The 53,373-nt window shown below is 41.6% G+C and carries 39 protein-coding genes, 2 tRNA genes and 1 pseudogene; 23 read left to right on the top strand and 19 right to left on the bottom strand.

Annotated elements, in window-relative coordinates; genetic code table 11:
• Positions 1-264 precede the first annotated feature (264 nt).
• Together V7K30_RS16355 and V7K30_RS16350 are read right to left on the bottom strand one after the other, a co-directional pair.
• Positions 265-1,323, bottom strand: a complete 1,059-nt coding sequence (locus tag V7K30_RS16355; protein ID WP_335000921.1) for a serine/threonine protein kinase — start codon at positions 1,321-1,323, stop codon at positions 265-267.
• 257 nt (positions 1,324-1,580) lie between these two features.
• A complete protein-coding gene (locus tag V7K30_RS16350) occupies positions 1,581-2,474 on the bottom strand; it encodes an alpha/beta fold hydrolase (RefSeq protein ID WP_335000919.1) in 894 nt (297 codons plus the stop codon).
• A gap of 224 nt (positions 2,475-2,698) precedes the next feature.
• Here V7K30_RS16350 and V7K30_RS16345 point away from each other — a divergent pair, with 224 nt between their 5' ends.
• The gene (locus tag V7K30_RS16345; protein ID WP_335000917.1) at positions 2,699-4,261 is read left to right on the top strand and encodes an S-layer homology domain-containing protein; all 1,563 of its coding nucleotides are present in this window, start codon (positions 2,699-2,701) and stop codon (positions 4,259-4,261) included.
• A 310-nt stretch (positions 4,262-4,571) separates the two neighbouring features.
• On the opposite strand, the gene V7K30_RS16340 is transcribed toward V7K30_RS16345, so the two are convergent.
• Complete coding sequence (locus V7K30_RS16340) at positions 4,572-5,009, bottom strand: VOC family protein (RefSeq protein ID WP_335000915.1); 438 nt, start codon at positions 5,007-5,009, stop codon at positions 4,572-4,574.
• 458 nt (positions 5,010-5,467) lie between these two features.
• On the opposite strand from V7K30_RS16340, the gene V7K30_RS16335 reads away from it, so the two are divergent.
• The 4 genes from V7K30_RS16335 to V7K30_RS16320 all read left to right on the top strand — a co-directional run bounded on the left by V7K30_RS16335 (position 5,468) and on the right by V7K30_RS16320 (position 9,999).
• Positions 5,468-6,247 carry an MBL fold metallo-hydrolase gene (locus V7K30_RS16335; protein WP_335000913.1) on the top strand — a complete coding sequence of 260 codons (780 nt, stop codon included), beginning with the start codon at positions 5,468-5,470 and terminating at the stop codon, positions 6,245-6,247.
• 751 nt (positions 6,248-6,998) lie between these two features.
• On the top strand, positions 6,999-8,054 hold the full coding sequence (locus V7K30_RS16330) for a metal ABC transporter substrate-binding protein (protein ID WP_335000911.1): 1,056 nt from the start codon (positions 6,999-7,001) through the stop codon (positions 8,052-8,054).
• A gap of 18 nt (positions 8,055-8,072) precedes the next feature.
• Positions 8,073-8,891: a metal ABC transporter ATP-binding protein gene (locus V7K30_RS16325; protein ID WP_335000909.1), complete on the top strand. Its 819-nt coding sequence runs from the start codon at positions 8,073-8,075 to the stop codon at positions 8,889-8,891.
• A gap of 253 nt (positions 8,892-9,144) precedes the next feature.
• Positions 9,145-9,999, top strand: coding sequence for a metal ABC transporter permease (locus V7K30_RS16320; protein WP_335000907.1), 855 nt, complete (start codon positions 9,145-9,147; stop codon positions 9,997-9,999).
• Between the two features lie 6 nt (positions 10,000-10,005).
• Here V7K30_RS16320 and V7K30_RS16315 read toward each other — a convergent pair whose 3' ends face one another.
• On the bottom strand, positions 10,006-11,043 hold the full coding sequence (locus tag V7K30_RS16315) for a mechanosensitive ion channel family protein (RefSeq protein WP_335000906.1): 1,038 nt from the start codon (positions 11,041-11,043) through the stop codon (positions 10,006-10,008).
• A 111-nt stretch (positions 11,044-11,154) separates the two neighbouring features.
• Between V7K30_RS16315 and V7K30_RS16310 the strand changes: the two genes are divergently transcribed.
• The 9 genes from V7K30_RS16310 (at position 11,155) to V7K30_RS16270 (ending at position 27,908) form a co-directional block, all read left to right on the top strand.
• Complete coding sequence (locus V7K30_RS16310; RefSeq protein WP_335000905.1) at positions 11,155-12,072, top strand: histone deacetylase family protein; 918 nt, start codon at positions 11,155-11,157, stop codon at positions 12,070-12,072.
• 194 nt (positions 12,073-12,266) lie between these two features.
• Entirely contained in the window at positions 12,267-16,751 is a 4,485-nt protein-coding gene (locus tag V7K30_RS16305) for a translation initiation factor IF-2 N-terminal domain-containing protein (RefSeq protein WP_335000904.1), read from the top strand.
• Positions 16,752-16,889: 138 nt separating this feature from the next.
• A complete protein-coding gene (locus tag V7K30_RS16300; RefSeq protein WP_335000903.1) occupies positions 16,890-17,486 on the top strand; it encodes a Uma2 family endonuclease in 597 nt (198 codons plus the stop codon).
• 302 nt (positions 17,487-17,788) lie between these two features.
• A complete protein-coding gene (locus tag V7K30_RS16295; RefSeq protein ID WP_335000901.1) occupies positions 17,789-20,437 on the top strand; it encodes a DEAD/DEAH box helicase in 2,649 nt (882 codons plus the stop codon).
• A complete protein-coding gene (locus tag V7K30_RS16290; RefSeq protein ID WP_335000900.1) occupies positions 20,415-22,268 on the top strand; it encodes a hypothetical protein in 1,854 nt (617 codons plus the stop codon). The genes V7K30_RS16295 and V7K30_RS16290 overlap by 23 nt, the downstream gene beginning before the upstream one ends.
• A 400-nt stretch (positions 22,269-22,668) precedes the next feature.
• Entirely contained in the window at positions 22,669-23,808 is a 1,140-nt protein-coding gene (gene gshA / locus V7K30_RS16285; RefSeq protein ID WP_335000898.1) for a glutamate--cysteine ligase, read from the top strand.
• 302 nt (positions 23,809-24,110) lie between these two features.
• Positions 24,111-24,572 (top strand): tRNA (cytidine(34)-2'-O)-methyltransferase, encoded by a 462-nt coding sequence (locus V7K30_RS16280; RefSeq protein WP_335000896.1) that lies wholly within the window; start codon positions 24,111-24,113, stop codon positions 24,570-24,572.
• A 792-nt stretch (positions 24,573-25,364) separates the two neighbouring features.
• On the top strand, positions 25,365-27,668 hold the full coding sequence (locus tag V7K30_RS16275) for a peptidoglycan DD-metalloendopeptidase family protein (RefSeq protein ID WP_335000894.1): 2,304 nt from the start codon (positions 25,365-25,367) through the stop codon (positions 27,666-27,668).
• 166 nt (positions 27,669-27,834) lie between these two features.
• Positions 27,835-27,908 (top strand) — tRNA-Met (locus V7K30_RS16270).
• A gap of 89 nt (positions 27,909-27,997) precedes the next feature.
• On the opposite strand, the pseudogene V7K30_RS16265 reads toward V7K30_RS16270, so the two are convergent.
• Positions 27,998-28,279 (bottom strand): annotated as a pseudogene (locus V7K30_RS16265) (DUF4351 domain-containing protein); the annotation flags it as partial.
• A gap of 196 nt (positions 28,280-28,475) precedes the next feature.
• Positions 28,476-30,737: an amylo-alpha-1,6-glucosidase gene (locus V7K30_RS16260; RefSeq protein ID WP_335000892.1), complete on the bottom strand. Its 2,262-nt coding sequence runs from the start codon at positions 30,735-30,737 to the stop codon at positions 28,476-28,478.
• 131 nt (positions 30,738-30,868) lie between these two features.
• On the opposite strand from V7K30_RS16260, the gene V7K30_RS16255 reads away from it, so the two are divergent.
• Together V7K30_RS16255 and V7K30_RS16250 are read left to right on the top strand one after the other, a co-directional pair.
• Entirely contained in the window at positions 30,869-31,480 is a 612-nt protein-coding gene (locus tag V7K30_RS16255; protein WP_292771814.1) for a peroxiredoxin, read from the top strand.
• A gap of 158 nt (positions 31,481-31,638) precedes the next feature.
• The gene (locus tag V7K30_RS16250) at positions 31,639-32,193 is read left to right on the top strand and encodes a peroxiredoxin family protein (protein ID WP_335000890.1); all 555 of its coding nucleotides are present in this window, start codon (positions 31,639-31,641) and stop codon (positions 32,191-32,193) included.
• 61 nt (positions 32,194-32,254) lie between these two features.
• Here the strand turns inward: V7K30_RS16250 and V7K30_RS16245 are convergent, their stop codons facing one another.
• Positions 32,255-32,716 carry a hypothetical protein gene (locus V7K30_RS16245; RefSeq protein WP_335000888.1) on the bottom strand — a complete coding sequence of 154 codons (462 nt, stop codon included), beginning with the start codon at positions 32,714-32,716 and terminating at the stop codon, positions 32,255-32,257.
• Positions 32,717-32,739: 23 nt separating this feature from the next.
• Between V7K30_RS16245 and V7K30_RS16240 the strand changes: the two genes are divergently transcribed.
• Complete coding sequence (locus V7K30_RS16240; RefSeq protein WP_335000886.1) at positions 32,740-33,405, top strand: glutathione S-transferase family protein; 666 nt, start codon at positions 32,740-32,742, stop codon at positions 33,403-33,405.
• 356 nt (positions 33,406-33,761) lie between these two features.
• On the opposite strand, the gene V7K30_RS16235 is transcribed toward V7K30_RS16240, so the two are convergent.
• From V7K30_RS16235 to V7K30_RS16215, 5 genes are all read right to left on the bottom strand, one after another.
• A complete protein-coding gene (locus tag V7K30_RS16235) occupies positions 33,762-34,784 on the bottom strand; it encodes a DnaJ C-terminal domain-containing protein (RefSeq protein WP_335000884.1) in 1,023 nt (340 codons plus the stop codon).
• Between the two features lie 119 nt (positions 34,785-34,903).
• On the bottom strand, positions 34,904-35,473 hold the full coding sequence (locus V7K30_RS16230; RefSeq protein WP_335000882.1) for an AAA family ATPase: 570 nt from the start codon (positions 35,471-35,473) through the stop codon (positions 34,904-34,906).
• 101 nt (positions 35,474-35,574) lie between these two features.
• Complete coding sequence (locus V7K30_RS16225; protein WP_335000880.1) at positions 35,575-36,864, bottom strand: glucose-1-phosphate adenylyltransferase; 1,290 nt, start codon at positions 36,862-36,864, stop codon at positions 35,575-35,577.
• Between the two features lie 289 nt (positions 36,865-37,153).
• On the bottom strand, positions 37,154-37,564 hold the full coding sequence (locus V7K30_RS16220) for a hypothetical protein (protein WP_335000878.1): 411 nt from the start codon (positions 37,562-37,564) through the stop codon (positions 37,154-37,156).
• Between the two features lie 90 nt (positions 37,565-37,654).
• A complete protein-coding gene (locus V7K30_RS16215) occupies positions 37,655-41,098 on the bottom strand; it encodes an nSTAND1 domain-containing NTPase (protein WP_335000876.1) in 3,444 nt (1,147 codons plus the stop codon).
• Between the two features lie 145 nt (positions 41,099-41,243).
• Between V7K30_RS16215 and V7K30_RS16210 the strand changes: the two genes are divergently transcribed.
• Positions 41,244-41,615, top strand: a complete 372-nt coding sequence (locus tag V7K30_RS16210; protein WP_335000874.1) for a CU044_2847 family protein — start codon at positions 41,244-41,246, stop codon at positions 41,613-41,615.
• Positions 41,616-41,658: 43 nt separating this feature from the next.
• On the opposite strand, the gene V7K30_RS16205 is transcribed toward V7K30_RS16210, so the two are convergent.
• Positions 41,659-41,958, bottom strand: a complete 300-nt coding sequence (locus V7K30_RS16205) for a hypothetical protein (protein ID WP_335000872.1) — start codon at positions 41,956-41,958, stop codon at positions 41,659-41,661.
• A gap of 114 nt (positions 41,959-42,072) precedes the next feature.
• Complete coding sequence (locus V7K30_RS16200) at positions 42,073-43,800, bottom strand: S8 family serine peptidase (protein ID WP_335000870.1); 1,728 nt, start codon at positions 43,798-43,800, stop codon at positions 42,073-42,075.
• A gap of 686 nt (positions 43,801-44,486) precedes the next feature.
• On the opposite strand from V7K30_RS16200, the gene V7K30_RS16195 reads away from it, so the two are divergent.
• Positions 44,487-45,953 (top strand): glycoside hydrolase family 13 protein, encoded by a 1,467-nt coding sequence (locus V7K30_RS16195; RefSeq protein ID WP_335000868.1) that lies wholly within the window; start codon positions 44,487-44,489, stop codon positions 45,951-45,953.
• A gap of 95 nt (positions 45,954-46,048) precedes the next feature.
• Here V7K30_RS16195 and V7K30_RS16190 read toward each other — a convergent pair whose 3' ends face one another.
• Positions 46,049-46,468, bottom strand: coding sequence for a fasciclin domain-containing protein (locus tag V7K30_RS16190; RefSeq protein WP_335000866.1), 420 nt, complete (start codon positions 46,466-46,468; stop codon positions 46,049-46,051).
• 164 nt (positions 46,469-46,632) lie between these two features.
• Between V7K30_RS16190 and V7K30_RS16185 the strand changes: the two genes are divergently transcribed.
• The 4 genes from V7K30_RS16185 (at position 46,633) to V7K30_RS16170 (ending at position 48,073) form a co-directional block, all read left to right on the top strand.
• Complete coding sequence (locus tag V7K30_RS16185) at positions 46,633-46,869, top strand: DNA-directed RNA polymerase subunit omega (RefSeq protein ID WP_335000864.1); 237 nt, start codon at positions 46,633-46,635, stop codon at positions 46,867-46,869.
• 23 nt (positions 46,870-46,892) lie between these two features.
• Positions 46,893-47,504, top strand: coding sequence for a hypothetical protein (locus tag V7K30_RS16180; RefSeq protein WP_335000862.1), 612 nt, complete (start codon positions 46,893-46,895; stop codon positions 47,502-47,504).
• Positions 47,505-47,583: 79 nt separating this feature from the next.
• Entirely contained in the window at positions 47,584-47,949 is a 366-nt protein-coding gene (locus V7K30_RS16175; protein WP_335000860.1) for a DUF1818 family protein, read from the top strand.
• A gap of 50 nt (positions 47,950-47,999) precedes the next feature.
• Positions 48,000-48,073 (top strand) — tRNA-Pro (locus V7K30_RS16170).
• Between the two features lie 91 nt (positions 48,074-48,164).
• On the opposite strand, the gene V7K30_RS16165 is transcribed toward V7K30_RS16170, so the two are convergent.
• The 4 genes from V7K30_RS16165 to V7K30_RS16150 all read right to left on the bottom strand — a co-directional run bounded on the left by V7K30_RS16165 (position 48,165) and on the right by V7K30_RS16150 (position 52,987).
• On the bottom strand, positions 48,165-51,536 hold the full coding sequence (locus V7K30_RS16165) for a helicase-related protein (protein WP_335000858.1): 3,372 nt from the start codon (positions 51,534-51,536) through the stop codon (positions 48,165-48,167).
• Between the two features lie 203 nt (positions 51,537-51,739).
• A complete protein-coding gene (locus V7K30_RS16160) occupies positions 51,740-52,183 on the bottom strand; it encodes a type II toxin-antitoxin system VapC family toxin (protein ID WP_335000856.1) in 444 nt (147 codons plus the stop codon).
• Positions 52,171-52,410 (bottom strand): hypothetical protein, encoded by a 240-nt coding sequence (locus V7K30_RS16155; protein ID WP_335000854.1) that lies wholly within the window; start codon positions 52,408-52,410, stop codon positions 52,171-52,173. Before V7K30_RS16155 ends, V7K30_RS16160 begins: the two co-directional genes overlap by 13 nt.
• A gap of 13 nt (positions 52,411-52,423) precedes the next feature.
• Positions 52,424-52,987, bottom strand: coding sequence for a Uma2 family endonuclease (locus V7K30_RS16150; protein WP_335000852.1), 564 nt, complete (start codon positions 52,985-52,987; stop codon positions 52,424-52,426).
• Positions 52,988-53,373: the final 386 nt, after the last annotated feature.

Genomic DNA, 53,373 nt, shown 5'->3' with positions numbered 1-53,373 from the left:
ACTCCATTAATGAGTCTTTGAACTCCATTAATGAGTCTTTGAACTCCATTAATGAGTCTTTGAACTCCATTAATGAGTCTTTGAACTCCATTAATGAGTCTTTGAACTCCATTAATAAGTCTTTGACACTCATGAAAATTACAGCAATTTTCACAAGTGTGGAATACACATAATTGTAGGGGCACAATATATTGTGCCCCTACGCGTGTAGTCTATTCAATTGAAAACTGTTGTAATCCTTAGCCGGATGCGACCTAATTAATCTTAATGTCCGGTTTGTTCCTGGCAAATTGAGCTTAAATTAAAGCCTTGACATTCCCTAGCTTCCAGTAATTGCCTAACTGCATCACCAGGCTGACAACTCATCAAAGTTCCCCCCACCGCAGCTAGTGTAACAACAGTAGCTAGTCCCAGCACTGTAGCTCGTTTTCTAGGTTTAATTGTACTGACTAAAGTATCTATAGCGGTGGCAGTACCAACAACCTGAATTGGCTGAAGTGCTTTTAAAGCAACGGCCGCATTAGCATAACGACGTTTCCGGTTGCGTTCCACCATTCTCATCAACCACGACCGAAAACGCGGATTGATGTAAGGAACTAATTTCTGGAAATTAAAGCGATAGTTATCATCAATTAATTTGCCAATCTCAGCAGAACGGGTATTAGTAAGTAAGCAAATCAGTGTTGCTCCTAAACTATATAAGTCTGATGCCTCAGTTAGGGAATGACCAAACTGTTCTTCTGGTGGCATAAAACCTGGGGTTCCTGCTACAAAGCTGCTAAGAGCTATTTTTGCACCTGGTATCCTAGCTAATCCAAAATCAACCAGATAAGCATTTAGTTGTTCATCAACCAAAATATTCTCTGGCTTGATATCCCGATGGATAATTGACGGAACTTGCTTTTGTAAATAAACCAAAATTTCTAAGATTGACAGAGCAATTTGCTTAATTTCTTCAGGATGAAAGCTGCGTTTTAAACCCAAGGATGGGGCATTTTTATATTCCTGCACCATATAAAATATCCCTGGTATTTCAAAGCAATCTACATAGTGAGGGATGCGGGAATGATTCAGTTGTTGCAGTATTTTAATTTCGCGCTCATAGGCTTTCACTCCTGACAAATCAGCACTCGCACGAGCAAAACAAAACTCTTTAATTACCACTTGTTGATTGGAGTTGAGGACATTAGCTAGATAAGTAATGCGTCCCCCTTCTCTATTGCGTCCTAGTTCGGTGATAACTTGATAGCCAAGTTCTGAAAAATCTGGATGGTGATTTAAGGGAATTACCCCTTTATATCCATTGTGCATATCAAGCTCCATTACACACCACATGAGTTTGATTCTGTCAAGGTGCAATTAGAAAAATTAAGATCCACTCACTGAATTTTAGATTTTAAATTTTGGATTTTGGATTGAAAGATTCAAAATTAAAAATTCTTGATTGAGTAGCCCTGCATTCATGAGTCACTGCGGTCTTCTCTCAAAGAGAGAGGCTTTGCCAACGCGGAGCGTCTCGTAGAGAAGGAGTCTGCGTTAATCTAAAATCTAAAATCCAAAATCCAAAATCCAAAATTGAGTCACCTTTGCGCTAGCCAATCGACAATCTGGGCATTAACAATATCTGGAACCTCATCGTGGGGACAATGACCGGCATTGGGAATGGGGACAATTTTGATTTCTTTGCCATTCTCACGGGCCTTTTCGTAAATCTTGGCCCCGGTAATTGGTGTCCAGGGATCATCAGCACCCCAAATCACTAATAAAGGACGTTCGACTTTGGGCAATAGTTCCTCTGGACTTGGGCCAGGAGGGGCTGTGAGAATAGAGGCGAAGACTTGTTGCGCTCCTTCTTCGCAAGAGGGAGTATAAAGTAAATCGACTAATTCATCGGTGACGGCTTGGCGATCGCGGTAAACTTGGTAGAGAGTACGGCGAATTTGGGCTTTTTGGCGGATGCGGTTATAGACAAATTTACCTGTAATTGGCGATCGCACAAACCGATTAAAAGCTGCCATCACAATCCGTAGCGGCGGGTTCAATTCGTGAGGACGATGACTCAACCCACCCGCAGAGTTAATTAAAATACCACCAGCAGCAATTTCTGGATGTTCTACCAGTACAATCAAGCTCAAAAGTGCGCCGATGGAGTTGCCAATAAATACAGCAGGTTCGTGTATATGTGCTGTGCAGAAATCTTTCAGCAGTTCCACCCAAACTTCTACACTGTAATCAATGGGCGCTTTATCAGAACCACCAAAACCTAAAAGGTCTATAGCAAACACCTGGTAGCCAGCATGAGCTAAAACTGGGATATTTTTGCGCCAGTGTCCAATAGAAGCACCGAAGCCGTGAACCAGCACCAAAGGGTGTCCTGTGCCCATGACAGTGTACTGAATTTTGTAGCCCTGCCAATTCCAAAAGAATTTTTCAAAAGCGTCTTGGGTTGCAAGCTGCTGTGTAGTTACAGTCATTAATAAGATTAATAAAGTGTTTCTTTAATATAGTAATGTTTTCCTAACTCCTAACTCCTCACTCCTAACTCCTAACTCCTAACTCCTAACTCCTCTAAACGCCCCGCCACCGCTAACAGCACTGATTAGATTGTTAGTTCCATCCATCCCAAGGGATTAATAAGTCGAGGGATACCAAATACCCCTGTAACTTTTTAGACGAATGGTAGTGTGAGATGAAATACATGAATCAAAGTAACTTTGCTCATTTGAGCAAATTTGTTCTGGCTGCAACCTCTGTGGCAATATTTTCGCCAATAGCTTCTGCCTATGCAGCTTTAGGATTCTCTACCATCGTCGCCCAAATATCTGATAATTCCACAGGTCAACAACTTTTAGCTGATAAAAAAGTAGAAACAAGGAGTCATACTACTACTATTGCGCGGCAAACTATCACCACAGAAAGCCGCACCCAGGTAAATACTAGTAGTGTTTCGGGACAAGGGAAAAAAACAGGTTTTAGCCTTGCGATTTGGCAACCAGCGGGTAACTTTTCAGAGGTGATTGCTCGCATTTCTGTCAAGAGTAAAGGTGGCAAGAGCTATTTAAAAGAGCGGTTTTTGGGTGATTACAAGTACAAGATTAACCAAAAAGCAAAATTTGTTCAGGGGTTAAAAGCTAGCGATCGCATCGTCGTGCGATTGTATGATATTCAAAACCGCTTTATTGGCTACAGCGAATTTGAATGTTTGTCGGCAAATACCACAGTTAACCTGATTTTGTCAGCCAAACCTACAGAATACCAAGTTGTTCGTACTGTTTATGGTGTTGATGCTGACCAAAACGGCACTATTGACACAAATACCACCACCTACGACTACTTTACCCAAGTCAGCGACCAAGGTGTTATTTTCCTGAGCAGTTCCCAAACCTTCCAAGGTAGTCAGTTCCAAGTACAAGGTTTGTCAACAATTGCAGCAACTAGTGTTTATCCCGTTTCTTTTACTCAGGGTGAGTATGCTTTAGTCCGTCAGTCGTTCGTTAACGCCTTTAGTTCCGACTTGGCAAAGGTTTTGCAAGCTACTCCTGGCAGCTTGGTGCAGGTGATTGAAGTCAGGGATAACTCTAGCTACGACATCAGCCAAATGCTAATGAATTATCGCCAAGTCGGCATGTCTGGCTCTCTTCAAGTTGGGTTTTCTGATGTTTCCCCAAACTACTGGGCTAAAGATTTTATTGCCAAATTGGCAGCAATGGAAATTCTCGAAGGTTTTCCTGATGGGACTTTTCGCCCTGATGCACCGGTAACTCGTGCCCAATTTGCGGCAATGCTGCGGAAAGCGTTTGTCAAGGGGAAAATTCGCCAAGCGATATCTAACGACAAGCCGCTACGCATCCACGCTTTTAAGGATGTCTCAACTCAAAATTGGGCTTACAATGCCATCAGCGAAGTTTATCAAATGGGCTTTTTAAACGCTGTTATTGGCAAGGATTTCAACCCCAGCCAAAGCATTTCTCGTCTTGATGTTTTGGTAGCATTAGCGCGGGTATTAAATTATCAAAACAGTGGTTCCACGGACACAATCTTATCTGTTTACAGTGATGCAAATTCTATTCGTCGTGAACATCGCAGTCTGATTGCTGCTTTGACACAACGCGGTATAGTCGTCAACTATCCCAATGTGAAGTTGCTAAATGCTGAACGGGTAGCAACCAGGTCTGAAGTGTCTGCTTTGTTATACCAAGCGCTGTCTAGCACTGGAAAGGTAGCAAACATCTCCTCGCAGTACGTCGCTGGACAACAATAAGTTGCAGACTGAAACTTCGAGGGAGGGGTCAAAGCGCGTCGCCATTGCAACCAAGGAATTGGTAATGGTGCTGAGGGCTGTGACCCAGGTAATATCATGTCCGCTTGATTGCTTATTAAACCCGAAGAACCCCAAAGAGCCAAAGCTATGCTTTGTCTCCCCTCCCGAAGAGCGGGGAGGGGATTAAGGGGTGGGGTGCAATAACTATGGGAATCACAACGAATTACCCGGACATGATATAATTCCCATCCTCACGGTGGGAGTAGCAATAAAGGTGAACGCACCCCTGGTAATAAGTAATACCTTTATTTTAAGAAACGCGATTAATTGCGTCTCTTGCTTGCTCGACTGTAAAACTAATTTCCTGACCAGAGGAAATTTCTAGTGTATGACCATTTGGGTCTTGAATAAAAGCCCAGTAACCAACCGGAGGGCCCCAGTCATTTGGCCCATCCAGCAGTATTCCCTCTGTGCGTGCCTCATTGCATAGGCGATCAATTTCCCCGCGATTCTGATAAGCTACCCCAAGATGGGATTGTGGTAACAGTGCGCCTTCTACTTTAGCTGCTTTAATTAGCACAATCACAAAAGGTCTAGTCATGTCACTAATCCAAGCAACATCTGACTGAGTGGCTTGATTAATGCGATGATGCACGACTGTCATCTGAGCATACTTTGCATAAAATGAGATACTTGCATCAACATCACTGACTGCAAGTGCAATGTGAGTAAAACCAAGATCAGACATTAAGAAAACTCCGTGTGTAGACTTGGAGCTACTTGTCGGGAGACTTAGCTCAATATATGTAACCTTATCACCAAGCAAGACCAGTAAGACTTTACCAATTTATCAAGACAAGACTTACGCAAAAATCGCCAAAAAGCTTAATTTATCAAATCGCCTTCTCTGCCGGAGGCTGACGCCAACGCGTAGCGTCTCGTAGAGAAGGATTCGTAGAATGTGCGTAATATGATGTTCGGGCAATTAAGCATAATACCCCCAACCCCACCCCGCCAAAGCTACGCTTTAGCTCCCCTCCGCAAGCGGGGTGGGGTTCTTTCTTATGGGTAATTTGGCGGACATACATAATATAAGTCCTGCAAGACTACGACTCCAGCATCAAATAAATGTAGGTACTAACCTCGACTCCTGCAAGAAAGCTAACACAGTTGATAATGAAGGTAGGCGTTATTTTCACAAATATTATGTTCTTAACTTGGTTAGACAGCAACTCTTGGCTGCTAGAAATCGGCGGGAAACGAATACTAATTGACCCTTGGCTGGTTGGTTCGTTAATTTTTAGCAATTTGGATTGGCTGTTTAAAGGTTCGCGATCGCAAAATCGCCCAATACCAGATAATATTGATTTGATCGTGCTGTCTCAGGGTTTAGAAGACCATGCTCACCCACCAACGCTGAAGCTGCTCGACCACAGCATCAAGGTTGTAGCTTCTCCCAATGCAGCCAAGGTAGTACAGCAATTAGGTTACACCCAGGTAACAGTATTGGCTCATGGTCAAACTTTCACTTTAAATAATCAAGTTGAAATCAAGGCTTTTCCCGGCTCTCCCATTGGCCCCACTTTAGTGGAAAATAGTTATCTCCTCAAAGAATTGGAGAGTGGTTTAACTGTATACTATGAGCCTCATGGGTATCATTCACCGCAACTTAAGCAAGCTGCACCTATCGATGTAGTGATTACACCGTTTATTGACATGACGCTAGCTTTGCTTGGGCCAATTATTAAAGGGAAAAATAGTGCTTTAGAAGTAGTAAAGTCGTTACAGCCTCAAGTAATATTATCTACGGCGGCTGGCGGGGATGTGGCGTTTGAGGGATTGCTGATGAAACTCATTCAGACTAAAGGAAGTGCTGAAGAATTTCGTTTGCTAGTAGAGAAAAACAATCTTTCGACGCGGGTACTTGAGCCGAAACCAGGCGATCGCTTTGAACTACGCTTAGAAAAGCGAGCATTAGCAATCTAATGAGAGCAGATGCTGGATGCCGACATACAACCAATGTTTAGGGAGAGCTAATCAAATAAATGCCCAGCCGTCGCCCATCCCTTCCAAAGGTTGGTGTTCCCATGATTACTCGTGAAGTTTACGATAACTGTATATCGGCTAGGGATTTATTTCTTTGCAAAATATCTAACCCTAGATTTCTCCAATTCAGCTTAATGCTCTTTTATTACTCTGAAAAAATAAAATATTTGTAGGTTGGGTTGAACATTCGTGAAACCCCAACAAAATCAAGAATTTTTGACTTGGGTTTCGTTCTCAACCCAACCTACCCGTAGATTTATAGAAACTAGTGACAACAAAGGTTTCTGATTTTTATCTGGTGAGAGTCATAAGCTAAACCACATCCAATACGGTTCGGTTAAGAATATTCGTAGGTTGGGTTGAGCTTTGCGAAACCCAACAAACCCGGCAAAATGTTGGGTTTAGTTCCTCAACCCAACCTACATATTTTTATTTTTTAGGCTTAACCGAACCGTATTGAAACCACATCTAGTTTGCATAATCTGAAATTGTACATTTCTTGTGGGGTGGACGTCTCGCCCGCCCAATATATGCAAGTTAAATGTGGAACAACTTAGAAGAGGGTTAAGTAGGATGTTAGGTAAAAAAAATCTAAAAATCAACCGAAAATACCCTGAGGGGGCATTGCATATTGATATCATGAAAAGGTCTAATTAAACCTTGATCCTTTAATTTAGAAGGCTTGAGTGTAATGAAGACCCTCCCCGGCTTGGTATTAGTACTTAGCTTCATGGTAGTAGCTTGCAGTCCGTCCCAAGATAAAACGGTGTCTTCCAACCCTGAAGTCACAATCACTCCGGCTCAAGTAGGAGAGCAAAAGACACAAAATAAGCCTTTAGTTGTAACGACAGTCGCTCCTTTAACCAATATTGTGAGTAACATTGCAGGCGATCGCTTAGAAGTTAAAGGGATTATTCCAGAAGGAACCGACTCCCATACCTTTGAACCTCGTCCCAGCGATGCCGATTTGCTAGCCAAAGCTAATCTGATCATCGCCAATGGGTTGCATTTGGAATCCCCGACAGAAAAGCTGGCAAATGCCTCGAAGCCCAAAGAAACTAAAATCTTTGAACTAGGTAGTAATACCATTACCCAAGAGCAATGGCTTTTCGACTTCAGCTTTCCTAAAGAAAAGGGCGATCCCAATCCTCATCTGTGGGTAAACCCCAAGTATGCTGAAAATTACGCCAAACTAGCCGCCCAACAGTTAACCACCTTAGATCCTGCTGGCAAAGACTACTACGCTACTAATCTCAAAAATTATTTACAACGTCTGGATGCCCTAGACAAGGCAACACGGGAAATCGTTGCCAGTATTCCTGCTAAAAACCGTAAACTTTTGACCTACCATGATTCTTGGGCGTATTGGGCCAGAGAGTATGGTTTTCAAGTAATTGGTGCGATTCAACCTTCAGATTTCAAGGAACCATCCGCTCAAGATGTCGCAAAGCTAATTGACCAAATTCGGAAAACAGACGTCCCAGCAATTTTTGGTTCTGAGGTCTACCCCAGCAAGGTAGAAGAACAAATTGCCCGCGAAGCGAAGGTAAAAACAGCTAACACTGCCGATGATGACTTACCAGGAACCGGTTCAGCCAATGCAATTGAAAACACTAATCCTGAGCATACTTATATTGGCATGATGGCTAACAACATGCGGATTATCGCCTCTAATTTAGGAGGAAATCCTAATTTGGTGAAGAACTTGAAGACTGGAAATGTAGTTGGGCCAACAGCAACCAAGTAGGATCAATAAAATAAGTACATGCAACCAATACTCGAAGTCAGAAGTTTAACCTGTGGTTATCAAACCCAGCCAGTGTTTAGGGATGTTAATTTGACGCTTTACCCAGGCCAACTTACTGGGTTGGTAGGCCCTTCTGGCAGTGGTAAAAGCACTTTAATCAGAGCGATTTTAGGGCTAGTTCAGCCTTGGGCTGGAGAGATTTGGTTTCGAGGAAAGCGCTTAAAGCCAGGAGTACCACCGCCTTTGGTGGGCTATGTGCCGCAGGTAGAAACGGTGGATTGGACTTTTCCAGTTACGGCTCTGGAAGTAGTGATGATGGGGCGTTATCAAAAGCAGAAGATGTTGCCTTGGTCTTCGCGGCGCGATCGCCAAGTTGCCAGCGAACTCCTGGAGCGCGTTGGAGTTGCCCATGTTGCCCATCAACCGATCGGTAATCTATCTGGTGGGCAACAGCAAAGGGTTTTCATTGCCCGTGCTTTAGTAGGAGAACCAAAAATAGTTCTTCTGGATGAACCCACCAGTAGTTCAGACTTGCACGTTCAACACGAACTATTGCACCTATTAGCTGATTTGAATCAGCAAGGCTTGACAATTATCCTCTCTACCCATGACCTCAACTCGGTAGCAACTCATTTACCTTGGGTATTGTGTTTCAACCACGGTTTAATTTGCCAAGGTCAACCTATCGATGTCTTCACTCCCGCAAATCTTGAGCAGACTTTTGGTGGAGAAATGGTAGTTTTCCACCAACAAGACCGAATCTTGATCGCTAGCGGCGGTACTTCCCTACGTCATCAAATGCAAGACAACTTGCCGGAAGTATTGCGGGCAAAATAATTGTCTCTGATCCACATCAGCTTGCTTTTATTACATGTGTTAGACGTTGTATTTTAACTGATCATCGAATTGATTTTGATTATAAGAAAAAGCCCCCCTTAAAAAGGGGGGTTGGGGGATCTTCCAGAAATAAATACGTTAATCAAACCGTATTGCTCTCTCCGACTCGGAGAGAAACTTGAACTTGAGTTCAAGACAGAGAGAGGTTTGTCGAACTCACGTTAATCAATACTGTGCTACTTTCAATAAAAATATGGATTTTTTACTAGCTCCCTTTCGCTACGAATTTTTTAGCCGTGCCATTTTAGTAGGCATGATGGCGGGGCTATTATGCGGCATTATGGGAGTTTATATTACAACTCGGAGAATGAGTTACATTGCCCACGGTTTATCTCATGCGATTTTGGGGGGAGCCGTGCTGAGTTATGTACTGGGCTTGAATTTCTACATTGGCTCTGGGATTTGGGGTTTTGCAGCAGCCCTGCTGATTCAATATTTGACAGGACGCAAAATCTACTCGGATGCAGCGATTGGAATTGTGACAACTGCTAGCTTTGCTTTAGGAGTAGCTGTGATCAGTAGCTATCGCAAGTTTAGCCAAAACTTTGAAGCTGCTTTGTTTGGCAATGTGTTGGGCGTTTCCCCTAATGATTTGTGGGTGGTGACGGGTGTGACGATTGTCTTACTCAGTCTCGTTTTCTTGTTTTATCGCCCGTTGCTATTTTGGTGTTTTGACCGAGAAGTTGCTCAAGTTCATGGCGTACCCGTTTTTGCAATGGATACTCTATTTGCTTTGATGTTGGCGACTTTACTGGTAGCGACACTGAACGTCTTAGGGGTAACTCTGATTATTTCAGCCGTGGTGATTCCGGCATCAATTGCCCGATTAATGAGCGATCGCTTTGGTTATCTGATGATTATTTCCGGGATTTTAGGAGCTGCGATTTCGTTTGTAGGTATCTACCTCAGCTACTACCTCGACATTGCCTCTGGAGCTAGTGTAGTGCTGCTGTCAACCGCCATATTTGCCTGCGTGTTGCTCACCAAAAGCCTGCAAGGACGATATAATAAACGTCGTCTGCCTCCCCTGCCAAAACTCATCCCTTAGCAAGAGTTAGTCTGGATTTAATGCCGAATTTTCATTTATATTACTTTGCATATACACTTCTCTAATCGGAAAAGGAATTTGAATTCCTGCTTGCTGATAGCGTTTGTGTAATTTTTTGACAAATAGATGTTTGCCAATCCGCTGATCAAAGTATTCACTGACGCGCATATAAAGCGTAAAATCTATACTAAAATCATTAAAAGTATGAAATCTGATATATGGTTCACTGTCTTTTAATTCCGGTGCAATTTCTTGCATAACTTCTTTGGCGACTTCTATAGTCACTTTTTCAACTTCTTCCAAATCGCTATCATAACTTACACCCACATCCATTGTTAAAGTAATTTCCTTTGCGGGTAAATGATAGTTGGTGAAAATCGCCGAAGACAATTTAGAATTGGGAACAATGACTACATTATTTGAAATTTCTTTAATTGTGGTATTGCGCCAAGAAATATCTATGACGTATCCCTCATGTCCAGCATCTAATTTTACATAGTCTCCGGTTCTCACTTGCTTAGAAATAATTAAGTAAAAACCCGAAAATAAGTTTGCAAGTGTGTCTTGAAGTGCCAAACCAACTGCTAGACCACCAATCCCTAAAGTTGTGATGATCGGCGTAATTTCAACACCCACCGTTTGCAATATGATTAATGTTCCCAAAACTAAAACAGTAACCTTAGCAAGGTTAGAAATTAGTGATGTGGGAACCCCTTCTGCTCTGCGAATAAATAAATTTACAAAACCAGCAGTCAATCTGGCTAAGAGTAGAGTTATAGAATACAGCAGTGCGATCGTCAGAACTTTTTGCAGTACGATCGCAATATCTGGCTTGAGGGGAGAACTCAGAACTGCCCAAAACAAACCGGTAAGGACAAACCAAATAAAGGTCATCCGATGCAGGGAATGAAATATAATATCACCCCCAGCAATTCGTTTATGATTAACGAATGTTTCCAGTTTTTTGAAGATAACTTTTTCACCAATTACTCCAGCCAGTAAGCCAGCTAGAATAAACCATATCGGCGTAATCCATTCCATCATATAAATTTTAAATTGGGAATTTTAGATTTAGGAAAGCAGCATTTTTGCTGTGATTATGGCTAAATTTTACCTTGTTAATTGTCGGATTAGCTGCTTGATATTTTCTGGATTATGGACTTGCCAATTATTTACCACCCAGATTACATTGCTCCCCTACCTGAAGGACATCGCTTCCCGATGTCTAAGTTCCGACAACTCTACGAATTGCTGTTAGCTGATGGTGTAGCTAATCAAGAACAATTTCACACCCCGGAACGTCCGCCACCAGAGTTGATAGAGTTAGTCCACACTCCAAGCTATGTTCAAGCTTATTGCGAGGGAACTCTAGACCCGAAAGCACAGCGACGCATTGGTTTGCCTTGGAGTCCAGCATTAGCGAATCGTACTTGTGTAGCGGTAGGTGGTACAATACTTACTGCTAAACTGGCACTAAGTCAGGGTTTAGCTTGTAATACAGCTGGTGGAACTCATCATGCCTTTCCTAGTTATGGGTCTGGTTTTTGTATTTTCAACGATTTAGCGATCGCTTGCCGCGTTTTACAAAAATTCGGACTTGTCCAAAAAATCCTAATTGTGGATTTGGATGTACATCAAGGAGACGGTACCGCTTTTATCTTCCAAGACGACGAGAGTGTTTTTACTTTCTCCATGCACTGCGAAGTCAATTTTCCCGGTACTAAACAAAACAGCGATTTGGATGTTGCTTTGCCGGTGGGAATGGAGGATGACGCTTATTTACAAACCTTAGCGAATTATTTAGCAGATTTATTGTCAAAAGTCAAGCCAGATTTAGTATTTTATGATGCAGGTGTTGATCCTCATATAGGCGATCGCTTGGGCAAATTAGCCTTAACAGATGCTGGCATTTTCCGCCGGGAAATGCAGGTTTTAAGTACCTGTATGAGTAGCGGTTATCCTGTCGCCTGCGTCATTGGCGGCGGTTATGCTGATGATATGAAATCTCTTGTTTGGCGGCATTCCCTGCTGCATCGGGCTGCTAGTGAAGTTTATCAGCAGTACAAACTATAGTTATTTAGTGAGCAATACTACCCAAAATCGTAACGTTTTTAAAGGCAAAGGAACGCAAACTAAACGCAGAGTCTTGCCAAATTTAATTCGTAGCAAATCGGACTAAAATAAACTTTGCGCTCCTTTGCGCTTACCTCTGCGTCCCTCTGCGTTTAAATTTAAACCCCCAATTCTCCACGAATTTACGAAACTGGATGAACAACGGCAAACTCAGAATCTACGAACTAGCAAAAGAATTGAATTTGGATAGCAAGAAGCTATTAGCTATTTGTGAAAAACTAAAAATTGCAGTCAAAAGCCATACCAGTACAATCTCAGAATCCGAGGCAGAACGCATTCGTCTAGCGGTAAAGAAACTAACTGCTTTGCCAGCAAAATCCTCGAAAACTAAAACAAACTCTGAAGATTGGGGCTATATGTTCATAGCTTCAGCAATTGATAGTTTTATCCGCCATCTTGAAGGTGAAAGCGCCCTTAAATCATATCCCGAATTTAGAGAGCGGCGCGATCGCGCCAATGAGTTAATGTTGGAATGTGTCGGTAAAAAGCCTTGTCTATTTTATGTGCGTCGCAAGGGTGCAGGGAAAGAAGCAAGAGAAGAAATTTGGGATTTGACAATCGCAACAGACAGCGATGATTTTCAATTACCCGCAAGACTTGAGAAGCTCAGAAAAACATTAGGATTTAGAGCGGCTGTACAAAAAGATGGACGCGACGGGTTAAAAATACTTTCGGCTCAGTTGTTACAACCCTCACGGGGACACGCCGATAGCTATGCTGTACCTTGTCGCTTGCGTTTGCTACCTAATCATCAGCATCATCTCGACATTCCACCCGCGACATTGAAACGCATCGCAGCCGCTTTAGTTTGTGGCGATCATGTGCCTACAGAAGAACAGCTGAAAGCTTGGAAAGCATTTTTGCAAATTGAGGAAAAAATCGCTAAAGCCCGTCAATTTTGCGTGCGTTATGTAAGTCATAACTATAACTTCAAAAGGCGGATCAGTTTTGAAATTGATGTAGCCTCAGCTACCCTTGACGGCTTTTATCAAAATTCCCTCGACGTGGACAATTTTTGGGAACGAGCAAGACGCACAAAAAACGAAGATTTGAAGCTTTTTGAAACTGCTCCTATCGGAAAAAATTGGATTAGCGGTCGTCAATTAGGGACTGTTGAAGAAGTTGATCCCAACCGTTGTATTATCAGCCTTAGACTAGAACGCGATTTAGCTGAATTCATGGCGGCAGAGCGTTATCAATTACCAGCTACCGGATTTTTATGTTTCGAGGCAGTTGGTGATATTCAGCAGATTCAGCGCAAGAAAAAAGCTTTAGATGATTTGAATAATAGTTACACCCAAAATCCCTATTTAGGTAACTTTTTATTCGATGCTTCTCAGGCTAGACAAATCAAAACAACTGTTGAACTTCAACCACAAGATTTGTTGTTATCTTCTGCTAATCCTGGTCAGAAAGCAGCAGTAGAAAAGGTACTTGCTGCTAAGGATCTTGTTCTTATCCAAGGGCCACCAGGTACAGGTAAAACTACCGTAATTGCTGAGATTTGCTATCAAATTGCCCTTCGCGGTGGACGTACCTTAATTGCTTCTCAAGCCAATTTAGCAGTAGATAACGCCCTGAGTCGATTAGTTCACAACCCAGTAATTCGGGCTGTACGCAAGGGGAGAGCCGATAAAGTTGGCGAGGAAGGACAGCCATTTTTAGAAGACCAAGTGATTGGCAGATGGCTAGAAAACACTGCGGGTGACTGCGAAAGAAATCTGACTCAACGCCTCGAAAATATTAAAACTTTCAGTCAATTACTGGCATCTTCAGAAAGATTCACAGCCTACTTCCAAGCAGAGGAAGAATTCAATCACCAACAAACTAAATTCAACAAAAATAAGTTAAAGCTAGAGGCTAACTTTAAAAATCAAGAAAAATTTTACAACGAAACTGTAGAAAAACAGAACGAGGCTCAATCCCTAATTGCTGGTTTGGAAAATCTACTAAATACTGCACCAAATGTTAACTGGGAAGCTCCAGAAGTTACAGATCTTTTGCCACTTCTTAAGCCATATACAGAAGGTAACAGTTTAGTAGAAGAATTTTTAGCAAATGTTCGTCAAACTATCAAATATACTAATGAACTCGGCTTTATGCGTCCGGCGCTTGGTGCTTTTGGTTTAGCGGTTTGGTTGCGTGAAACTGTAGCAAGAGAAATTTCTGGATTTAAAACTGTTTTGACTCATGCTCACGAAGCAAGTAAAGCCATTTTAGAAGTTGCAGCATCAGTGGAGGTTGTTAAACAGAATTTTAGCTCGTTAAATCAGTTGCAACCAGATTATCAGCAATATCTTACCAGGCTGCAAAATATACAGCAAACAATCCAGATATGGGAAAACCGCAAACGGGAAATTGATTATATTATCTCAGCAGTGAAAGAGTGGAAATCTACAGCACCTTCTTATCTATATCAAACTTTGAAAGATTGTCAGCAATCAGGTTTACCATTAACAGAAAATTTAGTAGATTTACCACTAGGTTTATTGATGTTTGCTAATACATTAAAGTTACCAATAGTACCAAAAATTTACAAAATTAACCTACCAGAATGGGAGCTATTGGCAAAAGCGATCGCTTATGAAATAGAAGGAGGTTTTACTGATAGGCAGGGTAAACAACATAATTTTAGCTATTTTTTACAACAAAATTTTAGTCAGATTCCAATGGTACTATCAAAGAGCGATCGCACTCAATGGCAAGAAACCTATCAACAGTTTAGTAATTATCAGCTACTGACTCCTAAACAGCGAAAATTACTGGTTGAGAATACCCAGGTTTTCTTAATTAGAATGCAACGGATTTATGGTGCATCATGGGAATGGAATAATATCGACTCTACTCTTACCAGAATTACACAAGAATTACTAGATACTATTCTTATAAATGCACGTCAATGCGTTTTAAAAGTAAAAACCGAAACTGAACAACAGCTTCAGCATCTGCAACAACAATTAAATGAACTTCAGAAAAATGAAATCAGCCAACAGCAAATATCTGTTACTCAAGCTGAGGTAGAAAAAGCACAGCAGGATGCTAATTTCCAAGTTGGACGAGTTATTAATATCTTGCAAGAACTTAATCAACACAATATACCTGCTCAATTACGCATTCTAACTGAAAAATATCTCGCAACACAATCAAATATTTGGGAGCAGTCGCAAGAATTCTCAAATCAAGTTAATTATTGGGGAACTTCCATTAGTCAACTTGAAGCTTTAATTTCATCATTAGAACCTTTTGCTGTGCTGGAGATAATTAAAAGTTCTCTCCATGAGCATTTATCAAAGCTACAAGAAGAAACTGAAATTTCCTTACAGCAGCTTCATAAATTACAAATTAATCTACGCGAAATAGAACAAAAATCACAACCACAGCCATCAGATAATTTAATAGAAGAAAGAAACTGGTGGTTGACAGAATGGCAAAGAATACCGGATAAGTTTAAGCCAGAAAATTCGGCTGCTGAGTTGTTTAATATAGACTTATTAAACAGCATAAATATTAAGTTTGAACTTTGGCAAGAGCAACTCAAAAAAGATGAAGTTTATCTTAATAAATATCAGCAATTTGTGCAAGATTGGATTGGAAAATTGAGACAACCAACTGAAGGCGATCATGACGATTTAAGACGCATTTATTTAGATAATGCTAACGTCGTTGGTATCACCTGTGTTCAAGCTGCAAATAGAGGTTTTTCTGAAGAATTCAAATCCTTTGATGTCGTCATCATTGACGAGGTTAGTAAGTGTACTCCACCAGAGTTACTAATCCCAGCCTTGAAAGGTAAAAAACTAGTCATGGTAGGCGATCATCGGCAATTACCACCCATGCTTGATACTAGTACTTTAGAAGAAGTTGCTCAGACAATTGGTAATACACGAGAAGAACTACAATTCTTAGAAGAATCACTGTTTAAAAGTCAGTTTGAATCTGCTGATGAAAGCATCAAACAAATGCTAACTACACAATATCGAATGCACCCATTTATTATGGGTGCAATCAATCAGTTTTATGATGGTAAACTAGAATCTGGTATTTTGGAGCCGGACACAAAACGCGCACATCATTTAGCAGGCGAAATTCTCCAAGAATCTCAGCATCTTCTCTGGGTAAAAACGCCTATAGAGAATCAGTTTTTAGAGCAACGAAATGGAACTTCTTACTTTAATACTCCAGAAATTGATGCAATTGAAAGTCTGTGTCAGCAGTTTGAGAGTACTTGGGCTTCTAAGGTTGCTAATGGTGAACCAAAAAAAGAAATTGCTGTAATTACATTTTATGGCGCTCAATTAAGAAAAATTGATGAGCGCTTGCAATCTGAACTTTTCCCTTCGTTAGAAATTCGTACTGGAACAGTAGACAGATTTCAAGGTATGGAAAGACCTGTTGTAATTGTGAGTATGGTTCGCAACAATAGCAAAGGAGATGTGGGATTTGCTAAGAAGCCAGAACGGGTAAATGTTGCATTTTCTCGCGCTCAAGAACTGCTGATAATTGTGGGTTGTCATAATTTATTTACCCATCAATCAGGTAAAGTCGGAAGTATGTATTCCGAAGTTTCAAATATTGTAAGTCTGCATCAAGGTTTTGTGGATGTTTCTCAACTCATCTGAGTCTAAAAATGGCTTTTGTTGTGAATTAAACGTTTAGGAAATAAAAAGTAATTTTTAATATCCTAGAAAAAAGTTACAATTAAGAAACTGAACTCCAAAGCTGATCATTTCTCATTTAGAAACAGACTGGAGACTTTTATGACTAGAGCAGCGATCGCTACACCCACAAAAGAATCACCCCTTTTGTTTGAAGGACTGACTTGGAGAGAATTCAAAGCAGTTGAGCAGTTATTAGACCGTCCAGGATATCGGCTGTCTTTCCTGGATGGTGTTTTGGAGATCCGAAGAATGCCTGGAGAACCCCACGAAACTGTTAAGAAGAGAATTGCCGCATTGTTAGAACTTTACCTGCTCATGGCAGGGTTTGACTTTACTCCAACTGGATCAATGACCTTAGAAAGTGAATCGGGTGCTGTCAAGCGAGAGGCGGATGAATCTTATAAACTTGTCCCTGGTCGAGTCCGTCCCGATTTGGCAGTAGAGGTGGTGTTTACCAGTGGCGGTATCAACAAACTGGAGGCATACAAGCGGCTGTTGATTCCAGAAGTGTGGTTCTGGGAAGATGGCGTGTTAGAAGTTTATCACCTGCGTCAAGAGGGTAACGCGCTTCACTATGAAAGGGTTTCCAGTAGTGAGGAAGTCAAAGGAATCGATCTTGATTTGTTGTTACGCTGCATTAATATGGTAAATCATGTTGATGCCATCAAAACTTTTCAGCAGGCGCTTCAGAAATAGCTGGCGGTTTTTGCTAAACCTGTTGATGATAATCTGAAAAATGTGATAGATAAAATTTTAGGCAATATACTGATAAAACTAATCATTATTCAAGCTGATATTATTTGTCATAAAATTTTGTTTTGAGTCACGGCATAGTATTGAAAGTAGAGACTATAAAAATTTTATTTTATTTGTAAAAATTGTAAGGTTTAGATTCCTGACTTTTCTAAAAAGTCGGGAATTTTATCGCTGACGGGCAATATTATCAAAAATCTTCAAAGCAGCAAATGTTCAAGATGTTGTTCCTTGCTGAAATTCGTATGGTTCACCCAAATTACAGCTTATTTGGTTTAGCCGCTTGGTTGCAAAATACTGTAGCTTCTTGGATTACTGAAGTTCGCACAGCATTAGCTTACGCCAGTGATACAGCTATGGTAATAACGGAAGCGGAGTTAGCTGCACAAACTTACACACAAAATTCAGAATTTCTTACTCGCCTAAAGTCAAATCATCAACAATTGCTTGCTAACCAGCAAAATTTGCATCAAATAATTAGGGATCTACACAACCGTGAATCTGAGATTAGTTTAACAATAAATGACCTTGATATATGGCTGTCTACAGCTAATTTAAATATCGTCAATATCTTGACACAGTGCTTACAAAATCGTCAAGACTTTACAGTTGACTTAATCTCATTACCTTCAAGATTACGAAGCATGACGATCGCAGAACAATATCTACCCTGGCAACAAAGTCTTGATCAGTGTCGGGTAAAAGTTAATGAGTTAATTCAGAAATACCATGAAAGGGATAGGGTATGCAGTCGGGTTAGTGAGATAAAAGATTTACTCGTGCGGAGGCGAAATATACCAGGTTATCCCTCAATCAATGAAGCTGCTATTTCTCAGGTGAGCGTTAGTAAAGCGCTAGACCCTGTGGAATCCCTCATGAAGCTGAAGCAACTAGCACAAAATAGTATCGATGAGATTGAGAAACCACTAGGAGTCTGGGGTCAGATTATTGAATGGATGCTTGCGGTTGCTCTCAAGCGGAAAAGTTTGGATTCCATAGCTCAAAAGTTACGCCCATATAGCCGCCGTTATGCTGCGGCGGTAACTCTTGAGGCTATTAAGAGAAAACTCCAGATTATACTTGAAAAAGTTCAACCTATTGAGAGTGAATCGGCTATCTCGAAAATTACAGTGGACGTGGCCAACGGTATGGTTACGAGTGCGCGTACATGGCTAAAGCAACTACAGGCTGAAACAAAAAAAGAGCAAAAGCAGCTTGAGGTTCAATTAAATCAAGAGATGAGGTTAGCGGCTAATGAACAGCAAAAAATATCTGCTAATCAAGAGGAGCTAGAAACTTCTCGCAGTGAAGCTGACTTCAAATTTAAAAGAGCGATCGCATTCTTACAAGAACTTTTCCCCTTCCCATATTTACCTAAAGAATTAAGACTTTTAGTGCAACAATACCTCGATAATCCTTCAACTATTCTGACTGAGACGCCACAATTTATAGCAAAACTACATAACTGGGAAAATCGAATAAAAAAACTTGATACTTTGATTTACTTAATCGATACTTTTGCTACACTTGCGACTATCAAAGACCTGCTCATAGTTCATATTACTAGCTTGCAGAAAACAACTGAAACTTATAAAAGCCAATTCATAGTAACTCAAAGCCAAATCGAGACAATTGTTGAGCATTTACACCAGCAATTAAAATATATCTCAAATGAGCGAACTTGGTGGCAGTCGATTTGGGAAGTTATTCCTGATAAATTCAAGCCTGAAGTTTATTCTACAGACTTGTTGAATCTAGACTTTTTATGTAATATCAAAAATCAGTTTAAATTTTGGCAGCAGCAACTCCAAAAAGAAGACAATTATCTTAACAAATATCAGTATTTTGTTCAAGATTGGATAGGAAAGTTAAGAAATCCAACAGAGTGCGATCGCACTGATTTAAGGCGTATTTATCTAGATAATGCCAACGTCGTTGGTATCACCTGTGTTCAAGCTGCAAATTACCATTTTTCACAAGAATTCAAATACTTTGATGTCGTCATTATTGATGAAGTTAGTAAATGTACTCCTCCAGAGTTATTAATCCCCGCCTTGAAAGGTAAAAAGTTGGTCATGGTAGGCGACCATCGACAATTACCACCTATGCTCGACACGAAGACTTTAGAGGAAGTTTCTCAAGAGATTGGCATCACAAATGCAGAACTACAATTATTGCAAGAGTCACTATTTAAAACTCAGTTTGAAGCTGCTAATGATAGCATCAAACAAATGTTAAATACACAATATCGAATGCACCCCATAATTATGGGTGCAATCAATCAGTTTTATGACGGCAAACTAGAATGTGGTATCTTAGAGCCTGATACCAAACGCGCACATAATCTAGCAGGCGAAATAATTCAAGAATCTCAGCATCTTATCTGGGTACACACGCCTATAGAGAAACAGTTTTTAGAGGAACGAGATGGAACTTCTTACTTTAATACTAAAGAAATTTATGCAATTCAACCTTTGTGTCAGCAGTTCGAGAGTGCTTGGTCTTCTAAAGTTGCTAATGGTGAACCAAAAAAACAAATCGCGGTGATTACATTTTATGGCGCTCAACTCAGAAAAATTGATAAATGCCTGCAATCGGAACATTTTCCATCACTGCAAATTACCACTGGTACGGTAGACAGATTTCAAGGTATGGAACGACCTGTTGTAATTGTTAGTATGGTTCGCAACAATAGTAGAGGAGATGTGGGATTTGCCAAAAAGCCAGAACGGGTTAACGTTGCATTTTCCCGCGCTCAAGAACTACTAGTAATTGCGGGTTGTCATTCGCTATTTACCCAGCAGCGTGGACAAGTCGGAAGTATGTACTCCAATGTTTCAAACGTCGTGCGTCTACATGGAGGTTTCGTTGATGTTTCTCGCCTCTTCTGCTAAACCTATTGATGAGAATCTAAAAAATTTGGTAGATGAAATAGAAGCGCAAAGTTCTAGTTTATCAGTTTTAGCAGCGCGTCAATTCCGTTATAGCTTGCGTCAAACTCCTATAGAAGTAAATATCAAAGAACCCCGCCAGTTTAACGTCCTCGAAGAATTTATCATCCGCGCTGCTATTGAATTTCAACCTCCGCCAACAGAAGATGAATTAGCCTCTGTACTTGGACTTGATTCTGTATTTATCAAAACTACTACTGCAACTCTTCGTTCATTACAAACTTTATCAGCAACATCGCCAATTACAGTCACTCCTGAAGGTCGCTCATTTTATGAAAAAGGATTTGTACCACAACCCCCATATCCTGTACAGCTTAATGCTATTACAGACCCTTTAAGTGACAAAATAATCTTTCAATCTGAATCTTTAAACGAGACAGTGATAAACTTGCCCGATTTGGCAGACTTTATAACTATTAATAATACAATTACTGAAATTTCCGTGTTATCACTTGAGGAAATCCAAAAAAGTATTCAGGCTTCAGATTTAGCACTTCATATACCAGAAGAAGGAAAAATCATCACTTCCTGTAAGGTACTAACTTCGACTCAAAAAATTTGGAAAAAGATATCACTTTTCGTTATCTTCGATGCCCTTGAAGATAAATTGAGCATCCAAATAAGAAATGGAAAGCAAATTTTAGAGTCAGCATCAAATTGGTTGGAAGTACTACACACAGAAGGTAAAATATCCTTACAGACATTATGTCAATTGTCAACCGAAACTATCAGTTTTGAACGTGAAGCCATTCTCAAGCAGAAAAATACTGAAATAGAAGCTAGACTCGAAAATATTCGCCAACAGGCGCTTGAAAATGCCACAAAAACCAGTGAGAAAGTAGATGGTTATAAAGCGATAGGTGAAGCTGTACAGTTACGCGATGGACAAATGGCTCAAGCTTTTCTAGAAGTTTTAAATTCGGCTAAACATCAGATTCTAATCTATTCTCCTTGGGTGAATCAGGCAGTTGTAAATGAAAAATTTCTAACTCTGTTACAGAAATTAGCTAACCGCGGAGTCTGGATTTTAATTGGACATGGAATTTCGCGGCGACAAGAAGATGAAGAAAAACCAATTCTACCAGAACTAGAGAAAAAACTTCGAGCGATAAAAACACCTGATGGTTTACCATCTGTACAGGTTTTTTGGTTGGGAGATTCCCATGTCAAAGAAGTAATAGTTGATCAGGAAATCCATCTTTGTGGTTCTCATAACTGGCTATCTTATCGCGGCGACTACCTACCACGAGGCGAGTCAGTTTATAAAGTTACAATTCCGTATCAAGTTCAGGAAGCTTATGAATTTCTCGCTAATCGCTTCCAAAATCATGCTCAAAAATTATGGGAAAATGCTCTAGAAAACCGTGATTTTCAACTAGCTGTAGAGTCTTTATGTGTGTGGGGTGCGCTAGGTATGGAAGACATTACACTCAAAGAGATTCAACAAAACAATTGGCTGGAACTTCTGCCTGTGTGGTTAAATGTAGCACTACAGGGATTAAGATCGAAAAATTTACTAGGTGATTCAGCAAGTTTTAAAACTGCACTTTTGTTGCTGAATCAAGTTTCTAATGAAGAGGCTTTTGTTGAATTATTGCAACAGGGATGGCATAAAGTTATCGGCGCGATCGCAAGTCACAATCCCAAAACTGCTTTAAACTTACTTAGTGATGAAGTCTGGGCGCAGTTTCTCCGTCTCAATATTGTTCAAGAAAGTGATTCACCTGATAATTTTATCTCGCAACATACATTATTAAAGAAAATACATAGATAAAATATGATGTTAACATTATCATATTTGCTGCTTCAACGTCATATCAGTATGTAAGTGAGACGAATATGTATCTAAAGGTGTATACTATTATTTTAAATTAGCACACAATGTCTAATAACTAACCCCATAGCGTGGAGAGTTTCAGTTGAAATTAACTGACTGAAATAACCAAATTCATTAACATCCATGATGCTGATCTATATAGTGCGTAAATTCTATTAGGATATCTTTCATACTTAAGTAATAAGAATTTTCCAAAAGACAGGCAATAAATCTGTCAGCCGGATTTAGCATGAATGATCAATAAAATGATTCTTAACCTTTTATTGACTTAAAGATAGATCCACAGATGCGTCTAATTCGATACAATTTATAGGCAGAGAGAGCCGAGGAGAACAAGGTGGTCTTATTAAAAGGCTTTGAGATTGAGATGTACACTGGCACGCCTCAAGGTGAAATCGTCGGTCTCTCCGACAAAATTGTTGCCGCTTTGGGTGGATTTATGCGGGAGCCAGATAGCCGCAACGTCGAATATATAACCGAACCATCCCATAATTACGAGAATTTATTGTGTGCCTTGCTGCGTCCCAGGCGGGAGTTGCGAAACTACCTCAATCGCTTGGGCGATTACACCCTGATACCGGGGAGTACTTTATCTTTGGGTGGGGGCGATCGCTTTCTGCGTTCCGATCCAGCAAACCCCTATCATGACTACATTGAGAACACCTACGGCACGAAAGTAGTCACCGCCAGCGTACATATCAATATAGGCATCAGCGATCCAGAAGTATTAATGCGGGCGTGTCGGGTGATCCGCATGGAAGCACCTCTATTTCTCGCCCTCAGCGCCTCATCTCCATTCCTGGATGGCAAAACTACTGGTTATCACTCCACTCGTTGGGGCCTATTTCCTCAAACGCCTAGCCGTGTGCCATTATTTGCCAGCCACGCCGATCATATCCAGTGGGTGGAAGATCAACTCGTTGCCGGAACTATGCAAAACGTGCGGCATTTGTGGACATCAGTGCGACCAAATGGCGATCGCCGTCCCTATGATTTGAATCGTCTAGAATTGCGAATTTGCGATTTAGTCACAGATCCCATTGCCTTGCTGGCGATTACTGCCTTATTAGAAGCGCGTTTATTGCAAGTAATCGAAAATCCCAGCATCGATCCGTTAACCCAAAGTACCTTCTCTGGCGAAGAACTCGTCACCCTGACTGCTGACAACGAAGCTGCTGCTGCTGCTGGTAGTCTCGATGCTCAACTGAGGCATTGGCAAGATGGCAGAAGTATCCTAGCGAGAGATTGGATTTCTGAAATGTACCAAGATGTTTGGGCGATCGCTAAACAACAAGGCTTTGGCTGTTTCCTTTCCCCTTTGCACAAAATCCTCCGCGAAGGTAATGAAGCTCAACAGTGGTTGCAATTACACTCAGTCGGTTTTGACAGTCAGCGCGTCATCACCCAAGCTATTGTCGCCACCCAAGAGCGCGAAATCGAACTCGAAAACAAATTATGTTCGTCTCTACTGGCTTAACTGAAGAGTTAGGGGGCATTGGGCATTGGGCATTGGGCATTGGGCAAACTCTTCTCCCCTACTCCCTACTCCCTACTCCCCACTCCCCACTCCCACTTTTTCTACATAAAACTTAATATTCTCTTATTTTAGCGAAATATCCTCTCAGGCATTGCTCTGGGAGGGTTTACGCTTCATTTTAAAAATCTAATCGATGGAGGATGCTTGATTATTATTAACAAAACCTATGAATAGCCTCTATCTTTTGGTAGATTTAACATTGAGAATAGATTGTTTTATACAATACGTAAATTATACGGACAATGCCTCAGGTAGTTTTAGTTAACCCGCAAATCCCTCCTAATACAGGTAACATTGCCCGTACTTGTGCCGCTACGGGTACGGAGTTGCATTTGGTGGGCCCTTTGGGGTTTGAAATTAGCGATCGCTACCTCAAAAGAGCTGGCTTGGATTACTGGCCTTATGTCAAGCTCCACTATCACGAATCGCTAGAAGCTTTTAAAACCTTACATCAAGAGCGTGGAGGCAGATGGTTGGGTTATACTGTCAGTGGAAACTGTAATTATGTCAGCTTTCAGTTTCAACCTGATGATTGGCTACTGTTTGGTAGTGAAACCACAGGCTTACCACCAGCAATTCTGTCAGATTGCGATGCTACCCTGTATATTCCCATGAGCCAACCGGGGGTTCGCAGCTTAAATCTGTCAGTGAGTGTGGCAATTAGCTTATTTGAAACCCGTCGTCAGTTAGGGTATTTACAATAGTTGTTTACCTTCACAATCACAAGTAAATATACTTATGATATGTCCAGAAATCTATTAAATGAGTTATTTGTGGCGGTAAAAATTTTCTTGGTAATGGCAATAATATGTAAAACAATATACCGAAAATTGGGTTTTTCACCAAATTGTAGTGGAAGATACTTACAAGGAGAGGGAGGTTATTATAAGAAATTTGTATATAAAACTTCGGATATTGCCAAATTTGAATGATAGATTTTGATGAATTTGAAACATCCTAAATTGGGAAAAAAAGCGCTAAAACCCAGTTGTGTTTTACATTTGAGCTATTTTGGCTCCAAGAACGCAAAGGAAGCAGCCCAAAAGTAGCCGATAGTTCATACGGTTGTTTTTTAGGGAATAATCAACGTAAAGTCTCGTGTTGAGAAGACGGATTCGGTAGAAATATCTTGAAGATATCTACAGCAGGGGGCATCACTTTTCCAGAAGTCGCAGCAATTTAATTCTCAGCAGCGACTATGGACTTGGCAAATAGTTTGTCCAGTCCCCGCGATTGACGCAAGACAAGCGCGGACAATGGGAAAGAGGAAAACGTCCTAAGTGGTGTTAGGAGTGGTTCGGACAAGAAAACACAGCAAATTTTAAATTTTGCTAACACGTGTGAACTTGTCTAAATCAGAGAAGCGGGTTAATCTTGCGTAAGCATCTCTGGTGAATGTGATCTTGATCTATCATTCGTTGTGATCTAAATCATTGACTAGTATCCAACTGAAAAATCGAGGTCAGTTAAGCGCTAGTGATCATAGGAGGTCGTCTTTGAAACGAGCATTAAAAAAGAGAGTAAAAGCTGTGTTGAACAATAACCCCAGCAGCGATGATGCCCCGGTAGAACTGCTAAATGTAATGAATCCAAAAGTTAACCGCCGGGTACGGACAAAAGCTGCCATGATTGGCTTGGCAATCTCTATGGGAGCAACCAGCCTTTTGGTGACTCGGCAAAGCGATCAAGCCCAAGCAGCGGTGCCTGTAGGTAGCCAAAAGGCAACTTCAGCGATTCCTGCTGTTCCTGACACTGAGGTGAAATTCGCCTCCACAAAGCTAGGGTCCCAAGCAGTCTCATCAGCGAGCGTGCCGGAAAATCCTGTGATCGTGGAACCAACGGCAGTCTCACAAGTGCCTGGGCTTGAAGCTAAATGGCAAGTTGCGGCAAATGGAATGTCTTTGCAAGTTCCTGCATCAGAAACGTTTTCCCAAGCAACAGCGGTTTATAAAAATTCCACTAACCTAAAGCCCCAAGTGGCACAGGGATTGAACACTTCCTTAGCCCAGACTAGTTTCCCAACAGTCAATAATCTGTCTGACTCTAGTGCTAATGGTGTTGGTAGTATAAATGCATCACTAACTGCCCAGCCACAAACAGTGGCAACGTCAACCGCAGCCAACAGTGAAATAAACGCACAACTTAAGGCGCAACAAGAGTTCGCACTGAATCGCTTACAAGAAAAATCGAACCGTTTAAGAAAAAGTCTGGCGGAGTTGCGGTCTGGGGAGACCAAAAATTTATCACAAGCTGATATGGGGTTGGCGCAGCCGACGACTGTAGTTGAAAAAACTGTATTAGCCCAGTCGGACACTTCTGGCGATGCAAGCAAAGCGAACCTGATATCGAGGTTAAAACAGAAGACACAGACGACTGCACTTGTACCAGCTAGACCAACAGTTATTGCGTCCTCGACTCGAACAGCCTACGAAGTTAAGTCTGGAGATACACTAGCAGCGATCGCCAGCAGATACAATACTTCAGTATCAGAACTAGTCAAGGCAAATAACCTCAATAATCCAAATGCACTGCAAATCAGTCAAAAACTGATTATTCCAGCAGTGGCTCAAGTTGAGGCAACTGTAGCGAGTAACGCCACTTTTGTTGAGTCCAGCAAAACTCCAAAAGTAGCCACCTCCTCTGTGAATATTGGTAGTGCCAACTCATATCTACCTACTTCACAATCACCAACTATTGCCGACAACAGGAGCGTTACCGTCCCTACACCGGTAACTGTTCAGATTCAGGCAAATAGTGCAACCGACTTAGAAACAGCCCCCCCCACGGCTAGTTCTTATGGCGTCGGTGGTGACATTCCAGTGCCACAAGCTTTTGCCGAAATGCAACAGCCTAAAACACCAACAAATAGGGTAGCAAGGGTAAACAATAACAATAATGACCGTTTGCGGGGCTTACAAGCGGAAATCCAGAGGTTACAGCAGAAATATCGCGCTCAACAGTCTGGTAACTTAGTTGTACCAGTAGCAGCTAGCGAAACTAATAATGCTGCGATGCTCACTCCTATTTCTACCCCCAATAATTTCACTGTACCCAACCCCGCGTCTCGACCGAATAGTGTAGCGATACCAATTCCAGTTCCTACACCTATTAGAGCTAACTATAGCTTTCAACAACCAACTAAGTCCCAATTCCGTGCTACTATGCCGGCTAACGAGCCAGTAAATCCAGATTTCTTGCCCAATCTGGGGTCTGCTAGTCAGTGGACTCCCTCTGGCAATCCATCTGGCACAAGAGTAAGGGTTGCAACACCTTCTGGAAGAGTAAATGCCTCTGACTCATTAGGAAAGATGCGGGGAACTACAGTTTCTCCACAGATGCGGATACCACCTTTAGCAGCAGTGGATCAATATCTGCCCAGAGCGATTGACGAAACTATACCCCCTCCATCTAGCTCATCTATAGCTTACACATGGCCGGCAAAGGGCACCCTCACCTCTGGCTACGGCTGGCGCTGGGGTAGATTGCACAAAGGAATTGACGTTGCTAACTCCACTGGCACACCAGTTGTTGCCTCGGCTGATGGTACGATAGAACAAGCTAGATGGAACAATGGTGGTTACGGCAACCTCGTCGATATTCGTCATGCCGATGGCAGCATGACTCGCTATGGTCATAACAGCAAGATTCTGGTGCAACCTGGTCAGCATGTGCATCAAGGAGAAACAATTGCTTTAATGGGTAGCACTGGTCACAGCACTGGGCCACACAGCCACTTTGAAATTCATCCCACAGGCAAGGATGCTGTTAACCCAATAGCTTTCCTACCAAATCGCCTGTAATTCTTGACTGTCTGTAACTAAATGATTGGCTTGTTAGTTGAGGGAGTTCACCTCCCTCTTTTGCTTTCTATGACTTCAACAGGGATAGAAGTTCTAACAAAATTGCAAAAGGGGCTAGTCTTGAGTAAATTTGTATGCTATATTAGTTAATGATTTGAATAAATCTGGCTCAGTAGCTCAGTTGGTTAGAGCACGGGACTCATAAGCCTGGGGTCGTTGGTTCAACTCCGACCTGAGCCACTTTAAAAGTTATAAGTAGTGAGCGATAAGTGGAGTTAAGATAGAGTAACTTTGACTGCTCTGTAAGAGGCAAGTTTGACCTCTAATACTCAGGACTCAGCACTAACTGTTTGATCAGTTTGTAGCCAGTTGAGCAAATCAGCGAGCGCACTAAAATCTAACAAAGCCTCACCCAGTGCTTCCAATTGTTCTAGAGAAAGACTCTAAATCTGTTCTCGAACCTGTTGTGGTAACTCTCCTACCCGTTTTTGTAGCTGTCGTAGTACAAGTGTTTGTGCTTGTTCCTGTTGTCCTTCCTCCTTCCCTCGCTCGTAGCCAATGCGCTCGCCTGTGGTAATGTAACTCATGGTACGCTCCTGCTCGAATTGTTTAAGCACAAAAGTCAGCAAACAGAGATTTTGGGATCAAAACCACCTTTTGATGGTGCTATTTTACTTGAGCAACTAAATACTTTATCGCTGAAAAATTTTCATCAGAACAAGTGGAAATTCAGGCTGTTGTTACACTTTTGGGATAAAAATTTACAAATAGTGAGTGGTGAGCTATGGCTATCTCTTATACTCAGCACTATTTAATGTGGCGGATTACTTCGGCAACTGACCAAGCTTGAGCGATCGCACCTCTGGGTGTGTGAGGTGAATCGCCATCAAAAATCTCAGAAATAGAACCAAGACAAGCGTCAAATAGGAAGTGATCTAGCAGGGGTTGCCAATCAAAAGGCAGCGATTGTTGTGGATAAAAACGTTGCCAAGCCCGAATATATGGCCCAATTAGCCAAGCCCAAACAGTGCCTTGATGATAAGCGCGATCGCGTTGCTCTTGATTGCCCTCATATTTTCCTTTATATTCGGGATCTCCTGGATCGAGACTGCGAAGACCATAGGGGGTCAGCAAGCTGGCAGTAGCCAAATCTAATATTTGACACCCTTGCTGTTCAGAAAACCCACAATGGTGCAGCGACAGCGCCAAAACAGCATTGGGACGAATTTGAAAATTCCGGCGATCGTCCGGCTCAATAGTATCGTACAGATAACCTAGCTGAGGATTCCAGAACTTTTGCAGCGAGGTTTTAACCCGTTCTGCTTGTTCAGCATAACGCTGTGCTTGCTTAGTGAGACGCACTGGCTCACCAAACTCAAGCTGGCTCAATCGTTCTGCCCACTGACTCAGCCAACATAAAGCAGAATACCACAGCGCATTGATTTCCACTGGCTTACCGGAACGGGGCGTGACGGGGTATGACCCAATTACCACATCCATCCAGGTGAGGGCTACACCACGAGCATCCCAACCAATTAGCCCATCAATAGCATCAACCTGGATATTGTAGCGTGTACCACCAACAAAGGCTTTGTGGATTTGTTGGACTACAGAGAATTGCTCTGCCAAAAACTCCCAGTCTTGGGTAGCTTCTAAATAAAGTCCTAAAGTTTCAATCCACCACAGCGCCGCATCGATGCTGTTATAAAGTGATTCGCCATCCGCATCAGGAAATGCATTAGGCATCAAACCGTGGCGACAGTAATGCCCAAAAGTCCGTAATACTCCTTTTGCCAGGTCAAAGCGCTGTGGAACTAGTGCTAACCCAGGTAATGCAATTAATATGTCGCGTCCTCGCTCATTAAACCAGTGATAACCAGCAATGATTGTGGGGCCTGCAATTGAGGCTCGATAGACGATAAACTGATCGCTTGCTTTGATTAATTCTTGCCAGATTGTAGATTGGGCATGGGGCACTTTTACTGAGCGTTGCGGTTGGCGCAGCTTTTCCAAGAGTTGTGTTAGGCATGGGGCATTGGGCACAACAGGCAGAGGTCTAGAGATGGGGGGAAGAGGAGAGAGATTCTTTATTACTCCTTTGCTCCTCTGCTTCTCTGCCCCTGTGCTCCCCTCACTCCATCCAAGAATCTGGGAGAGCCGTTCTTGCTCTGCCTCCACGGCTTCTGCAAAGGTTTCGGAGGTGAGAACATCTGCCATCGAGTCTGGAAAACCTACTCGTGCTTCTAGAGTCACCACATCTCCTGGTTGTAGTGTGACTATCAAGTAACCAGGACTGTAGAGGTCTTCTTTGTCGCCTAATCCCCGTTTTGTCTCCTCAGACAATCCATAATTCCAATACCAAACTGCATCTGGTTGATATTTTCCTTGTGTCCAGCGCAAGTGCCAAGGTATACCGAAATTACCCGAATTTTTTGCTTGCAGACAGACTTGCTGTTGCCCAAGCAATTCTGAGAACTGTAATCCTGGACTAGCAGTTTGCTGGTGGTGAAAGTCACGTTCTGCTATCAGCAGTCGCAGCCTTAAAATTGCTGTATCACTTCCGTCATAGCGATACTGAATTAAAATCCGATGGCAAAATTGGGCAGGGGCATTGGGAAGAGGCAGAGGGCCGGGGGGCAGGGGGCAAGGGGAAGGATGCAGAAAAGAGGAATTTTCCCCCTGCTCCCTGCTCCCTGCTCCCCTGCTTTTCCCCCAGTCTCCACCGCCCACCAAACCATAGGGCATCACCAATTGTCTAGTTAACTGCCAGTTATCTTGACCCCAAGTCCATTTTGGAACTGGGTTAATATCAAAGCATCGTAGCAGTTTGTAGCCTGTCGGCTCAATCTGACCGCTACCCCAAAAATTTGTCCCCAGTGCCACAACGCTCCCTAATACTTCCAAGCTAGCTTCTATGTGCGAAAACAGCAGAGTCCGCCCAGAAGGTGGGTTTGTAGCGGCAAACAGCCAACCATGATAAGTGCGCGTGCGGACATCAGAAAGTGTACCGCTGGCAAGACTTCCCAAGCCATTGGTAAGCAACCATTCTCTTGTATCTAAATCAGACATTTGCTACTCAAAATCGTTATGAGTATGATATAGTCGTAACAGATCGTAATTAAACTGTGAGAGCGTGGATGGGTGAGTTTTAGCTGACCCGAATTCCAACGCTACTAAACCGATAAAGGAGAATTAGGTTAATGTCCCTTACTTACGGAACCGAAGCAAGCCTCCGCGTTGGTCAACAAGCTCCCGATTTCACAGCAACGGCTGTGGTAGATCAGGAATTTAAGACAATCAAACTTTCCGATTATCGCGGTAAGTATGTCGTCCTGTTTTTCTACCCACTAGACTTTACCTTTGTTTGTCCGACTGAAATCACAGCATTTAGCGATCGCCACGAAGAATTCAATAAAATTAATACGGAAATCCTTGGGGCTTCCGTTGACAGTGAATTCTCCCACCTCGCTTGGATTCAAACAGATCGTAAGTCTGGTGGAGTCGGCGACCTGAATTATCCTCTAGTCTCCGACATCAAGAAAGAGATTAGCGCCGCTTATAACGTGCTTGACCCAGCAGCAGGCATTGCCTTGCGTGGTCTGTTCATCATCGATAAAGATGGTATCATACAGCACGCCACTATCAACAACCTAGCTTTTGGTCGCAGCGTTGATGAAACCCTGCGGACATTACAAGCAATTCAGTATGTTCAGTCTCACCCCGACGAAGTTTGCCCAGCTGGTTGGCAACCTGGTGACAAGACAATGAATCCTGACCCAGTGAAGTCTAAAGTTTACTTCTCTGCTGTCTAAATTTCGCTAGCTAGCAAACTCTAATCCATCCTATTGGAGTTGAGAGCAAAATCAATGAAAACCACAGATAAACAGAGACACACATTAAACAGTGTCAACCTCCATATCTTTCTGTGGTTTTTTCATAAAATGGTATTTAAATAATCAGGGTTAAAAATATGCTTACTTCAACTGATTTTAGTGGCTTATTAAATGAGCGATTCTTCCGCAATTTTTTACCAGTTCCAGCAACACATCAACTCAGATTTGGAGTGGAAACGCCAGATTTTCAACTGCCAGATATTACCAATGGAACTTTAGTAAAGTTGTCTGATTATAAAGGCAAGCAACCAGTATTACTCGCCTTTACTCGCATCTTTACCGAAAAACAATATTGCCCTTTTTGTTTTCCTCATATCAAAGCTTTGAAGGAGAATTACGAGCAATTCAAAAAGCGTGGTATAGAAGTTTTGATGATTACTAGTACCGATGAACGGCAGAGTCAAATAGTTGTGAAAGATTTAGGCTTACAAATGCCGTTGCTGAGTGATCCTAGTTGTCGCATATTTCGTACCTATCAAGTAGGACAAGCACTGGGAGCACCTTTACCAGGACAGTTTGTATTAGATAAAGAAGGAAAACTTCGTTATTGGCATTTATTTTCTTTTTTGGATCACAATGCTAGTGTTGAGACAGTGTTAGAACAATTCAATCCAATAAAATTATCAAAATGAATAGACTGATTGCAAAAGTCCTCAATTGAGGTTTGTGGCTATGCTTTTAAAGCACAATGACTTAATCACTGCTAATTTTCTGTACGCTACCAGTAGCAGTTTCTGAGGTTGAGTTTTTTCGCCATGCAAATGTTAGCTTTTTTACTGATGCTTTTTGGAGAGTAATTATTCCATTGTCAATACAGTTCCCATAAGTAATGTCTTCTGATATCTCAATAGAACTTTTATTGACATTTTGCAGAGAAAGTTCTCCTCCACAATTCAAGGAAGGGTATGCAATTGTGCCAATTATTGAATCAACCTCACTAGATATCAGAGTTATCAATATCGACCACTGATTATTATTACTTTGGATGCCATTACCACGCCAAACACCCACGTATCCAGAAGATACACTGCTAGTAGTTTGTGCTATGGCAACTGTTTGTGACTTATTTCTTAGAGCGACTATTAAGCATATTGTAAGTATTACAAGTAGAATAATCTGAAAAGATTGTTTAATTCTCAGAAGTTCACTACTCAATTAGCTAAAATTAAAATTTTATCATGCTGACACTTTACCACGCGCCGATTTCTCCCAACTCGCGCCGCGTCTGGATTACTCTACTAGAAAAAGGACTTGAGTTTGAATTGGTAGAGGTAAAAATGGATGGGGAACAGTTTAAACCAGAGTTTTTGACAATTAACCCTTTCCATCACATTCCAGCGTTGGTAGATGACGGGTTTAATGTAGTTGAATCTTTAGCAATTCTGGACTATTTAGAGGCAAAATATCCTACACCTGTGATGTTGCCTAAAGATGCCAAGGATTTAGCGATCGCACGCATGGTACAACTGGTAACTGTAAATGAACTTTTGCCAGCAACCACCACATTTTTACCTCAGTTTCTAGGGTTGCCTGGAGGAGATCCAGAAAAAATCGAGAAGGCACAGCAAAAAATTGCTACAGTGCTGAAGTTTTTTGAAAACTTATTAGACGATCGCCCTTACTTTGCTAGTCACAACCTGACTCTCGCCGAAGTTGTGGCTGGAAGTGTAGTAACTGTGCTGCCAAGTGTAGGCATTTCCTTAAGTGACTATCCAAAATTAAATGCTTGGTGCGATCGCTTGATTGTACGTCCATCGTGGCAAGCTACCGAAACTACTCCAGAGGCAATAGAAGCGTTTAAGTCCATAGTGCTGGCGAGAATGGCGCAGCAGAATGTAGGTTGAAAGATTAGGGTATAATTCATCGCTAACCAATATAGAGACACGTTAATTTCGCATCTCTAGATTTTGCTTGTTTTGGCGATCGCAACAAAAATCCCCTAATTTTTATTATTTGTCGTTACCCACATCTTTTTAATCTTTCGCTTCGTGGCTATAGAGCCTCGGAATAGAATTCCAAGGCTAATAGTTCAAGTCCTCTCAAGAAGACTAAATAAGAATTCTAGTCCACTTGAGTGGACAGTAGCTTTGAATTGCTGAACTTAAGTTCTGGACAGAATGTGGTTCAGCATAATACTTTGACTGTTACAAAAATGTGGGTAATGACGAGATTTTAATTATGGGGATTCTCTTTTTACTTTTTACAGCTTGACTTGGTTCAAATGACTACGGGGATTATAAGTACGTATAGCCCGGATTTTTTCATAATATTCCCGCTCTTGTTGGCTGAGGTCTTTTGGTGGTGCGATCGCCACCTTGACTAACTGATCGCCGCGTCCACCCTTGGCGAGGGGCCAACCTTTGCCACGTAAACGCAGCGATTGACCAGAACGCACTCCTGCTGGTAGCTTGACATTAACTGGACCATCGGGAGTGGGTACATCAATAGATGCTCCTAAAGTAGCTTCATCTGGTGTGATTGCCACTTCGCACACCAAATTATCGCCTTCCATTTGGAAGAACGAGTGCGGCTGAAGTTCGACTTTTAAGTACAAATCCCCGCGTTGTTGAGTCATCGGGTTGATTTGACCTTTACCCCGCACGCGCAGGCGAGTCCCAGGTTTAGCCCCAGATGGGATACGAACATCAATTGTTTCGTTACCTAAACTGAAGCGCTTTTGCACACCATTAAATGCTTCAGCAAAAGTTAGGGTAATTGCAGCTTCACTATCCTGGCTAGTACCCCCACCTGCATCTTGAAACCCAAAATCGTTAAAGCTAGTAAAACCAGGCGCACCAGGCGCACCAGGCGCAGCTGTAGAAGTGCGGTAAGAGTAACTTTGTGAGTAACTTTGCCGCCCACCACGAGGGTTAGCACCACCAAAGCGTCCTAGCAACTCATTGATGAACTCATCAAAATTGCCGTATTGACTGAAATCAAAGCCACCCATATCAGCACCAACGCCGCCGGATGGGAAACCTTCACCAGCTTGTTTCCAATATTGACCGAATTGGTCGTATTTTTTGCGCTTATCTGCATCTGACACAACTTCGTAGGCTTCGCTAACTTCTTTGAAGCGTGCCTCTGCCTGTTTGTTGCCTGGATTAACATCAGGGTGATATTTGCGGGCTAGTTTACGAAAGGCTTGTTTAATTTCCTCCGGACTGGCAGTCTTACTAACTCCCAAAATTGCGTAATAGTCTTTGAAGTCGGTTGCAGCCATCTACCAGCCTCCTATAAAAATTCCGGTTATGTTTTTTTTTAAGATCAGAGATTTGTGGTTTGCCAGGTATAGTGCCAAGCAAAAGAATCTGATTTTAAATTAACAAACAATATAGAAAATCAAGTGTGGTTCTTGCTCACCGAGCGATCGCAATTTCCGTACTCCGATTTTTCTGATAAGCGGATCAGGCTGTCTAGTCCTTCTTCCAGGCTTGGGGGGGCATCTCGGAGTTGACGGTGCATCCGCAAAATAATTTCTTCTGGAACCTGGCGCGATCGCCGAGTATTGCGTGCCAAACACAGCCAAACTGGCGTATCCACCCAAATTCCCCTAATGTGGGTAAAGCCCAAGTCACGGGCTAAAGCAATCACTTCACGACGATGGCGGCGCTGGGCATTGGTGGCATCAAAAATAGCTGTATTAGCTGTGGCGATTGCTTGCTGAAATTGCTGTTCAATTTCGCGCCAAATCAGCAGCCACGGCCCCTGAACGGCTTGGGAACCGAACAGTTGCCCCCGGATGGCATCCGTAGAAATTAGCGACATCTGGGGGCATTCTGCCAGTAATTGTTTTGCCAAAGTTGACTTACCGCTACCTGGAAGACCAATCAGTAATATCAGTGCTGAGTGCTGAGTGCTGAGTGCTGAGTAAGAAGTCAAGAGTAAGGAGTGATTAGATGTTGTACTCATAACTGATGACTCCTAATTCTTGTAGAGACGCGATTAATCGCGTCTCTACTCCTAATTCTTGTACAGACGCGATTAATCGCGTCTCTCCTAACTCCTAACTATTAAATGATGGTTCCATCGGGAATTACAGCATTTTTCAGCACGACGACGATACCACTGCGGATGTAGAAACCTTGACTTTCGCGGTCAGCTTCTTGCACATTATCTTTATTGATAATTTTGACATCGTGACCGATACTGGCGTTTTTATCGATGATGGCACCGCGAATAAGCGAGTCAGTACCAATACCTACGGGGATGTCACCTTTTTCCACGTTAGATTGGCGTTCTACAGAAGCTTGATAAAAATCTGCACCCATGAGCAAAGACTCTTCGATGACGCAGCCAGATTCAATCCGCGATCGCACTCCTAAAACTGAATGTTGAATGCGGCAATTTTTCAAAATACAACCTTCGCCGATAATTGATTCGGTGATGTGGCAATCTAAAAGTTTAGTCGGAGGTAAGTAACGGGCGCGGGTATAAATTGGCGCTTCTTCATCGTAGAAACTAAAAGGTGGCTGGGGTTGCTGAGTCAGTGCTAAATTTGCCTGATAAAATGCTTCAATTGTTCCAATATCTTCCCAGTAGTCATCAAACAGATAAGCTTGAACGTTGTAATCTTTAGAGGCATCAGGAATAATTTCTTTGCCAAAATCCGTCCGTTCTAAAGATTCTCTCAACAACTTGAACAAAACCTCTTTTTTAAAGACATAAATCCCCATTGAGGCGATGTACGGCTGTAATTGGGCTTGTTCTTTTGTTAATCCCAGGATAGTGGTATCAACCTGCATTTTGGTTAAGGCTTCACCTTTGGGTTTTTCGCTAAAATCAACTACTCTACCAGAATCGTCAATTTTCATTAAACCAAAATCTGAGGCGCGGCGCTCATCGATGGGGATGACTGAGAGAGTAATATCAGCACCCGTTTCTCTGTGCCGCTGGATAAATAGGCGGTAATCCATGCGGTAGAGGTGATCTCCTGACAGGATCAGATATTCCTCTGCATTCCACTCTTCCAACAGCCACAGATACTGGCGCACAGCATCGGCTGTACCTTGGAACCAGTTGGGGTTTTCTGGCGTTTGTTGTGCCGCTAGCACTTCCACAAAGCCTTCGCTGAAGCCACTAAAATTGTAGGTGCGGGCGATATGGCGATTCAGGGAAGCTGAGTTGAATTGTGTCAGGACGTAGATTTTGAATATTTCGGAATTTATACAGTTACTGACAGGGATATCGATTAAGCGGTACTTCCCCGCTACTGGTACTGCTGGTTTAGCGCGGAGTTTGGTTAGTGGGTAAAGTCGAGTACCCGCGCCACCACCAAGAATGATTGATAATACTTTTTTCACAAAATTTCTCCCGACTGCCTTTCAACTCTCATCTACAGTTTAGGACTGTCTGCCACCACAGGTAAGGGGGATGGTCTGATTCTTAGGGATGAATTTTACAGAATACTGCTGGTGATAGATAGTGCAGCTAGCAAATAAATAGATAGAACATTTGTATTAATTGGTATGAGGAATGCGGTGCGATCGCGCTTACTACTCTGACAAACTGTCACCTTTCAAAGATTATGACACTGAACCTGAAATTAATTGAACCTCTAGCGATCGCTTCCCAACTTTTGCTTATAGTTGCCTATTTACCTTTACCACCAGTATGATTACTGCCCCCAGGGTTACTAGGAGAATTGCTTCCTACACCTTTAGAAGAAGGGTTATCACTGTCACCACCTTCGGTTTTGGATGGTTTTCTTATGGAGGAGCTAGGTTGAGGTTTAGGAGAAGGGTTATCACTTACTATAGGGGCACTGCCTGAATTAGCTTTACCTTTAGGAGGAGAATTATCGCTTCCAGGGATGCTAGGTGAACTACTATCGCCTTTATAAGGAGGATTAGCGCTTCCTGTAGGAGAGCTAGGTGTGTTTTCTGAACAACTATCACCTTTAGGAGGAGGATTATCGCTTCCATCAAAGCCGTCGCTACCACTTATTGGATTAAGTTGAGTTTTTCCAGAGGTTGTATCGTTGGTCAATTTATCTTTATTCACTTTTAATTTCTCCTTAGAGTTGATTATTCATTAGTGGTCTTTAATAATTATTACAATTATTTGCTGAAATTTTTAGTAACTCTTTGAATATTAATATTTCTGACATATTTCTTTTACATCTTGATATTGCTTCCGAGCATTTTGATTATTATTTAAATAATCAGCAATCCAAGTACAATCTTTCTTGATTAAATCAGAATTGCTATTTTTAGTGTCATTTGTATTTTTTTCCAGAAAATCTAAACTCCATATCCTGATAGTTTTATCAGCACTGACAGTAGCAATATCTTTGCCATCAGGACTAAAGCTCAAATCAAAAATTTCATTTTTATGCCGTTCTAGAGTAGCTCTTTTTTTACCATTATCAGCTTGCCAGATATTTATTATTCCATCTGGATTTGCAGTAGCAATAAATTTATAATTTGGACTGAACTTTACTATGTAAGATTTGTCTGCTTTATCAGTAAAAAGTTTTGGTTGGATTTTTTTTTGGTCAGTTTCCCACTTCCAAATTATAATAGTTCTATCTTCGCCTGTAGAAATAATAGTTTTATTATCACGCCCAAAAGTCACATATCTTACTGCCGCAGTATGTCCTTGTCCTTTAAGATTAGTAATCAAAGTACCATCTTTATTCCAAATCTCGATTCCATTATCAGCAGCAGAGGCAATTAGCTGATCATTAGGACTAAATTCTGCATACCAGATTTTACCGTTATGTCCTTTAATGATGGTGGGTTGTATCGCTTTCTTTAGAGAAACATTTACTATGTTCCAAAGTTTTATTGTTCCATCTTTACTAGTAGAGATAACAGTATTACTATCAGGACTAAAATTTACAGATGTGACTCCTTGCTCGTGACCTTTGAGAGTAGTAATATAAGTACCATCTTTCTTCCAAAGCTTGACTGTTTTATCCTTACTTGCAGAGGCTATATACTCACCATTAGGACTAAAATTCACACTATAGACTTGATCATCATGTGTCATCGGCTGAGAAGTTTGCACTGGAGTACCGTCAAGTTTCCAAAGTCTTAAAGCTTTATCTGAACTTGCAGAAACAATCAATGGATCTTTAGGACTATAACTTATACCGTTAACACTCATTGTATGTCCCTCTAAGCGATTGCGCTCCTTCACTGAGTCAATTACTACTTTCAGTTGATTGAGTGCTTGAGAATTGTCTCCACCTAAGTGCTGCAACTCATTGAGTGCTTGGACACTTGCGATCATTGCCTCAAGCTGATTCCCTGTAGCTAAAAGTTGCTCGGATTTTCCAACTAACGCTCCAGAAGCGATCGCATCCCCTTGTTTTTTCTCTGATGTCTTTTGTTGTAGCAGCAATCCCAATCCCATAGACAATAATACAAGTGTTGCAGAAGCGATCGCAAATCTAGTTCTCTGTGATTCAGCTTTGGCTTTAGCTTCTGCTTGGTGTTGGAGTCGTTGTGCTTGTTCTAGTTGAGCTTTAATTTCTCTATCTCGTCTCTCCAAACTCTTATGCAAAAATTCTGATTCCAATGGCGTTAGTCTTGGCTGAGTCTTATTCACCCACTCAGAAATTACAGCCAAGTTTGCACCCGCCAACAGTGCATCATCCGATTTATTAAATCTTTGTACCCATTCCTGACAATCTTCCTCTAAAGAACGACTGAGACGAATATTCTCCAGATTTTCAGCAATCCAAGTATTTAATAATTTCCACTCAGATAAAAGTGCTTCATGAGCAACTTCTACAGTATTTTGATCGGTGATAATTAAACGTTGTTGTGAACCTGCCAATAATCCGACAACCCTTTGCAATTGTTGGGGAGAATCTGCAACTACTTCTAATCTCTCCCAACTAGCACGCCGCCGAGTCACTTCTCCAGTTTCACTTAACTGCACCAACTCCATAAACAAGCGACGCGCAAAGGCTTGATCTACAGTCGTTAAACTTTGATACACAATTGTCGCTCGTTTGTCTAAAGCTCCTTTAACTCCGCCAATTTCCTCATAACCTTTACGAGTTAAAAGTGGTTCTGGCGATTCCGGTTCTTCAATGCAAACTCGCCACAATTCCTTAAGCGCATATTGCAGTATGGGTAATGCACCCGGACGGTTGATTACATCAGCAGAAATTTGCGAAACTAAACCATGCTCAAATGTTACGCCATGCAACTTTGCAGGTTTTTCAATTGCTTCTTCTAACTCAGCAAAAGACATCGGTGTGACGATGAATGATGTGGGAGGGATGCTATTAATAAGAGTAATAATTTCTAAATAGTCAGCACATCTTTTTAAGAAATCACCGCGAATTGTCAAAATTATCCGTGTTTCTCCCTCACCCTTTTTTACTTCCTGTGTTACTAAGCGGATAAAAGTTTTGCGTTCCTCATCGTCTTGACAAAGAGTAAATATTTCTTCAAATTGATCGATAAACAATAGATGTGGCTGATTTTGCTGCTGTTGTCGAGCTAAAATGTCAACTAATTTTCCTAAAGGATGTTCTCCTGGTGTAAAAGATGCGATCGCCCATTCACTGCTTCCAGGGAGGCGATCGCTTTTCAGTTGCGGTAACAAACCTGCTTTTACTAAAGAAGATTTACCACTACCTGAATAGCCAATTACAGCCAGAAATCGACTCTCTGCTAAACGCGAAATTAGTGTGCGAACTGCTGCATCTCGTCCACAAAAATATTGCGCTTGTTCTGATTCAAATGCATAAAGTCCGCAATAAGGATTTTCCTGATTGAAAGCAACTTTGACTACTGTGGGAATATCTAATTGGGGATAAGTTACCAAAGTAATCGAACGTCCCCAACCCATGCGAATCGGCTCCTGTACAGAACCTTTCAATTCATTGCTAACAAAATCAAACAAGCGATCGCCACTAATTCGCCTACTACTACCTACATTTTCTGCCGTCAATCCCTTAACAACTGCACCTGTGAAAATGCTGTATTCTTCACTTTTAATCACTCCCGCACGTTCAAAGCCACGACAAGCTGTAATTAAGTAATAATCCTTTTGCGAACTGAAAGCGTTAAGAGTTCTTTCTATTAATTGTCTTTCTAAGAAATAGCCGCTATGACAGCAATCGAGTAGCATCACTAAACTACTCAATTGTGACTCTCGAATTAAGTCGTTGAGGCTATCTAGGGGAATACCATATTTTTGTTCAACATTTTCGTTTTCCTTAAATTCAATCTGACAATCGGAACTTGCCAAATATCCCTTTTGTTGTCCCAAATTGTCGGAAATAGTAAAACCGTGTCCGCTAAAATAAATCAGCGCTTCATTATTAGCAGCTTGCTCTAGTAAAAATGTTCTCAAATCTTGGCCAAGTTGAGTGCCAGTAACTTTTTGCGCTGCCATTTCATAGCCGTTTTTATCTTTATTCCAGCGCTGAGGTAGTCTTTGCACAGACTGGAAATCACCATACTGCTCTAGGACTTGCGCGATCGCCTCAGCATCATTTGTTGTCTTTGACAAACGCGATAATGAAGGGCTGAGATACTCGGCGATGCCAATAACAAGCGCGTATCGTGCCATTTAACACACCTTGGGTTGGTAAATGCGGGATAATCTTGACAGACACAATGATGGCTGTGTTACTAGAAACAACACCATCTGTTATTTTTCCGCAAACAAGCTGAAATATTTCAGACACGATACAAAAATTTAATTGAGGTAGTCCATGTCAGAAGTACAGCAACTATTTTTCCAAGCAGACGGGGAAATTGAGCAGATTGAGATTAACGTTACAGCCACCGAAATAACTCAGGAAATTGAAGAGGAGGATGATGGCATAGAATACAAGGATGTGCGAACAGATGCGATCGCTCGGATGCAACAAGCTCGCCAAATGATTCGCTCTTATACTATCTATGCTCTTAGTGCTTTTAAAGACTTCAGTACTGCTGAGATTGAGGAGGTAAAACTTACATTTGGCATTAAGTTAGGTGGCAAAGCCGGCATTCCTTACATTACCGAAGGTTCAGCTGAAAGTAATCTGCAAATTGAGGTGAAGTGTAAATTTACAGAAAAACAAAAACCTGATTCACAGTAACTGCAAAAAATTATTCGCGAAGTGTAGGGTTAGACAATGCCCATTAAACACCCAACTTCCCTGTATTTATGATCTTATTAACCAAACGTAATTGCTGCGATCGCTTCAAATACTTCACCCAAGGTTGCTCTGACAACTGGGAAATGGCATTTGGTGACAGGGTTGCTGTGAAAATATCTTTACCACTAGTCACATCACTAATGCCCAAACTTTCTAAAACCGCAATTGCAGCAGAGTTTAAAACTGGTTCGGTATGGATGAAAAGCGCCAAACTTGCTTGTTCTGAATCTTGAACATCATTCAGCGCTGTAGCAAGAGCGGCGTCTAGTTTCTGATAATTCATCAGCAATTCCTTGGTGAACAGGGTAGACAATAATTGCCTACCCTAACTTATCAAATTTATAGGTTTTTATCGCCTACTTTTGTATAGAAATAATATCCATCTTTCTGAGTCTAATTACAGATTTAAGGCATTAATCACTCCATAACCCCATTTGTCATCAAATGTGCCTGCGGGTTTTCCGGGAATGGCACTATTTTTACGTAGCAACTCTTTCACAGCAGCCGGATCAAGTTTAGGATCTCGCTGCAACAGCAGTGCCACTAATCCACTAACCAACGGTGTCGCCATACTCGTACCAGCCTGAACCACAAACTTGGAATTAATCATCGATGAGCGGTCAAAATTTGCATCGGCGGAAAGCGTGGAAACAATCATTGCTCCTGGTGCTGCTACATCCGGCTTCTGTGCATCATTCCGTAGAGGCCCTTCACTACTGAATTCCGAAATAGTATCCAATTCTAAGCCCATTTCTCGCACTTGGGCATCAATATCTATGTACGTGGCTTTAGTAGTATAGGCGGCAACTGTAACTGCACTGCTGGCGGCTCCTGGCGAACCAATTTTTAACGTATCCTTCACACTTTTACCAGTGAAAAACACTGACGAACTGTCATCTAGTGTCCACACATCTAAACGTGTGTCAGTTGAAGAAGTATTGCGGACTCGCAGCTGCCAAACACCTCCCATTACTGGCGAGGGGCCATTACCACGTATTTGCACAAAGAAATTATGGTCGCTGTTGGCTTTATCTGGCCCTGGTGTCGCTAATTGCACCTGTGCATCTGGTAACTGGTAATCTTGTGCGGCATTACCATCACTAATTATTTTTTGGAAGGGGGTGACAAAACCGTTAGGACTCCGCAGCGACACTTCCAATTCCCTGTCTTTGGAATACCAACCGTTTAACCAAACTATACCTACTTGATTCAAAGGAACATTAAAGCGCATACCACGAGTCCGTCCACTGTGTATCGTCGCTTGTCCATGAATGTTATCGTTTCCTTCATTACCCGCAGCACAGCAAACAATTCTTCCAGGGCCAGTTTCGGCGTCAATAACCTTTGATAGGGAGTCGCTACCATCATGGGCATCAGCGTGTCCACCCACGCTAAGATTCACCACTGCTGGGCGTCCCAACTCTCTAGCAACTCGGAAAATATAACGCACACCATCAGCAATATGGGCATCCTGTAAATCTGACCTGACGACGACTAATTCCGCCTCTGGTGCTACACCGCCATAGGTAGTATCGGCACCGGCGGCAATTCCAGCAACGTGAGTCCCATGACCGCCAGTATCCTGAGAAATTGTCAGTTGCGCTCCCGTAAATTCAGCTCCATAGCCGCCCTCTGTGACTCCTGGCCCTGGTAGTGTTTGATCCCAAATTTGTAAAATTCGTCCAGCAAAGGCGGGGTGTTTCGGATCAATGCCACTGTCTATAATGCCGATGATTACTCCTTTACCAGTCAGTCCGGTTTGGTTCTTAAACTCCGGCAGTTTGACTTTTACCAGTGCAGTGTCCATCCTCAAATGAAGTTTGCGTGATGGCTTAATCCGCTGAATAACATCTTCTTCAGATAAGACATCTAAACTCTCTATCGGTAAGAAAGCCGTCCGTACACTCCCAGAGTTTTGATTGACTTCAATATTATATTGTGACAAGTAACTCAAGTCTGCATCAGGGTCGCAGTAGATAAAAACAACGCTCTTAGTAGGCTTGACTGGGCTTTTGTGGGCAATGATACCAAGCGATTTTTTGTGTTGAATTAAAGCTTGTCCTCCTCCATTTTGATAGTCCTGAAATGCCAAAAGGAGTCCGGGAGAAAGTTTTTCGTGTCTCATTTTTACCTCAAATTAAATTTATTTACTGTCAGCAAAATAGTGAGTTTAGCGAGATAAGCCGCTCTAGCATTAACGCAAACTATGTAGTTTTTTAGCCTTGATTATTTGATGCGACTGTAGTTATCTATTTGTTTTATAGATGACATCAAATAAGCTTAGGATACGGAAACTTATTCCTAAGACAATTGCTAATTCATAACTCATAATCATAAATTATGTCTCCCTCATAGTGATTTTCTCTGGCTCGTGAGACATCTTTGAGCAGCCGCATCTAAGAATTACCCAAGACTGGGGTCACTGGGAATTTTTATGAAGCTATTAGACTAATCCAGTGTCTACCTAAATCATTACGGACAAAGTTAAGAAAATAAAATTAAGAATACTTAAGTAATAAATAAAAAAGATAAATTTAATAAATATTGAAGAAGAATTCAGGAGCAAAGCCGGAGACTCCGAAAGCTCCGGTCAGAATGCAATCAGTGGTATATCTGTCTTGTTGATCTGTTAAAAACTAAAATAAATTGTAGTCAAAATAGTTAAGACTGATAGCATTTGCCTATAAAACAGCAGAAGACAGGCTAAATCGTTAATGACTACTGACAAATGACAGATTCTCTATCATAAGTAAGAGCCATAAAGAAGCTAATATTTGCAACGATCGCTTCTGAAGGTACAAAAAGTTATTCATGCAAATTCAAACACCAGACTGGGTGAAACACGCGGTTTTCTACCAAATCTTCCCAGACCGCTTTGCTAGAAGCAAACAGCCGCGCAAACGGCTGCTGCGTGAAGCCCGTTGGGAAGATTGGGACGCTATGCCAACACTCCAAGGTTATAAAGGCGGCGACTTATGGGGCATCATGGAGGATTTAGACTACATCCAGAATTTGGGGATTAACGCGATTTATTTTACACCTATTTTTCAATCCGCTAGCAATCACCGCTATCATACCCACGATTATTACCAAGTTGACCCGATGCTGGGGGGTAACGAGGCTTTTAAAGAATTACTCGACGCAGCCCATCAACGGAATATCAAAGTCGTTCTGGATGGGGTGTTTAACCATTCCAGTCGGGGCTTTTTCTTTTTCCATGACGTTCTAGAGAATGGCCCCCATTCGCCTTGGGTAAATTGGTTCAAAATAGAAGGCTGGCCCCTTTCACCATACAATGGGGAATTCCCTGCCAACTACGCGGGTTGGGTGGGAAATCGTGCTTTGCCAGAATTTAACCACGATAATCCAGAAGTGCGGGAATACATTATGGAAATTGCCGAATATTGGATTAAATTCGGCATCGACGGTTGGCGGTTGGATGTACCATTTGAAATAAAAACTCCTGGCTTTTGGCAGGAATTTCGCGATCGCGTTAAGGCAGTCAATCCTGAAGCTTACATTGTGGGCGAAGTCTGGGGAGATTCTCGCCAGTGGCTGGATGGGACACAATTTGACGGGGTAATGAATTATCTGTTTGCTGGGCCGACAATTGCCTTTGCGGCTGGCGATCGCGTAGTCTTAGAACAAGTCCAAAGCCGCGACTATCAACCCTATCCACCCTTATTTGCTACCGAGTACGCTACCAAAATCCAAGAAGTGCTGCAACTTTACCCTTGGGAAATTCAGCTAACTCAACTAAATTTGCTCGCAAGTCACGATACAGCGCGATTGATGACAATTGCAGGCGGCGATAAAGCTAGCGTCGAATTGTCAACTCTACTGCTACTCACCTTTCCCGGTGCCCCCAGCATCTACTATGGTGATGAAGTTGGTTTACCTGGTGGTATAGATCCCGACTCACGTCGTAGCTTTCCTTTAGAAGCCAAGTGGGAGCGAGAAATTTTCAATACTCACCGTCAATTAATTGCCCTCCGCCACACTTACCCAGCTTTGCGTACTGGTGATTACCAAGTCCTCTATGCTCAAGGACAACTTTATATCTTTGCGCGAACTTTGGGGACAGAGGAATTGATAATTGTTGTCAACGCTGGCACAAGTTCGGCAACAGCGAATGTAGATATCGCCAGTTTGCATACTCAACCCAACAAGCAGTTATATGGCACTGCTGAAGTTGAGTGGAATGGTGAAGGAGAAACTCAGCATTTGTCATTAACTGTTCCTCCACGCAGCGGCTGCATTCTGGGGACTGGGGACTAGGGGAGCAAGAATTTTAGATTTTAGATTTTAGATTGAAATTTAATCCAAAATTTAAAATCCAAAATCCAAAATTGAATTGCCCCATACACAATGCATTAACTTCCTGCCACCACCCCAGGCATCAACACCGCATCAATAATATGGATTACGCCATTGTCTGTCAAAATGTCTGTTTTGAGGACATTGGCGTTATTTACTTTAAATTTGCCGTCGGCAGATTCAATGGCTACAATTGACCCCTCAAGGGTTTCTGCCTCATTAATCTGTACTAAGTCATCAGACCGAACATCCCCACTAACGATATGATACGCCACAATTTTCTTTAGCTTCGGGATATCTTGTAGTAGCGAATCTAAAGTTCCCTCTGGCAGATTGGCAAAGGCTTCGTCAGTTGGTGCAAATAGTGTGAAAGAACCAGGACTTTTCAGAATTTCTATGAGATTTGCAGCTTCAGCAGCCTTCACCAGGGTATTGAAGTTTCCCGCGTTGACAGCAGTTTCCAAAAGGTCAGCCATAAGGGTGTGTGACTTTAGTCAGGTAATATTATAAGTAACTTAACTTATAAAGTGATTAAAACACCCTCAACCTCTATCAAGAGAGAGGTTGCCAGCGATTAAATACACAGCGGCAGATTTATCAGTACTGCTACACTGGGGAATGACCCCAAGAACCACTGATTATGCTAAAGCGTTCAAAGTTCGAGACAACTCAGTCTCAGATTATGCAGCGGGCTGAGGAACTGATTAGTGCAGCCTCAAATCGTTACCGCATTACGGTTCAGGTGGCAAATCGTGCTAAACGTCGGCGTTATGAAGACTTTGAAAGTAACGAAGATGTGATGATGAAGCCAGTGCTAAGGGCAATTATCGAAATGTCCGATGAATTGACTCAGCCAGAAATTATTGGCGAACTATAAAAAAAGGCTTTAGAGAAGGTAGGATGAGCAAAAATTTATCGTTCATTCAACCCCTACTCAAACCCTGGCAGACACTCACTGCCTTAATGGTAGTGGGTGTAATAGTTTTGGGTTCAGGGGCGGGCAAATCAATACATAGAAATTTATTTAGTATCCAACCTGCGATCGCTCAGAGAATCACACCTAGCGATGTTTGGCAGCTAGTATATCAGCAATTGCCAAATTTACCACGGGAAAATAAGTATATCAGCAAAGAAAATGGCAAAGTTGCCGAAAACAACACCCTGGTAACTCGCCTGATTAGATATCATATTTATACCAAAGGGCGGGCCCCAATTTATCGCTTAGATTGGAAGCTGACTTTAGCTGATTACCTGGGTGCGAACGAAATTATGTATGATACTACCTATCCAGGAAATGATTCACTAAGGGAAAATCCTCTAGAAGGCGATCGCAAAGCCATCACCCATCTCACCCGCAGCCAGCGAGATGCCCTAGTGCAAGTCTTAGTGAATATATTTAATCCTGCTACTTCGCAAAATACCCTATCCCCTAGCCCCAACACCACACCCAGTCCTACTACATCAACTACCCCACAGCCACAGCAACGGGGAGGTGCCGAATTACTGAAATGACCAAACCCAGAGTCAAAAATCTTCCTTTGCGTTCCTCTGCGTTAAACCCTGCGTCCCTTTGCGTTTAAAAAACTAACCTATGGAACGCCTTCTAAAAACCGGATTTGATTGGCGTATTGGCTGGAACCCCGATGCACCTGATTTTAAAGGTTTAGTGGGTACAGATGATTGGGCAATTGAGTTAACCGAAGCCGAGTTGAATGATTTTTGCCGTCTACTAGCACAGCTAGCAGACACCATGAAGCAACTCGCAACTGAATTGATGGAAGAGGAAAAAATTGCTTGCGAAGCCGAAAGCGATTTATTATGGATGGAGGTAGAAGGCTATCCTCATGCTTACAGTCTGCGCTTCATCTTGAATACAGGACGATGTGTAGAAGGTAAATGGGATGCTTCTGTTGTTCCAGATTTACTGCAAGCTACTGGGATGATTAAGGTTTTTTAAATTTGCCTCTTGATTATCCTAAAGTTTTGCTGTATGATAAGAATTCTGACCGGGGCGTAGCGCAGCTTGGTAGCGCGCCACTTTGGGGTAGTGGAGGTCGTGGGTTCGAATCCCGCCGCTCCGATTGATGATAAGCCATGCCTGCTAGTCTTTTTAAAAGATTGGCAGGTTTTTCAATTATGTCTGCGAGATGATATCAAATCTTTAGCGTAAAATCATTCCAAAGCTTCACTACAAATAATAATTGGAATTTGCACAGACAGCGTAGGCAAACTATTATTATTTAGCCATTCGCGCATATTATGTTGACGGTAAATTTGCACCAGTTGATTGAATAATTCTTGACCGATGAAACCATTACGTCGCAGTATATTTAACTCTCGGTTGATTACTTGAGTCATAGAACTGCGAAACGCTTTTTCTAGAATATTGACTTCACCTTTTACTTTTTCGTCTGTGATTAATTTAAAAAATATTCTCAGTTCACGGAGAATATACCGTTGTCCCTGAGTCAAACGTTGGTTAAATTCCCGTTCTGCTTGGCGATGCTTCACTTCTTCTGCAAATTGAGATTTGACAAGCATCACAGTAGAGTTATGGTCTTTGCAAACTCTTAAGCTGGGAGTACTAGAATCAGCTTTAATTGCACCCAAAATGCGCGGGATATCCCTAGAAATTATATTTCCCTCATCGTCTAATAAAAACAACTGCTGATAACCTTTGATATCAGGTCGATTGGGGTCTGAAGCTTCACAAAAAACGTATGTTCCCTTCTGTTGCATAGAGAATTTAGCTGTACGAATACCATGTGGTAAATTAGCAATCCGCTCAAATTCACCGGGGTCTTCTTTCTGTAGTTTCCTGAGAATTTCTTCAGCTTCATTTAAATCTAAGAAATCCTCTTCTTCTTCCATGTCAAAAAGACTCAATTGTTTACCTTGTTGCTCATAAATGGCATACATAGCTTCTTCATTTAATTGTTCAGTAAGGTCAAGAATTGCAGCATCTTCACCAATAGAGTCATGAATTTCTTGAATTCTATTTTTGAGCTTTTGCTTTAAGCCTAAATTACGTTCAATACCTAATTCTGGTAAAAAGTTGTATCCATAAATTACATCTTTATCGCTACCAATTCTGTCAATGCGACCAAAACGTTGAATTAGTTTTACTGGGTTCCAATGCAAATCATAATTGATGATGAGGTCGCCATCTTGGAGGTTTAAACCTTCTGCTAATACATCGGTAGCAATGAGTGTATTAATTTCAGACTCACCTGGCTTAAATTTATATTCTTTATTGGCTTTCGGTGCAAATCTGGCAACAACACGAGTTTTATTCTTATTACTCCCACTATAAATAACATCAATATCATTTTGCTTACCTTGCGGGTTTAAATTCTCGTGCAGATATTTAGCAGTATCAGCGTATTGAGTAAAAATTAGCCGTTTTTTATCTTGAAATATTGGTTTATCTAACCAATTTATCAGAGTCTGTAATTTGGCATCTTTCTCAGGTGTAATTGGTTCAACTAACGCCTGAATTTTTTTGAGTAAGTTAATATCATGCTCAATATGTTGTTGTAATTTATGTCCATTAAAATCCGCCAATTCATATTTACCAGACACCTGACGTAATACATCCATTAAATCTTGTTCTTCAGCTTGGTTATAATCTGCTGATAGCAAGATTTGTGCTTCGTCTCCTGCGGGAATAAATCCTTGAGATAGTCCATTTAAAAACCTTTTATGGACTATCAATAATTTTTGAATAGTTTCTCTAAAAGCGTAAACACTCGACTCAAAGCGCTTAAATAATAGCACTCGCATTAGCCCTCGCAGGTTAGCGCCAGCACGTTGTAAAGTGTTATAAGGCTCTTGTTTTTGTTTCTCTTTTAAAACATAATTCCATAATCCATAACGAGCATAGCTGAGTTCGTTGACTAGTGGTTTAGCCAGTTGACGCTTGCGAGATATGCCTAAATATTGACGTAATTCCTGGTAAAGCCCTTGGTATGTATCTTCGATGCTGTATTCAATGGTTTGTAGTTCTCGCTTAGGGAAAAATCGATGTTTCCCACCGACAATTACGTAAGCGCGTCGGGTTCCGTCAAGGTATTCTCGGAAGTTAGCAGGGTCTATTGTTTGATGGGTTTGCGCGTCAAAGCCGTAAAAACGTAAGATATGGTTGCGAGTGCGACGAATGAGGATATGAGATAGTAACTCTGGTAATTTCTTTTCGCCCTTTTCCACTAACTGGAAGTATTGTTTTAAGTCGGGAGGGTCTATCGGTAAATCTGTTTTGTCATCTTGATGAAATAGTTTTAGCTGATGGTAGATATCCCAAGCGCTTTTGTTCCGGGGAGTTGCTGTTAATAAGCAACAACGTTTACCTGTGGCTAAAAAGGTTTCGACTACTTTATATCTTTGAGTCGCGTTATTTCGGAGATTATGGCTTTCGTCAATTAATACAAAATCTCTATCTTTATATTTGAAATCATCTAATAAAAGTTTGAAACCGCTTTCATCGTCTTCTTTCAGCATTCCCATTGATAGAACACGAGCATTTAGCTGGTAGACTTCGTTGTAACGTTCCCACATTTCTAGCAGTGGTGCAGGACAAATAATTAAAGGACGGGCGCGTTCTGTTTGTTCAAAACGTTTGACAATAGCAGCACCAATAAAGCTTTTACCTAATCCGACGACATCACTGACAAAAGCGCCACCATAATCTCGGATATTTTGCACAGCATGATTAACAGCAACTTTTTGAAAATCTGCTAATTGTTTAGTAATTTCGTCTTCTAAAATCAGGTCTTTTGGGGTTGTATCTTCTAATCTATCTTTGACTAAACTATAGAGAGTTTTCATGTAAACATCATAGGGACGGGCTGGAGAACCCGCCCAAGATTGTTTCATTTCGCGCATCAAGGCTTCATTAAAATCTTCCGCCTCGTTCCACAGTTCCTCAAACCAGTTGGTTAATTCTGTATGATTATCGTTTCCGTGAATTATGACATTGAGTTCAGTATTATGAGTGATACCAGAAAGGGTAAGATTAGATGAGCCAACAATAGCAATACCTTTTTCTCTACGTTCTAAGGCTCTACCTTTGTCATCATAGATAGTACCGTAGTCAAAAATATAGGCTTTGGCGTGTAAAGTTCCCTTAGTGTAAACTCGAACATGAAGCCGTTTTTCTTCAATCATCTGCACGAGATTTTTTACCAGTGTTTCAGCTTCATCTGTCTGATCCATTAGTTCTATACTAGAACGGATATTGGCTGCTGTATCGTTAGCCATCCGTTTTTCTTCACTGTGTTTGGGATATTTTTGAGCTTCAAGTTTATCTGTAATTAATTCTAGTCGCCGATATCCTTGGGCGATTTGTTCGACGGTTTCGCGGTTGCTGGTGTTACCAATTAGTAGGCGTAGTTCTTTAATGTTCGTGAGGCGTTGTGCAATGGCGGTGAAGCCAGAAAGGAAAAAGTAACCTACTGCAAAATGGGCTGCTGCTGATGAGTCGAGAATGCAGTTGATTTGGTCTACTAATTTTTGATTGCGATTATCAATTATGTCATGTGTGGGCATAAGTTATATAGTTAGTCGTTGAATAAAATTATGAGCGATTCAGAAGGTATAGAAAAACCTCACCCTGTCCTATCGGACATCCCTCTCCTTACTAAGGAGAGGGACAGGTTTTGCATAGCAAAATCAGGGTGAGGTATCTCAAGGGCTGCACGATAAATCTTAAATTAGTGCATGAAATTTATTTAACGCAGCATATCCAGAGTTCAAGATGCTAAAACTTCGCTGAGGATAATAACTGGTAAACCAGGAATATTACGAAAGCCTTTATCGTTGGTAAGAAATTGGTTACAATTAATAAATAAGGCTGTACCTGCATGAATAGCATCGGGTGTTTTTAAGTTTGTTGTAGCCCGAAGGTTAGCAGCTTGTCTGAGTACAGATTGGTTAATAGGAACTAGCTGCATATTTTCTGACAACATCAATTCTTCGTAAGCATTAAGCAAAAAGGCATCATTATTTTTCAAAGGAATAACTAAAGTCTCCATCAATATAAGTTCACTGCTGACAACTTGAATTTCTCCTGTCTGAAATTTTAACCATAGGGGTCGCAGCAGTGAATAGTAATCGGGGTTCCACTCAACGCTGTAAATCACGATTGATGTATCTATATAGATGACGCCAGAAGAGGGGAGTATTAGCTGTCCCATGAATCCCGTTCCTCTTGCAACTGTCTATCTATTTCTTCAGCACTTCTTGGTGGACGTTTAGCGTGAACTTCTTCTATAATCTCTATTGCTGAACGCCGTTTTACTTTAGGCTTTTCTGGCAAAATAACAAATACATCAACGGTGTCACCAATTTCGGATTCTGGAAGTTCTATTTCTATTTTGTTTCCTGGTAAAACTTTAGTTGTGATGCGTAAAGCTGCTTGCATGATTTTTTCAACGTTATACGGTTAGGACATCTTCGTAAATATCTGCCATTATTAGGGTTAACCCTATTGAGTTTAATTCTAGGTCATTACCTTTGCCTAAAGTTTGCACTGACCAATTTGCTTGAGCATCTTGACGGTAAACTTCTACTTTGATTTCATGTTGGGAAACTAATACATATTCTTGCAAGTTTTCTAATGTTCGATAATTAACAAGTTTTTCTCGTCTGTCTGTTATTTCTGTACTTGCTGATAGCACTTCTATAATTAAGTTAGGACGGGTTTTAAAATACCTTTCATTGTCTTGAGGGTCGCACGTAACTACAATGTCGGGATAGTAGAATATATCAGCTTTTTCTGTCTTAAGTTTGACTTTCATATCTGAAACAAAAGCCCGACAGGAACTCCCGCGCAGGTGAGGACGTAATAAGGCGTAAATGTTACCTGCTATGAGATTATGTTCTTCGCTAGCACCCGCCATTGCAAAAATTTGACCGCCAAGATATTCATGACGAATATCGCTAGATTCTTCGGCTTTGAGGTATTTTTCAACGGTGAGGAAGTTTATAGGGGATTGCATGGTTTTTTATCTCCCGTAGAGGTGCAGAGAAGGAGTTGTAAATTACAGCACTTCCGCCTGCTATGAGGTACGCACACAGTCTCAAAAGTTAGGATAGGAAAGGGATATGGGGAAAATTGTGCTTCATAATAGCCGGAAGTGCTGTATGAGTTTTGCAATAAGTGAGTTACAAATCAATATGGTTCAGTTAAGGTTAGCACTGTTTATCAAAGTCATTTTTTTTACGTAGACGCAAAGCGGCTTCCCGCAGGGTACCGCAGAGGACACAGAGAGAAGAAAGAGAAGGAAATAAGGTTCTTCAGTACTTGCTATGCCAAATTATTAGCTATGCCCGTAAAATAAGATTAAAAATTGTATTAAAAACTTACTAAAAGCATCGCAGCTAT

It is taken from the genome of Nostoc sp. (assembly GCF_036917655.1).
Taxonomy (GTDB): domain Bacteria; phylum Cyanobacteriota; class Cyanobacteriia; order Cyanobacteriales; family Nostocaceae; genus Nostoc.
Note: the sequence above shows the minus strand (reverse complement) of the source record. Positions and strands in the feature narration are given on the sequence as shown.

Bases quoted from the DNA above. Each gene is read 5' to 3' on its own strand.
- V7K30_RS16235 (WP_335000884.1), bottom strand. From the start codon at position 34,784: ATGGCTGCAACCGACTTCAAAGACTATTACGCAATTTTGGGAGTTAGT.
- V7K30_RS16180 (WP_335000862.1), top strand. From the start codon at position 46,893: ATGAGCAAAAATTTATCGTTCATTCAACCCCTACTCAAACCCTGGCAG.
- V7K30_RS16160 (WP_335000856.1), bottom strand. From the start codon at position 52,183: ATGGGACAGCTAATACTCCCCTCTTCTGGCGTCATCTATATAGATACA.
- V7K30_RS16335 (WP_335000913.1), top strand. From the start codon at position 5,468: ATGTTCTTAACTTGGTTAGACAGCAACTCTTGGCTGCTAGAAATCGGC.
- V7K30_RS16230 (WP_335000882.1), bottom strand. From the start codon at position 35,473: ATGAGTACAACATCTAATCACTCCTTACTCTTGACTTCTTACTCAGCA.
- V7K30_RS16345 (WP_335000917.1), top strand. From the start codon at position 2,699: ATGAATCAAAGTAACTTTGCTCATTTGAGCAAATTTGTTCTGGCTGCA.
- V7K30_RS16240 (WP_335000886.1), top strand. From the start codon at position 32,740: ATGCTGACACTTTACCACGCGCCGATTTCTCCCAACTCGCGCCGCGTC.
- V7K30_RS16325 (WP_335000909.1), top strand. From the start codon at position 8,073: ATGCAACCAATACTCGAAGTCAGAAGTTTAACCTGTGGTTATCAAACC.
- V7K30_RS16330 (WP_335000911.1), top strand. From the start codon at position 6,999: ATGAAGACCCTCCCCGGCTTGGTATTAGTACTTAGCTTCATGGTAGTA.
- V7K30_RS16250 (WP_335000890.1), top strand. From the start codon at position 31,639: ATGCTTACTTCAACTGATTTTAGTGGCTTATTAAATGAGCGATTCTTC.
- V7K30_RS16280 (WP_335000896.1), top strand. From the start codon at position 24,111: ATGCCTCAGGTAGTTTTAGTTAACCCGCAAATCCCTCCTAATACAGGT.
- V7K30_RS16210 (WP_335000874.1), top strand. From the start codon at position 41,244: ATGTCAGAAGTACAGCAACTATTTTTCCAAGCAGACGGGGAAATTGAG.
- V7K30_RS16175 (WP_335000860.1), top strand. From the start codon at position 47,584: ATGGAACGCCTTCTAAAAACCGGATTTGATTGGCGTATTGGCTGGAAC.
- V7K30_RS16215 (WP_335000876.1), bottom strand. From the start codon at position 41,098: ATGGCACGATACGCGCTTGTTATTGGCATCGCCGAGTATCTCAGCCCT.
- V7K30_RS16355 (WP_335000921.1), bottom strand. From the start codon at position 1,323: ATGGAGCTTGATATGCACAATGGATATAAAGGGGTAATTCCCTTAAAT.
- V7K30_RS16165 (WP_335000858.1), bottom strand. From the start codon at position 51,536: ATGCCCACACATGACATAATTGATAATCGCAATCAAAAATTAGTAGAC.
- V7K30_RS16340 (WP_335000915.1), bottom strand. From the start codon at position 5,009: ATGTCTGATCTTGGTTTTACTCACATTGCACTTGCAGTCAGTGATGTT.
- V7K30_RS16295 (WP_335000901.1), top strand. From the start codon at position 17,789: ATGGTTCACCCAAATTACAGCTTATTTGGTTTAGCCGCTTGGTTGCAA.
- V7K30_RS16310 (WP_335000905.1), top strand. From the start codon at position 11,155: ATGGACTTGCCAATTATTTACCACCCAGATTACATTGCTCCCCTACCT.
- V7K30_RS16320 (WP_335000907.1), top strand. From the start codon at position 9,145: ATGGATTTTTTACTAGCTCCCTTTCGCTACGAATTTTTTAGCCGTGCC.
- V7K30_RS16205 (WP_335000872.1), bottom strand. From the start codon at position 41,958: ATGAATTATCAGAAACTAGACGCCGCTCTTGCTACAGCGCTGAATGAT.
- V7K30_RS16200 (WP_335000870.1), bottom strand. From the start codon at position 43,800: ATGAGACACGAAAAACTTTCTCCCGGACTCCTTTTGGCATTTCAGGAC.
- V7K30_RS16300 (WP_335000903.1), top strand. From the start codon at position 16,890: ATGACTAGAGCAGCGATCGCTACACCCACAAAAGAATCACCCCTTTTG.
- V7K30_RS16185 (WP_335000864.1), top strand. From the start codon at position 46,633: ATGCTAAAGCGTTCAAAGTTCGAGACAACTCAGTCTCAGATTATGCAG.
- V7K30_RS16305 (WP_335000904.1), top strand. From the start codon at position 12,267: ATGAACAACGGCAAACTCAGAATCTACGAACTAGCAAAAGAATTGAAT.
- V7K30_RS16260 (WP_335000892.1), bottom strand. From the start codon at position 30,737: ATGTCTGATTTAGATACAAGAGAATGGTTGCTTACCAATGGCTTGGGA.
- V7K30_RS16350 (WP_335000919.1), bottom strand. From the start codon at position 2,474: ATGACTGTAACTACACAGCAGCTTGCAACCCAAGACGCTTTTGAAAAA.
- V7K30_RS16190 (WP_335000866.1), bottom strand. From the start codon at position 46,468: ATGGCTGACCTTTTGGAAACTGCTGTCAACGCGGGAAACTTCAATACC.
- V7K30_RS16290 (WP_335000900.1), top strand. From the start codon at position 20,415: ATGTTTCTCGCCTCTTCTGCTAAACCTATTGATGAGAATCTAAAAAAT.
- V7K30_RS16150 (WP_335000852.1), bottom strand. From the start codon at position 52,987: ATGCAATCCCCTATAAACTTCCTCACCGTTGAAAAATACCTCAAAGCC.
- V7K30_RS16315 (WP_335000906.1), bottom strand. From the start codon at position 11,043: ATGATGGAATGGATTACGCCGATATGGTTTATTCTAGCTGGCTTACTG.
- V7K30_RS16255 (WP_292771814.1), top strand. From the start codon at position 30,869: ATGTCCCTTACTTACGGAACCGAAGCAAGCCTCCGCGTTGGTCAACAA.
- V7K30_RS16195 (WP_335000868.1), top strand. From the start codon at position 44,487: ATGCAAATTCAAACACCAGACTGGGTGAAACACGCGGTTTTCTACCAA.
- V7K30_RS16155 (WP_335000854.1), bottom strand. From the start codon at position 52,410: ATGCAAGCAGCTTTACGCATCACAACTAAAGTTTTACCAGGAAACAAA.